The sequence below is a fragment of the Rhodanobacter lycopersici genome (genome assembly GCF_040812335.1).
Lineage (GTDB): Bacteria > Pseudomonadota > Gammaproteobacteria > Xanthomonadales > Rhodanobacteraceae > Rhodanobacter_A > Rhodanobacter_A lycopersici.
Genome location: NZ_JBFOHK010000002.1, coordinates 736,075 through 793,745 on the forward strand (window position 1 = coordinate 736,075; position 57,671 = coordinate 793,745).

44 protein-coding genes, 2 pseudogenes and 1 riboswitch (2 of these 47 only partly in view) are annotated in these 57,671 nt (G+C 68.8%); of the genes and pseudogenes, 29 read left to right on the forward strand and 17 right to left on the reverse strand.

Annotated features, from left to right (window positions below; translation table 11 throughout):
• From ABQJ54_RS10195 to ABQJ54_RS10220, 6 genes are all read left to right on the forward strand, one after another.
• On the forward strand, window positions 1-1,389 hold the 3' portion of the coding sequence (locus ABQJ54_RS10195) for a C40 family peptidase (RefSeq protein WP_367854184.1). The gene continues 21 nt to the left of window position 1, outside the view; the window shows 1,389 of its 1,410 coding nt (coding positions 22-1,410); the start codon falls outside the window, past its left edge; the stop codon is at window positions 1,387-1,389.
• An 864-nt stretch (window positions 1,390-2,253) separates the two neighbouring features.
• Window positions 2,254-3,354 carry a dipeptide epimerase gene (locus tag ABQJ54_RS10200; protein WP_367854185.1) on the forward strand — a complete coding sequence of 367 codons (1,101 nt, stop codon included), beginning with the start codon at window positions 2,254-2,256 and terminating at the stop codon, window positions 3,352-3,354.
• Window position 3,355: 1 nt separating this feature from the next.
• Complete coding sequence (locus tag ABQJ54_RS10205; RefSeq protein WP_367854186.1) at window positions 3,356-4,213, forward strand: MurR/RpiR family transcriptional regulator; 858 nt, start codon at window positions 3,356-3,358, stop codon at window positions 4,211-4,213.
• A gap of 33 nt (window positions 4,214-4,246) precedes the next feature.
• Window positions 4,247-5,017: a L,D-transpeptidase family protein gene (locus ABQJ54_RS10210; protein WP_367854187.1), complete on the forward strand. Its 771-nt coding sequence runs from the start codon at window positions 4,247-4,249 to the stop codon at window positions 5,015-5,017.
• Window positions 5,014-6,294 (forward strand): dicarboxylate/amino acid:cation symporter, encoded by a 1,281-nt coding sequence (locus ABQJ54_RS10215; protein ID WP_367854188.1) that lies wholly within the window; start codon window positions 5,014-5,016, stop codon window positions 6,292-6,294. Before ABQJ54_RS10210 ends, ABQJ54_RS10215 begins: the two co-directional genes overlap by 4 nt.
• A 2-nt stretch (window positions 6,295-6,296) precedes the next feature.
• The gene (locus ABQJ54_RS10220) at window positions 6,297-7,424 is read left to right on the forward strand and encodes an NAD(P)/FAD-dependent oxidoreductase (RefSeq protein WP_367854189.1); all 1,128 of its coding nucleotides are present in this window, start codon (window positions 6,297-6,299) and stop codon (window positions 7,422-7,424) included.
• Window positions 7,425-7,442: 18 nt separating this feature from the next.
• On the opposite strand, the gene ABQJ54_RS10225 is transcribed toward ABQJ54_RS10220, so the two are convergent.
• Genes ABQJ54_RS10225 through ABQJ54_RS10240 form a run of 4 tightly spaced genes read right to left on the reverse strand, consistent with a single transcriptional unit; the run spans window position 7,443 to window position 11,762 of the window.
• On the reverse strand, window positions 7,443-9,608 hold the full coding sequence (locus ABQJ54_RS10225; protein ID WP_367854190.1) for a TonB-dependent siderophore receptor: 2,166 nt from the start codon (window positions 9,606-9,608) through the stop codon (window positions 7,443-7,445).
• Window positions 9,609-9,665: 57 nt separating this feature from the next.
• Window positions 9,666-11,240: a PepSY-associated TM helix domain-containing protein gene (locus ABQJ54_RS10230; protein ID WP_367854191.1), complete on the reverse strand. Its 1,575-nt coding sequence runs from the start codon at window positions 11,238-11,240 to the stop codon at window positions 9,666-9,668.
• 16 nt (window positions 11,241-11,256) lie between these two features.
• On the reverse strand, window positions 11,257-11,502 hold the full coding sequence (locus ABQJ54_RS10235) for a hypothetical protein (RefSeq protein WP_367854192.1): 246 nt from the start codon (window positions 11,500-11,502) through the stop codon (window positions 11,257-11,259).
• Window positions 11,499-11,762, reverse strand: coding sequence for a hypothetical protein (locus ABQJ54_RS10240; RefSeq protein WP_367854193.1), 264 nt, complete (start codon window positions 11,760-11,762; stop codon window positions 11,499-11,501). Before ABQJ54_RS10240 ends, ABQJ54_RS10235 begins: the two co-directional genes overlap by 4 nt.
• Window positions 11,763-12,024: 262 nt before the next feature.
• On the opposite strand from ABQJ54_RS10240, the gene ABQJ54_RS10245 reads away from it, so the two are divergent.
• From ABQJ54_RS10245 to ABQJ54_RS10260, 4 genes are all read left to right on the forward strand, one after another.
• Window positions 12,025-12,624, forward strand: coding sequence for an anthranilate synthase component II (locus tag ABQJ54_RS10245; protein WP_367854194.1), 600 nt, complete (start codon window positions 12,025-12,027; stop codon window positions 12,622-12,624).
• Window positions 12,621-13,676, forward strand: coding sequence for an anthranilate phosphoribosyltransferase (gene trpD, locus ABQJ54_RS10250; RefSeq protein WP_367854195.1), 1,056 nt, complete (start codon window positions 12,621-12,623; stop codon window positions 13,674-13,676). Before ABQJ54_RS10245 ends, trpD begins: the two co-directional genes overlap by 4 nt.
• 68 nt (window positions 13,677-13,744) lie before the next feature.
• On the forward strand, window positions 13,745-14,539 hold the full coding sequence (trpC, locus tag ABQJ54_RS10255; RefSeq protein WP_367854196.1) for an indole-3-glycerol phosphate synthase TrpC: 795 nt from the start codon (window positions 13,745-13,747) through the stop codon (window positions 14,537-14,539).
• 5 nt (window positions 14,540-14,544) lie between these two features.
• Window positions 14,545-15,243 carry an HAD family hydrolase gene (locus ABQJ54_RS10260; RefSeq protein ID WP_367854197.1) on the forward strand — a complete coding sequence of 233 codons (699 nt, stop codon included), beginning with the start codon at window positions 14,545-14,547 and terminating at the stop codon, window positions 15,241-15,243.
• A gap of 69 nt (window positions 15,244-15,312) precedes the next feature.
• Here ABQJ54_RS10260 and ABQJ54_RS10265 read toward each other — a convergent pair whose 3' ends face one another.
• The 7 genes from ABQJ54_RS10265 to ABQJ54_RS10295 all read right to left on the reverse strand — a co-directional run bounded on the left by ABQJ54_RS10265 (window position 15,313) and on the right by ABQJ54_RS10295 (window position 22,005).
• Complete coding sequence (locus ABQJ54_RS10265) at window positions 15,313-16,950, reverse strand: NAD(P)/FAD-dependent oxidoreductase (RefSeq protein WP_367854198.1); 1,638 nt, start codon at window positions 16,948-16,950, stop codon at window positions 15,313-15,315.
• Between the two features lie 136 nt (window positions 16,951-17,086).
• Window positions 17,087-17,593 (reverse strand): DUF1993 domain-containing protein, encoded by a 507-nt coding sequence (locus ABQJ54_RS10270; protein ID WP_367854199.1) that lies wholly within the window; start codon window positions 17,591-17,593, stop codon window positions 17,087-17,089.
• A complete protein-coding gene (locus tag ABQJ54_RS10275) occupies window positions 17,590-18,933 on the reverse strand; it encodes a TCR/Tet family MFS transporter (RefSeq protein ID WP_367854426.1) in 1,344 nt (447 codons plus the stop codon). The genes ABQJ54_RS10270 and ABQJ54_RS10275 overlap by 4 nt, the downstream gene beginning before the upstream one ends.
• 72 nt (window positions 18,934-19,005) lie before the next feature.
• Window positions 19,006-19,335 carry an EF-hand domain-containing protein gene (locus ABQJ54_RS10280; protein ID WP_367854200.1) on the reverse strand — a complete coding sequence of 110 codons (330 nt, stop codon included), beginning with the start codon at window positions 19,333-19,335 and terminating at the stop codon, window positions 19,006-19,008.
• Complete coding sequence (folE, locus tag ABQJ54_RS10285) at window positions 19,332-19,934, reverse strand: GTP cyclohydrolase I FolE (RefSeq protein WP_367854201.1); 603 nt, start codon at window positions 19,932-19,934, stop codon at window positions 19,332-19,334. Before folE ends, ABQJ54_RS10280 begins: the two co-directional genes overlap by 4 nt.
• 62 nt (window positions 19,935-19,996) lie before the next feature.
• The gene (locus tag ABQJ54_RS10290; RefSeq protein WP_367854202.1) at window positions 19,997-20,572 is read right to left on the reverse strand and encodes an FUSC family protein; all 576 of its coding nucleotides are present in this window, start codon (window positions 20,570-20,572) and stop codon (window positions 19,997-19,999) included.
• Window positions 20,569-22,005, reverse strand: a complete 1,437-nt coding sequence (locus ABQJ54_RS10295) for a DNA recombination protein RmuC (protein WP_367854203.1) — start codon at window positions 22,003-22,005, stop codon at window positions 20,569-20,571. The genes ABQJ54_RS10290 and ABQJ54_RS10295 overlap by 4 nt, the downstream gene beginning before the upstream one ends.
• A gap of 123 nt (window positions 22,006-22,128) precedes the next feature.
• Here ABQJ54_RS10295 and ABQJ54_RS10300 point away from each other — a divergent pair, with 123 nt between their 5' ends.
• Window positions 22,129-23,322, forward strand: a complete 1,194-nt coding sequence (locus ABQJ54_RS10300) for an NAD(P)/FAD-dependent oxidoreductase (protein ID WP_367854204.1) — start codon at window positions 22,129-22,131, stop codon at window positions 23,320-23,322.
• Window positions 23,323-23,425: 103 nt separating this feature from the next.
• Here the strand turns inward: ABQJ54_RS10300 and ABQJ54_RS10305 are convergent, their stop codons facing one another.
• The 4 genes from ABQJ54_RS10305 to metF form a co-directional block, all read right to left on the reverse strand.
• On the reverse strand, window positions 23,426-24,601 hold the full coding sequence (locus tag ABQJ54_RS10305; RefSeq protein ID WP_367854205.1) for a class I SAM-dependent rRNA methyltransferase: 1,176 nt from the start codon (window positions 24,599-24,601) through the stop codon (window positions 23,426-23,428).
• Window positions 24,602-24,670: 69 nt separating this feature from the next.
• A complete protein-coding gene (locus ABQJ54_RS10310; RefSeq protein ID WP_367854206.1) occupies window positions 24,671-25,588 on the reverse strand; it encodes a branched-chain amino acid transaminase in 918 nt (305 codons plus the stop codon).
• Window positions 25,589-25,677: 89 nt separating this feature from the next.
• Window positions 25,678-26,274, reverse strand: coding sequence for a DUF4124 domain-containing protein (locus ABQJ54_RS10315; RefSeq protein ID WP_367854207.1), 597 nt, complete (start codon window positions 26,272-26,274; stop codon window positions 25,678-25,680).
• 12 nt (window positions 26,275-26,286) lie between these two features.
• Entirely contained in the window at window positions 26,287-27,111 is an 825-nt protein-coding gene (metF, locus tag ABQJ54_RS10320) for a methylenetetrahydrofolate reductase [NAD(P)H] (RefSeq protein ID WP_367854208.1), read from the reverse strand.
• A gap of 144 nt (window positions 27,112-27,255) precedes the next feature.
• Here metF and ABQJ54_RS10325 point away from each other — a divergent pair, with 144 nt between their 5' ends.
• On the forward strand, window positions 27,256-27,813 hold the full coding sequence (locus ABQJ54_RS10325) for a DUF3228 family protein (RefSeq protein ID WP_367854209.1): 558 nt from the start codon (window positions 27,256-27,258) through the stop codon (window positions 27,811-27,813).
• Between the two features lie 97 nt (window positions 27,814-27,910).
• Here the strand turns inward: ABQJ54_RS10325 and ahcY are convergent, their stop codons facing one another.
• Window positions 27,911-29,347, reverse strand: a complete 1,437-nt coding sequence (gene ahcY / locus ABQJ54_RS10330) for an adenosylhomocysteinase (protein WP_367854210.1) — start codon at window positions 29,345-29,347, stop codon at window positions 27,911-27,913.
• A gap of 23 nt (window positions 29,348-29,370) precedes the next feature.
• Window positions 29,371-29,448: riboswitch (S-adenosyl-L-homocysteine riboswitch) on the reverse strand.
• Window positions 29,449-29,681: 233 nt separating this feature from the next.
• On the opposite strand from ahcY, the pseudogene ABQJ54_RS10335 reads away from it, so the two are divergent.
• From ABQJ54_RS10335 to ABQJ54_RS10415, 17 genes and pseudogenes are all read left to right on the forward strand, one after another.
• Window positions 29,682-31,076 (forward strand): annotated as a pseudogene (locus ABQJ54_RS10335) (phosphoenolpyruvate carboxylase); the annotation flags it as partial.
• A gap of 294 nt (window positions 31,077-31,370) precedes the next feature.
• Window positions 31,371-32,531 (forward strand): annotated as a pseudogene (locus tag ABQJ54_RS10340) (phosphoenolpyruvate carboxylase); the annotation flags it as partial.
• Between the two features lie 273 nt (window positions 32,532-32,804).
• The gene (locus ABQJ54_RS10345) at window positions 32,805-34,058 is read left to right on the forward strand and encodes an efflux RND transporter periplasmic adaptor subunit (protein WP_367854211.1); all 1,254 of its coding nucleotides are present in this window, start codon (window positions 32,805-32,807) and stop codon (window positions 34,056-34,058) included.
• Between the two features lie 114 nt (window positions 34,059-34,172).
• Window positions 34,173-34,937, forward strand: a complete 765-nt coding sequence (locus tag ABQJ54_RS10350; protein WP_367854212.1) for an ABC transporter ATP-binding protein — start codon at window positions 34,173-34,175, stop codon at window positions 34,935-34,937.
• On the forward strand, window positions 34,934-37,351 hold the full coding sequence (locus tag ABQJ54_RS10355) for an ADOP family duplicated permease (protein ID WP_367854213.1): 2,418 nt from the start codon (window positions 34,934-34,936) through the stop codon (window positions 37,349-37,351). Before ABQJ54_RS10350 ends, ABQJ54_RS10355 begins: the two co-directional genes overlap by 4 nt.
• Window positions 37,352-37,356: 5 nt before the next feature.
• On the forward strand, window positions 37,357-39,843 hold the full coding sequence (locus ABQJ54_RS10360; RefSeq protein WP_367854214.1) for an ABC transporter permease: 2,487 nt from the start codon (window positions 37,357-37,359) through the stop codon (window positions 39,841-39,843).
• Window positions 39,844-39,848: 5 nt separating this feature from the next.
• A complete protein-coding gene (locus ABQJ54_RS10365; RefSeq protein ID WP_367854215.1) occupies window positions 39,849-42,281 on the forward strand; it encodes an ABC transporter permease in 2,433 nt (810 codons plus the stop codon).
• A gap of 77 nt (window positions 42,282-42,358) precedes the next feature.
• Window positions 42,359-44,812 carry an ABC transporter permease gene (locus ABQJ54_RS10370; protein WP_367854216.1) on the forward strand — a complete coding sequence of 818 codons (2,454 nt, stop codon included), beginning with the start codon at window positions 42,359-42,361 and terminating at the stop codon, window positions 44,810-44,812.
• 24 nt (window positions 44,813-44,836) lie between these two features.
• A complete protein-coding gene (locus ABQJ54_RS10375; protein ID WP_367854217.1) occupies window positions 44,837-47,260 on the forward strand; it encodes an ABC transporter permease in 2,424 nt (807 codons plus the stop codon).
• 78 nt (window positions 47,261-47,338) lie between these two features.
• Window positions 47,339-49,801 carry an ABC transporter permease gene (locus tag ABQJ54_RS10380; protein WP_367854218.1) on the forward strand — a complete coding sequence of 821 codons (2,463 nt, stop codon included), beginning with the start codon at window positions 47,339-47,341 and terminating at the stop codon, window positions 49,799-49,801.
• Window positions 49,798-52,224 (forward strand): ADOP family duplicated permease, encoded by a 2,427-nt coding sequence (locus tag ABQJ54_RS10385; RefSeq protein WP_367854219.1) that lies wholly within the window; start codon window positions 49,798-49,800, stop codon window positions 52,222-52,224. Before ABQJ54_RS10380 ends, ABQJ54_RS10385 begins: the two co-directional genes overlap by 4 nt.
• 76 nt (window positions 52,225-52,300) lie before the next feature.
• A complete protein-coding gene (locus ABQJ54_RS10390) occupies window positions 52,301-52,573 on the forward strand; it encodes a CopG family ribbon-helix-helix protein (RefSeq protein WP_367854220.1) in 273 nt (90 codons plus the stop codon).
• Window positions 52,561-52,854 carry a type II toxin-antitoxin system RelE/ParE family toxin gene (locus ABQJ54_RS10395; RefSeq protein WP_437343339.1) on the forward strand — a complete coding sequence of 98 codons (294 nt, stop codon included), beginning with the start codon at window positions 52,561-52,563 and terminating at the stop codon, window positions 52,852-52,854. Before ABQJ54_RS10390 ends, ABQJ54_RS10395 begins: the two co-directional genes overlap by 13 nt.
• A 3-nt stretch (window positions 52,855-52,857) precedes the next feature.
• On the forward strand, window positions 52,858-54,249 hold the full coding sequence (locus ABQJ54_RS10400) for a sigma-54-dependent transcriptional regulator (protein WP_367854221.1): 1,392 nt from the start codon (window positions 52,858-52,860) through the stop codon (window positions 54,247-54,249).
• Window positions 54,239-55,609 carry a sensor histidine kinase gene (locus ABQJ54_RS10405; RefSeq protein ID WP_367854222.1) on the forward strand — a complete coding sequence of 457 codons (1,371 nt, stop codon included), beginning with the start codon at window positions 54,239-54,241 and terminating at the stop codon, window positions 55,607-55,609. The genes ABQJ54_RS10400 and ABQJ54_RS10405 overlap by 11 nt, the downstream gene beginning before the upstream one ends.
• A 54-nt stretch (window positions 55,610-55,663) precedes the next feature.
• Window positions 55,664-55,900: a hypothetical protein gene (locus ABQJ54_RS10410; protein ID WP_367854223.1), complete on the forward strand. Its 237-nt coding sequence runs from the start codon at window positions 55,664-55,666 to the stop codon at window positions 55,898-55,900.
• Window positions 55,897-56,385 carry a TA system VapC family ribonuclease toxin gene (locus ABQJ54_RS10415; protein WP_367854224.1) on the forward strand — a complete coding sequence of 163 codons (489 nt, stop codon included), beginning with the start codon at window positions 55,897-55,899 and terminating at the stop codon, window positions 56,383-56,385. Before ABQJ54_RS10410 ends, ABQJ54_RS10415 begins: the two co-directional genes overlap by 4 nt.
• Before the next feature lie 135 nt (window positions 56,386-56,520).
• Here the strand turns inward: ABQJ54_RS10415 and ABQJ54_RS10420 are convergent, their stop codons facing one another.
• Window positions 56,521-57,671 carry the 3' portion of an ATP-binding cassette domain-containing protein gene (locus ABQJ54_RS10420; RefSeq protein ID WP_367854225.1) on the reverse strand. 814 nt of this gene lie beyond the right edge of the window, so only the last 1,151 of its 1,965 coding nucleotides appear in the window; the start codon falls outside the window, past its right edge; the stop codon is at window positions 56,521-56,523.

Here is a 57,671-nt window from a genome sequence, read left to right on the forward strand (position 1 = left end):
ACCTTGGTGCTCGCCCTCGCGCTCGTCCATGCGCCACTGCCGGCGCAGGACGTGTCCGCGGCTGCATTGCCGGTTCCGCCCAGCGGCGTGCTTGGCGTGGGCGATGCGCAGCTGACGCCGGCTTTCTGGATCGGCTTGCAGTCGCAACCCGACCGGCAGATCCTCACCCGCGCGGAGATCGACGCGCAGAACGCGAAGCTGTTCAAACTCGATCCCACCATGCACGACCTCGCAGCGTTGCCTGCCACGTTGCCGCGCGCACAGGTGGCCGCCTGGATCAGGCACTTGTCGAAGCGTCCCGCGCACGCGCTGTACGACGAGCACGGCCAACCGGTGCCGGCGGCCACGCTGGACAAGATGGAGAGCGATCTGGCGCTGGATGCGATCCCCGCGCAGACCGCCGTACGTTATGGCCTGGTGGTGCAGCGCGCCGCGCTGCGCACCTTTCCCACCACGCTGCGCGTGTTCAGCAGCGACGACGACCACGACATCGACCGCTTCCAGGAGAGCGCCGAATTCCCCGGCACGCCGGTGGCGATCGTGCATGCGAGCCGCGACGGCCAGTGGCTGTTCGTGGTCAGCCCGCGCTACGCGGCGTGGGTGCAGAAGCAGTACGTGGCGGAAGGCGCGAAGGACGTGGTGCTGGCCTACGCGGCGAAGACGCCGTACCGCGTGGTCACCGGCGCCAGCGTGCGCACCGTGTTCACGCCGGAGCAGCCGGAAGTGTCGCAACTGCAGCTGGACATGGGCACGCGCGTGTCGCTGCTCACCGCGCTGCCGCCCGACCAGCCGGTGAACGGCCAGACGCCGTATGCCGCGTACACGCTGCAACTGCCCATCCGCAAGGACGATGGCAGCCTGGCGCTGGTGCCCGCGCTGCTGCAGAAGAACACCGACACCGCCGCCGACTACCTGCCGCTGACGCCGCGCAACCTGATCACCCAGGCGTTCAAGTTCCTCGGCGAGCGCTACGGCTGGGGGCATTCGTACGATGGCCGCGACTGCTCGGGCTTCGTCTCCGACGTGTACCGCAGCCTCGGCGTGCAGATGCCGCGTAACACCGGTGACCAGGCCAAGAGTCCCGCGTTGGAACATCGCTTGTTCACTGCTGCCGACAACCATGCGGTGCGCCTGCAGGCGGCGATGCAGCTGCGGCTCGGCGACCTGGTCTACATCCCGGGCCATGTGATGATGGTGCTGGGCCAGTGGCAGGGGCAGCCGTGGGTGATCCACGACGTGCTGGGCATGAGCTACCGCAAGCCGGATGGCTCCGTCGCGCACATCAAGCTCAATGCGGTGTCGGTGACGCCGTTGTTGCCGATGCTTTATGGCAAGGATGGGTCGACCTTCATCGACCACATGACCAGTATCGTGCGCATCCGCCAATGAACCGCACGCGATTCCAGCCGTGGTCGTCATCCCGCCCGGAGGCTCTATTCCCCTCTCCCGCTTGCGGGAGAGGGGTTGGGGGAGAGGATGTTTTTGCTTGTGGACTTGCGCAAGCGTCGAAGCGGTTTCGTCCGCCTGTCGGCGGCCGAGCTACTTCTCTTTTGCTTGTCCAAAAGAGAAGTAGCCAAGAGAAAACGACACCCCGCGGCGACGCCTTCCGTCCATCCATGGACGGAAGGTGCGTGAGCCGTGGCCGGGCTTTTCGAGCGGGCTCCTGCCCGCGCGAAAAGGCGTTGCCATCCATGGCAACGCCCGCTGCGCGGCCTGATTGTCCCCGACCCACCGTCGCCGAGGGGCCCCGGGTAGAGCAGGCGCGCATCGTGCGTGCCAGAAGCAAAAGCCAGAGCCAGAGCCAGAGCCAAAGCGCCGCAAATTTGCGGTGCTTTGGCTCTTTTGAAAAGTGCGCGCTTGGAGCGCGCTGCTTTACCCGGGGCCCCTATGGCGCGGCGGGCGGGTGGAGGAAAGTCCGCAGGATGGCCGGCAAGGATGCGGGCCAGTTTTTCGCCGGGACAGGAGTCCCGTCGAAAACCCCCGGAACCCGCCCGCGCACCCGCAGGGCAGAGCCTGTCCCGGACCTGATCCGGGAATGCCCGGAGGGCGCGCCATCGGGGTGGCCTATCTTTTGGTTACTTTTCTCTGGCCACGCAGAGAAAAGTGACTCGGGCGCCGGCAGGCGCTCGAAACCGCTTTGTTCACGAGATCAGCGGGCACCGTGCGTGCTCAAACCATCACGCACAGGGTGCGCTCCTACGCCGCGGGAGCGCGCGGATACCTAATGCATTCAACAAGGATGAAAGCCATCCCATGAAAATCACCGACATCCAGTTCGGCATGCTGCGCGTCCCGCTGAAGACGCCGTTCAAGACGGCGCTGCGCACCGTCAACCAGGTCGAGGACATCGTGGTGATGGTGCATACCGACACCGGCCACGTCGGTTACGGCGAGGCGCCCGCCACCGCGGTGATCACCGGCGACACCCACGGCTCGATCACCGACGCGATCCGCCACTACATCACGCCACGCCTGCTCGGCCAGGACGTGGCCGAGCTCAACCGGCTGACCCACCTGGTGCAGTCGTCGATGGAGAAGAACACCAGCGCCAAGGCGGCGGTGGAGATCGCGCTGTACGACCTGTGGGGCCAGCTCTACGGCGCGCCGCTGTACAAGCTGCTGGGCGGCGGCGACCCGGTGATCACCACCGACATCACCATCAGTGTGGACTACATCGACAAGATGGTGGCCGACTCCGTCGCTGCGGTGGAGCGCGGTTTCGAGTCGCTGAAGATCAAGGTGGGCAAAGACATCGGCGTCGACATCGAGCGCGTCAAGGCGATCTATGCCGCGGTCGAGGGTCGCGCGCTGCTGCGGCTGGACGCCAACCAGGGCTGGACGGCCAAGCAGGCGGTGTATGCGCTGCAGACGCTGGAAGACGCCGGCATCAAGCTGGAACTGGTCGAGCAGCCGGTGAAGGCGCGTGACCTGGAAGGCATGCGCTACGTCACCGAGCGCGTGCACACGCCGATCATGGCCGACGAAAGCGTGTTCGGGCCGATGGAGGTGATCGACCTGATCCGCCTGCGCGCCGCCGATATCATCAACATCAAGCTGATGAAGACCGGCGGTATCTCCAACGCGATCAAGATCGCGGACATCGCCGCGCTGCACGGCGTGGAGTGCATGATCGGCTGCATGCTGGAAACCTCGATCAGCGTGGCGGCGGCGGTGCACGTGGCAGTGGCCAAGTCCAACGCGATCACCAAGGTGGACCTGGACGGCCCTTCGTTGTGCCAGTTCAACCCGGTGGACGGCGGCGTGATCTTCAACGAGTCCGAGATTTCGGTGACCGATGCGGCGGGCCTCGGCATCCGCGAGATCCGCGGGCTGGAAACCGGCGTCGGGGGCTGACATGTCGCCGCTGGTCAAGATCCGCTCCGAGCGCGACCAGATGTCGGCGGTGGAGCGCCGCATCGCCGATTTCGTGCTGGACAACGCGCAGCTGCTGCGCGACTACTCCTCGCAGCAGCTCGCCAATGCGCTGGGCATCAGCCAGTCCAGCGTGGTGAAGTTCACCCAGAAGCTGGGCTTCAAGGGCTATCCCGACCTCAAGTATTCGGTGGGCGAGGCGATCGCCCGCGCCGACAACGGCGACGAGGTGGAAGCCGCCACGCAGGTCCGTGGCGAGGCGGCCGAGTCGCCGGCCACCGGCCTGTGGCGACGCAAGTCCGAGGCGGAGGAGGCCACGCGCCTCATCAACCCGCCGCAGACGCTCGCCACGGTGACCAAGGCAATGGCCAAGGCCGGCCGCGGCGGCAAAGTGTTTCTCATCGGCCTTGGCGAGGACGATATCCACGCGCGCGATTTCGCGTACAAGCTCGCGCTGCTCGGCCTGCCCGTGGTGCACAACTTCGACCTCGCGCGGATGGCCGCCAACGTCTCCTCCGCCGATCCTGGCGACATACTGCTGGTGTTCTCCGAGCACGGCAATCATCCGGCGCTGTGCAAGGTCGGCCGGCATTTCCGCGAACGCCGCGGCATGGTGGTCAGCGTGACCCGGCACAGCGCCAATCCGTTGCGCGCACTGGCCGACGCGGCCCTGCTGGTATCCGCGCACGACGAGCGCCCGTACATCCAGTCACTGCTCTACCAGTCCGCGCTGCAGCATCTGCTGGACGTGTTGTTCGTGCAGCTTTGCGAGGGCGACGACGCGCGCCATGCGCAGCTCGTCGCCAACCTGGAACGCATCGAGAAGGTGATGGAGCCATGAATGGACGTCCAAACAACGCGAGGATTCCGTGCCATGCGTAAGCGTTTCGTTGCCTTGCTGATCGTTGGCGTTGCCTTCGCGGGCCATGCCATTGCCGCCACCGATCCGGGTGTCGCCTGGTCTGATGCCGGCCAGATGGTGCTGGTCACCGTGCCCGACTGGAATACGATCGAGGGCACGCTGCGTACTTACCAGCGCGACCACGGCGGCGCGTGGCATGAAGTGGGCGTTGCACAGCCGGTGGTGATCGGGAAGAGCGGCTCGGCCTGGGGCATCGGCCTGAGTCCGGTACGGCACGACGGCCCGCAGAAGCGCGAAGGCGACGGCCGCAGCCCGGCCGGCGTGTTCCGCATCGGCACCACCTTCGGTTATGCCGCGCATGCGGATACGGCAATGCCATACCTCGCGCTCACCGCCACCGACTACTGCATGGACGTCAGCGGCTCGCCGCTCTACAACCGCATCGCCGACACAGCCAAGGTGGGCGCGGCAGCGTTGAAGGGAGCCAGTGAGCCGATGCGACGCGACCTGCATTTCCATGGCGACCAGGCCTACCGCATCGGCTTCGTGATCGAACACAACCCGGATGGCGTGGCGCATGGCGGCAGTTGCATCTTCGCGCACCTGTGGTCGTCGCCGACCACGGGCACCACCGGCTGCACCGCGATGACGCCAGGCACCATGCGGGGCCTGCTGGCGTGGCTGAAGCCGCAGGAACATCCCGTGTTCGTGTTGCTGCCGAAGGACGAATACGCGCGCCTGCGCCACGCATGGCAGCTGCCCGACGTGAGGTCCGGCCGATGAGCGCCACCACCCGTGTGCTGCTGGGCCTCGTGGCCGGTGCGCTGGTTGGCCTGGCGCTCGCCGCCTGGACTCCGGGTTGGGCCGTGCGGGCGGCGGACGTTGCCCAGCCGATCGGCCATCTGTGGCTCAACGCCTTGCAGATGACGGTGGTGCCGCTGGTGCTGGCGCTGGTGGTGGTGGGCGTGAACACGGCCAGCGATGCGGCGGCTTCCGGGCGCATTGCGCGGCGCACTCTCGTCGCCGTCATCGTGGTGCTCGCGCTCGGCGCGGCGGTCGCCGCGCTGCTCGCACCGCCACTGCTGGCGCTGTTCCCGCACAACCCGGCTTTGGGCGAGGTGCTCAGCGGCCACGCCGCCAATAGACCGGTGGCCGCCGCGCCGGGCTGGGCCGACTGGTTCGAGGGTATCGTGCCCAGCAACGCGCTGATGGCCGCGGCGCAGAGCGCGATGCTGCCGCTGGTGGTGTTCGCGCTGTTCCTCGGCTTCGCGCTCACGCAGTTGCAACCATCGCGCCGCGCCCTGCTGGTGGAGTTCTTCCAGGCCATGGCCGACGCGATGATCGCGATCGTGCGCTGGGTGCTGTGGCTGGCGCCGCTGGGCGTGTTCGCACTGATCCTCGCCGTCTGCGCCCGCGCGGGCCTGGGCATGGTGCGCGCGCTGGGCGTGTTCGTGCTGCTGGAGATCATCCTGCACCTCACGGTCACCGTGCTGATGCTGCCGGTGGCCATGCTGTGGGGCGGCGAGCGGCTGCGCCGCTTCGTCGTTGCGCTGGCGCCGGCGCAGGCGGTGGCGGCCAGCACGCAGTCCTCGCTGGCCTCGCTGCCGGCGATGCTGGAGAGCGCGGAACGGCGGCTCGGCTATCCGACCCAGGTCACCGCGCTGGCGCTGCCGATGGCGGTGTCGCTGTGCCGGCTCACCAGTCCGGTGCAGTACATCGCTTCAGCCAGCTTCATCGCCTGGGCCAGCGGCATCCATCTGGGGCCGGCGCAGCTCGTGGCAGGTGCGGCGCTGGCGGTGGTGATCAGCCTGGGCTCGGTCGGCTTGCCGGGGCAGGTCACCTTCATGGCGACGAACCTGCCGGTGGCGCAGGCGATGGGCGTGCCGGTGGCACCGCTGGGCCTGATGCTGGCGGTGGACGCGCTGCCCGACGTGTTCGCCACGCTGGGCAACGTCACGGCTGATCTCACCGTGACCAGCGTGGTCGCTCGGCAGTCGCGCAATGACACTTCCAACGCTTCTCCGGCACACGGGGACGGCAACATCGCGAAACAGGATTGAACATGCAGGCAAACGACTTCGACGCCATCATCATCGGCGCCGGCATGGCCGGCGCCTCGGTCGCGTGGTTCATGGCGCCGCACGCACGCGTGCTGGTGCTGGAGCGCGAGTCTTGGCCGGGCATGCATTCCACCGGCCGCTCTGCGGCGCTGTTCAGCGAGACCTATGGCTCGGCGCAGGTGCGTGCGCTGTCGCGCGCCACGCGGCCGTTTCTGGAGCGGCCGCCGGAAGGTTTCGCCGAGCATCCCATCCTGACGCAGCGTCCCACGCTGGTGATCGGCAGCGCCGAGCAGGCGGACGCGGTGCGCGCGATGTACGCGGAGAACCGTGCGCACATCCCCGGCCTGCGCCTGCTCGATGCCGACGAAGTGCAGGCGATGGTGCCGGTGCTGAAACCGGAGGCCGCGCAGATCGGCATGCTCGAACCCGATGCCGCCGACATCGACGTCAACGAGTTGCACCAGGGTTTCCTGCGCGGCCTACGCCAGCGCGGCGGCACGCTGCGCGTCGACGTGGCCATCCAGTCGATCGAACGCGGGCAGGGTCAGTGGCAGGTTGATTGTGGCGAAACGGTGTATCACGCACCGCTGCTGCTCGACGCCGCGGGCGCATGGGCGGACGAAGTGGCGCGCCTCGCCGGCGTGGCACCGCTGGGCCTGCAGCCGAAGCGGCGCACCGCCTTCCTGTTCGAGCCGCCGAAGGGCCTGGACACATCGCACTGGCCCTTCGTGATCGATGCGGGGGAGAGTTTCTACTTCAAGCCCGATGCCGGCCTGCTGCTGGGTTCGCCCGCCAACGCCGACCCGGTGCCCCCGCACGACGTGCAGCCGGAGGATCTCGACATCGCGCTGGGCATCGACCGCATCGAGCAGGCCACCACGATGACGATCAACCGCCCGACCCGCAGCTGGGCCGGCCTGCGCAGCTTCGTCGGCACGGAAGGCGACCTGGTAGGCGGTTTCGCGCCGGACGCGGAAGGCTTCTTCTGGGTAGCCGCGCAAGGCGGCTACGGCATCCAGACCAGCGCCGCGATGGGCGAGGCCTGCGCGAACCTCGCATTGGGTCGCGCACTGCCGGCGCATCTGGTGGAGGCCGGCATCACCGCCGCGGTGCTGACACCGCGGCGGTGATGTCGGACGAGGCGTGCGTTACAGCGTGAGCGTCATGCTGGCGCGCACCGTGCGCGGCGCGCCTTGGTTGAGGATGAAGCCCCAACTGGTGAGCCAGTACTTCTCGTTGGCGAGGTTGTCGATGCCGGCGCGCCAGGTCAGCGCATGTCCGCCGAGGTTGGTGGTGTAGCGCGCGCCGAGGTCGAAGGTGTGGTACGCACCGACGAATTCGGTATTGCCGGCGTCGATGGCCTCGTTGCCCACGTAGCGACCACCGGCATCCAGCACCAGTCCAGCGACTTGCGGCACCGCATATTCCACGTACAGGTTGCCCTGCGCACGCGGCGTGCCGTAGGCGCGCATGCCTTGTATGCCCGCGGCGGCTTGCTGGTTGTAGGCGTCGAGGTACATCACGCCGCCGAGCAGGGTCCAGTTCCGCGCCAGCAGCAGCTTGCCGGACAGGTCGATGCCCTGGTAACGCGTGCGTCCGTCGGACACGTACATGTCGTCGGAGTTGATGTACTGCAGCCCGCGCTCCACGCGGAACAGCGCGAGATCCACGCTCCAGTCGTCGTGCTCGGTCTTGGCACCGATCTCGTACTGCTTGCTGCGGGTGGGGGCGAAAGTCTGGTACTGGTTCTTCGTGCCCAGCGGCGCGCTGCTGGACTGTTCCAGCGACTCGACGTAGCTGGCGTACAGCGTCGTCGATGCGGTCGGCTTGTAGAGGAGTGCGACGGTGGGCGTCAGCGGAGTCTGCCCGTAGCGCGCGGTGGGTATGCTGCTGCCCGCGCTGTAGTCCTTGTCGATGTAGTCGGTGTAACGCAGGCCAAGCAGGACCGACCATTGCGGCGAGAACGTCACCGTGTCGCTGGCGAACATCGCGCGCTGCGTGGTGGTTTCCGCGAGGTAGGTGCTGCGGCTGAGCGGCGTGCCGGGATTGGGGAGCAGCGGCAGGTCGTAGAGGTTGCCTTGCCCGAACAACTGTCCATCGGCGTAAGGCCCGGTCGGGTAGTGGTAATCCAGCGCCTGCCACGACGCGCCGAGCACCACCTGATGGTTGATCGCACCGGTGTCGAACTTGCCCTGCAGCATGCCCTGCCACTGCTGGTAGTTGTAGCGCGAGTAGCCGAGGTAGTTGAGGTCGGTGTAGTCGCCCCGGTTGTCGGTGAGGATGATCGCGCTGTCGCGATTCGAGCGGGTCTGGCCGGCGTAGCTGTAGTCCAGGCTGGCCGTCCAGTCGGGCGAGATGTCCCACTTCAGGCCGGTGTTGGCCACGCGCATCGAGGTGCCGTAGCCGGTGTAGGGCTGGGTGACGCGCTGGCTGCCGTCCAGCGGTGCGGGCGTGTGCACCTCGGTCGGATAGCCGTAGTACTGGCCGAGGATGATGCCGTAGTAGGTGCCGCGCGTGTCGCGGTCCTGCCAGATGCTGTTGAAGTGCCAGTGCAGGTTGGGTGCGATGTCCTTGGTCAGCGCTAGTGATGCCGCGTTGCGGCGGATGCGGCCACCCTGCACATAGGTGTTGCCGTCCTCGTGCACCAGGTTGAGGCGGTAGCCCCAGCCGCCCTGTCCGCCGAACGTGCCGCCGAGGTCGGCGGATTCCTCGAGCGCGCCATCGGACACGTAGCCCAGCGTGAAGCTGGCGTACGGCTGCAGCGTCGGTTGCTTGGAGACATAGTTGAGGATGCCGCCGGGCGCGCCGAAGCCGTACATGAAGCCGCCCGCGCCCTTCAGCAACTGGATTTCGCTGAAGGGTTCCAGCGGCAGGTCGCTGGCCCAGTTCACCACGGACAGGCCGTCCATCTTGTAGCCGTTGAGCAGATCCACCGGCAGGCCGCGCACGGCGAACGTGGATTCCTCGCCGGCATAGCCGCTGCCCAGTGGCGTCACGCCCGGATCGGTGGCGAAGGCCTCGTTGATGTCGATGGCCTGCCGGTTGACGATCAGGTCCGAGGTGGCCGTGCTGATGCTGAAGGGCGTGTCGAGCAGGCTGCGATTGCCCAGCGCGCCGGCACTGGCGTTGTTGCTGCCGTACAGGTCCAGCGCGCTGGTGGTGCCGGTGACGGTCACCGCGCCGAGTTGCCTGGCGTTCTGCGGGTTCGCGGCGTCGCTGGCGTCGTCGGCATGCGCGCCGGTGCACGCCAGTGCGGCGAAGATCAGCAAGGCGAGGGCGCGACGCGCAGGGCGACGGGAATGCGGGGAAGTCATGGAGGAACTCCGTGTTGCAGGTTTGCCCGGCTGGCACAGGCTTGCCGGAAAGGGGATTCAGTCCGTCGGCGATGCGATAGGCGCGGGCAGCGCCCACACGCTGTTCGGATCGCCATCGCGTCCACGCCGCAGCGCGGCGCGCGCGAGGCGCGCGAAGACCAGGCCGAGTGCGATGCCGGTGAGGTCGACGGCCAGCACGGCACGCGTCGCCGGCGTCCACGGCTGCATCCAGTGGCTGGCATTGGCCAGCAGGTCGGCCACCGCCACGGCGATGGTCAGTACGGCGGTTGCGCCCAACAGCTCGGTGGCGGCGCGTGCGGCCGGTCGCGCAAAGGCCCAGGCGCAGGCGATGAAGAACAGTCCGTAACAGGTCGCACGCTGCACCATCGCCGCGTCGATGCCGGAATGCGCGCAGGCCAACGCCGCGCCGAACGCTCCGGAAATGCCGAGGCAGGTACCGATGCACACGCCCACCGTGGCGCGCGCCATCACTCGCGTGCGCAGCGGCTGGTCCGCGTGGCGCCGCTTGCGCCGCGACTCGACCCACAGCAGGTTGCCGGAATAGAACAGGAAGGCGCCGGCCAGGCCCAGCACGAAATACAGCCAGCGCACCGTGTTGCCGCCGAAACTGCCGAAGTGCAGCGCATACAGCGCGGACCAGCTGATGCCGTTGGCGTCCTGCCCATTGCCGACATGCGCGGCGAGCACACCGCCATCGCGCGCCGACAACGCCACCGTGCCATAGGTGCCCAGCGTGTGCTGCGACAGCCCGCGCACCTCGGCCACCGCGTTGCGGTCGCCGTAGTGCACGAAGTGCAGGTAGTCGGGATCGAAGCTGCTGACGCCTTTCACCAGTGCGGCGACGCGCGCACGTGCGATCAACTGATCGGGCGACAACATCACGCTGGTTGTGCCATTGGCCTTCGTCGCCGGAGCCGTCGCCACGGCCTGTGCGAACAGCCCGGACAGCTTGCCGTCGAACGAAACCGTGTTGAGCGCAAGCAGGGTGGCGGCAAACAGGCAGAAGATCGCGCCGGTCAGCGCGAAGATCACATGGAACGGCAGGCTGAGCACGCCGATGGCGTTGTGCGCGTCCTGCCACAGCCGCTTGAGGTTGCGTCCCGCACGCAGGGCGAACAGGTCGCCCAGCAGCTGCGGCAGGTGGATCAGGAAGCCCGACACCAGCGCCAGGCCGTACAGCACGCTGACGATGCCCATCAGGTACAGGCCGACCACCGGCAGGCCCAGCGAATCGTGCAGCGCATACACGAAGTCGGCGAGGCTGCCGCTACCCGCATCGGAGGCGGGTGCACCCATCTGGCTCGCGGTGGCGAAGCGTGCGCCGTCCCTGCCTTGCCAGAATGCATATGGGGCACCGTTGCCGCCACCGGGCAGCACGATGCCGAAATCGTCGCGGGTTTCCGGATGGTGCGCGAGCAGGCTTTCGATCAGTGCATTCACCGATACCCGCGCGTCCGGCGCGGCGCGCCATGGCGGGTTCTGCCATGCGGCGATCTCGTCGTGGAACACGGTCAACGCACCGGCATAGAACGCCACGAACAGCGCAAAACCGGCAAGCAGGCCGGTCCAGGTGTGCACGGTCTGGAAACGGCGGATCGTGGCGGCTTTCATCGTGTATCGCCCGCCTTCAATGCGGCAGCAGCCAGAGCGCAAGGAAGGCGGCCGCATTCGCGCCGCCCAGCGCCAGCCAGGCGCGCGTGCCGCTGCGCGCCGCATATGCGCCGGCCATGAAGGCAGTCCACAGCGGGAAAAACAGGATCAGCAGCGGAATCAGCCAGGCGCCGCCATCGGGAAGTACGCCCAGCAGGAGCGCGGGCAGGGCGGCGGCAAGCGTGAATCCGAGCAGGACGCCGGCAAGGCAGCGCGCGATCATCGCGGCGGCACCTTCGCGCTTCGCCACCACGCGAGATAGGGTAGTGCCACCCACACAAGCATCCAGCAGGTCAGTGCCGCGGCGATGCCGGCACCCATGCCTGCCGCCGCGATCCACGCCACGACGCCGGCGGCAAGCAGGACCGTCGCCAGCATGCGCATGCTTCCATGCAGCGGCTTGGCAAGCAGGCTCTGTCTGGCACTGGCCAGATAGAGCAGGGCGGCGCCGGCCATGCCGAGTACCAGGGCGCAGAAATTCATCGCGGGAGGGGCTCCTGAATTCGAGTGCGACGACAGCCAAAGGTCGACATCGCACTGGAAGTTAATGCGATGCATTCTCATTTACATCGGAATCGATGTCAATCGCCGCGGCTGGAGGCGCCTCTCCGGATGCCGGCATCCGGTGGTGCGTCTGCCGGTCATGGCAGCATTTGGACGTCCACATGCGATGACCGCGACGCATGGATTGCCGCATGCCGGTATGATGCCGTTTCCCTGGTTTCTCCTGCGAAGACGCCGCGCCATGCTGCTGATGATCGACAACTACGACAGCTTCACCTTCAACCTCGTGCAGTACCTGGGCGAGCTGGGGCAGGAGGTGAAGGTGGTGCGCAACGATGCGCTGGACGTGGCGGGTATCCGTGCGCTGAAGCCTTCGCACATCATGATTTCACCGGGGCCGGGTACGCCGGACGATTCGGGCGTGTCGCTGGACGTGCTGCGCGAATTGTCGGGCGAGATTCCGGTGTTCGGCGTGTGCCTCGGTCACCAGGCCATTGGCCAGGCCTTCGGCGGCAGGGTGATCCGTGCCAAGCAGATCATGCACGGCAAGACCTCGCCGGTGCGCCATTGCGGGCAGGGCGTGTTCGCCGGTTTGCCCGATCCGTTCGAAGCCACGCGATACCACTCGCTGGTGGTGGAGCAGTCGTCCCTGCCGGATTGCCTTGAGGTGACGGCGTGGACGGAGAACCCCGACGGCAGCATCGACGAGATCATGGGCCTGCGCCACAAGACCCTCCCGGTCGAGGGCGTGCAGTTCCACCCCGAGTCCATCCTCACCCAGCATGGCCACGACATGCTCGCCAACTTCCTCGGCCTGCCGCGGCGGAAGCTGGCGGCATGAGTGCACGTGAGATCACCATCACGCCGCAGGAAGCCCTGCAGCGCACGATCGAGCACCGCGAGATCTTCCACGACGAGATGATCGCGCTGATGCGCCAGATCATGGCGGGCGAGGTGAGCCCGCTGATGACCGCGGCGATCGTCACCGGCCTGCGCGTGAAGAAGGAGACCGTGGGCGAGATCACCGGTGCGGCGCGGGTGATGCGCGAGCTGGCGGAGAAGGTGCCGGTGACGGGCGACGACGCCCACCTGCTCGACATCGTGGGCACCGGCGGCGACGGCGCCAGTAGCTTCAACATCTCCACCGCCTCGATGTTCGTGGCCGCGGCGGCAGGGGCGCGTATCGCCAAGCACGGCGGGCGCAGCGTGTCGTCGAAGTCCGGCAGCGCCGACGTGCTGGAGGCGCTGGGCGCGCGCATCGACCTCGCGCCTGCGCAGGTGGCCGCATGCCTGGCCGAGACCGGCATCGGCTTCATGTTCGCGCCCAACCATCATCCGGCGATGAAGGTGGTGGCGCCGGTGCGCAAGGAAATGGGCGTGCGCACGCTGTTCAACATCCTCGGCCCGCTGACCAATCCGGCGGGCGCGCCGAACATCCTGATGGGCGTGTTCCATCCCGACCTGGTCGGCATCCAGGTGCGCGTGCTGCAGCAGCTCGGCGCGCGACGCGCGCTGGTGGTGTGGGGGCGCGACGGCATGGACGAGATCTCGCTGGGCGCGGCCACCCTGGTCGGCGAGTTGAAGGACGGCGTGGTGCGCGAGTACGAGATCGAGCCGGAGGATTTCGGCCTGGCGATGGCGTCCAGCCGCAACCTGCGCGTGGCCGACGTGGCCGAGTCGAAGGCGATGCTGGAGCAGGCGCTGGGCGGCGAGCGCGGCGTGCCGCACGACATCGTCTGCCTCAATGCCGGCGCGGCCCTGTATGCGGCCAACGTGGCCGCGTCGATCGGCGCGGGCATCGCGCTGGCGCGCGCCACGATTGCCAGCGGCGCGGCTCGTGCGAAAATGCAGGCCTTCGTGGACGCGTCGCAACGACTGGCCGGCATGGCATGATCGCTTGACGGCGTGACGACATTGGCGTCGCCACGATGCCCACGGCCCCCGCATCCACCCCGAATGCCATGACCGACATCCTTAACCGCATCCTCGCCCGCAAGGCGGAAGAAGTCGCCGAACGCCAGTCGCGGTTGCCGCTGGCCGAACTGGCCGCGCGCATCCCGGACCTGCCCGAGACGCGCGGTTTCGCCGCGGCGATCGAGGCGAAGATCGGCGCCGGCAAGCCCGCGGTGATCGCCGAGGTGAAGAAGGCCAGCCCCAGCAAGGGCGTGATCCGGCCCGACTTCGACCCGGCGGCCATCGCGAAAAGCTACGAGAAGGGCGGTGCGGCCTGCCTTTCGGTGCTCACCGACAGCGACTTCTTCCAGGGCAGCGAAGCCTTCCTGCAGCAGGCGCGCGACGCGTGTTCGCTGCCGGTGTTGCGCAAGGACTTCATCATCGACCCGTACCAGGTGCACGAGGCGCGCGTGATCGGCGCCGACTGCGTGCTGCTGATCGTGGCGGCGCTGGACGACGACGTGCTGCTGCAGCTCTCGCTGCAGGCGGCCGAACTGGACCTCGACGTGCTGTGCGAAGTGCACGACGAGGAAGAGCTGGAGCGCGCGCTGGCGCTGCCGGTGCCGCTGATCGGCGTCAACAACCGCAACCTGCGCAGCTTCGAGACCTCGCTGGAAACTTCGCTGGCGCTGCAGGAGCTGATGGAATACGACCGCATCCTGGTCGCCGAATCCGGCATCCGCACGCCCGAGGACGTGGCGCGGCTGCGCGAGGGCGGCATCCACGCGTTCCTGGTCGGCGAGGCGTTCATGCGCGCCGAGGACCCGGGCAGCGAACTGAAGCGGCTGTTCGGCACGAAGTAATACAGATGAATACAGGGGATATGGCGCTGCCCGCAGCGGCGAGCGATGACGTGCCGGTACCGCGCGTGGTCCTGTTCGACTTCGACGGCGTGCTGCTGCATGGCGATGCGTTCTACCTCTTCGTCCGCAACCGCTACGAACGCTCGTGGCTGCGCAAGCTGCTGGTGCTGCCCTGCCTGCCATGGCTGCTGCTGCAGTTGCCGTTCTCGCGCCGGCGCGCGGCGCGCACCCTGGTGCACGTGGCGCTGTCCGGCATGGGCGAGCAGCGCTATCAGGCGCAGGCGCGTGCCTTTGCCGTCGAGCTGGTGCAGCACTCGCGCCGCTTCAACCGTGATGCGCTGCGCCAGTTGCGCCGCCATCAGCAGGCGGGCGACCGCGTGATCGTGGTGACCGGCTGCGAGCAGGCCCTGGTGGGCGGCATCCTCGAACAGCTGGGGCTGGGCGACGTCGAGCTGCTGGCGTCGCGCCTGCGCCCCACCTGGGCCGGCATGCGCACCGGCTTCCACAACATTGGCGCGAACAAGCTCAAGGCGCTGGCCGGACACGGTGTGCGCGAGTGGCAGTGTGCCTACAGCGATTCGCTGATGGACGTGCCCATGCTCAAGCCCGCCGCCGAACCGGTGCTGGTCAACGGCACGCCGAAGCTGTGCAAGAAGATGGACGCCGCGCTGGGCCGGGTGGTCGGCCGCGTGGAGTGGCAGTAGGAGCGGCTTTAGCCGCGATTCCTCACCCAACCGCGATTCCTCTTCTGCCAGTCGCGGCTGAAGCCGCTCCTACGCACGCTCCCGGGGTGTGATCGACAACGCCACCGCCTCCGCCACGCGGATCCCGTCCACGGCCGCAGAGAGAATGCCGCCCGCATACCCCGCCCCCTCGCCGGCCGGATACAGCCCGCGTGTGTTGAGGCTCTGCAAATCGCCGTCGTCGCGGCGGATGCGCACCGGCGAGGAGGTGCGCGTTTCCACGCCGGTGAGCATCGCGTCGGGCAGCGCGTAGCCGCGGATCTGGCGGTCGAACGCCGGGATCGCGGCGCGGATTGCCGCCACCGCGTAGTCCGGCAGCGCGCTGGACAGGTCGGTGAGCCGCACGCCCGGCTGGTACGAGGGCAGCACGTCGCCGAAGGCGCGCGAAGCCTTGCCGGCGAGGAAGTCGCCCACGCGCTGGCCCGGCGCGCTGTAATCGCCGCCGCCCATCCGGAACGCGTTTGCCTCCCAGTGCCGCTGCAGCGCGATGCCGGCCAGCGGGCCTTCGCCGTAGGTCGCGTAGTCGGCGGGCCGGATGTCGCAGACCAGCGCCGCGTTCGCGTTGCGCTCGTTGCGCGAGTACTGGCTCATGCCGTTGGTGACCACGCGGCCCGGTTCGCTGGTGGCCGCCACCACGGTGCCGCCGGGGCACATGCAGAAGCTGTACACCGAACGTCCGTCCTTGCCGTGGTGCACCAGCTTGTAGTCCGCCGCGCCAAGGATGGGGTGGCCGGCCTGCGGGCCGAAGCGTGCCTGGTCGATCAGCGACTGCGGGTGCTCGACGCGGAAGCCGATCGAAAACGGCTTGGCCTCCACGTAGACGCCGCGCGCGTGCAGCATCTCGAAGGTGTCGCGCGCGCTGTGGCCCAGCGCCAGCACCACATGGTCGCTGCGCAGCTCGCCGCCGCCGGCCAGCCGCACGCCGCGCACGTGGCGCTCGCCGTGTGCACCGGTTTCCACCAGCAGGTCGTCCACGCGCTGGTCGAAGCGGATCTCGCCGCCCAGTTCCTCGATGGTGCCGCGCATGTTTTCCACCATCGTCACCAGCCGGAACGTGCCGATGTGCGGCTTGCTGACGTAGAGGATTTCCTCGGGCGCGCCGGCCTTGACGAACTCGGCCAGCACTTTGCGGCCGTGGTGCCGCGTGTCGCGGATCTGGCTGTGCAGCTTGCCGTCGGAGAACGTGCCCGCGCCGCCTTCACCGAACTGCACGTTGGAATCCGGGTGCAGCTCGCGTTTGCGCCACAGATCCCAGGTGTCCCTGGTGCGCTCGCGCACCGCCTTGCCGCGCTCCAGCACGATGGGGCGGAAGCCCGACTGCGCCAGGATCAGCGCCGCGAAGATGCCGCAGGGGCCGAAGCCGATCACGATGGGCCGGTGCTCCAGCCTCGCCGGCGCCTGTGCCACGAACTTGTAGTCGGTATCCGGCGTGGGTTGCACGTGGCGGTCGTCGGCATGGCGCGCCAACAGGGCGGCCTCGTCGGCCACCTCGACGTCCAGCGTGTAGATCAGCGCGATCGCGCCGCGCTTGCGCGCGTCGTAGCCGCGGCGGAACACGCTGAAGCTGCGCAGCGCCTCGGGCGCGATGCCGAGCTTCGCGCGGATCGCGGCGGGCAGGGCATCGTCCGCATGGTCGAGCGGGAGCTTGATGTCGGTCAGGCGCAGCATCAGGAGGCGGATGTTTCGCTGGGGGCGACGGGATGGATTTTCGCAGATTCGCGGGACTTGCTCCTTCTTCCCTCCGGGGCAGCTTGCATTTCCCCTCTTCCGCTTGCCCGCAAGCGGAAGAGGGGAGTCGACGTGCTCAAAGCGCGCCGACGAAGTCGGTCTTGCCGATCTCCACGCCCATGCCGCGGAACAAGTTGTAGGCCGTGGTGCAGTGGAAGAACAGGTTGGGCAGGATGAACTGCAGCAGGTAGGACTGGCCTTGCAGGTTCAGCTCGCCGTTGCGCATCTTGAGCTGGATCGCGCGGTCCTCGCTGCCGTCGATCTGCCCGGCCTTGAACGACTGCACGTAGGCGATGGCGCGGTCGATGCGGTCGTACACCTCGGCCATCGTGGCTTCGTTGTCCTCGAAGCTCTTCGGTTCCTCGCCGGCGAGGCGGGCGGAACCACGGCAGGCCATGTCGCAGGCGATCTGCACCTGTTTCACCAGCGGCAGCATGTCGGGGATCAGGCGTGTCTGCAGCAGCACGGCGTCGGTGACGCCCTTCGCCTGGGCGTGCGCTTCGCCCTTCTGCAACACGTGGCGCAGGTTGGTGAGTGCACGGACGAAGACGGGGACACTGGCCTGGTACATGGAGATGCTCATCGGGTTTGCTCCGCGGAGTCGGGGGAAGGCATTTCAGGTGCGAGCACGTCGCCGATCGCCGCTTGCGCGGCAGGCGCCGCGGCATCGGCGCCGGATGCCGGGGCCGGCACGACATGGCGCGTGGCGCGGATCGCCATCAGCGTCGCCGCGACCAGCAGCAAGGCTGCCAGCACGAAGGCCGCACCCGGCAAGTGGCGCACCGGCGCGTGGTCGCTGATGAACAGTGCGAACAGGTTGGCGAACATCGCCGGGCCGAAGATGCCGGCGAGGCTGGCGAGGCTGGTCAGCGCACCCTGCAGGCGGCCCTGCTCGTGCGGATCGACCTGGTGGGTCATCATCGACTGCGCCGGCGGGCCGGCCAGGCCGCCCAGGCAGAACACCGGGATCGCCAGCAGGAACAGCCAGGCAGTGGGCGCAAGGCCGAACGCGAGGTAGCCCAGCACGCACAGCGACAGGCCGACCAGGATCATCCGCCGCTCGCCCAGTTTCGGCATCAGCCGGCGTACCAGCACCGCCTGCACCAGGCCGCTGCACACGCCGACCAGACCCAGCGTGTAGCCCACCGCCTGCGGACCCCAGCCGAAGCGGTAGTCGGTGAACAGCACGTAGGTGGAGTTGAGCGAGAACTGCGCGAGGTTGATCAGGAAGAACACCGTGGCCAGCGCGAACACCTGCGGGTAGCGGCGCAACAGCACCACCGCACCGAACGGATTGGCGTGGCGCCAGTCGAAACTCGCGGCGCGGCGCTCCTTCGGCAGCGACTCCGGCAGCACGAACCAGCCGTAGCAGAAGTTGAGCAGCGACAGCCCGGCAGCCACCCAGAATGGCAGTCGCAGGTGCCAGTGGCCGAGGAAGCCGCCCAGCGCCGGGCCCACGATGAAGCCGATGCCGAAGGCCGCGCCCAGCATGCCGAACGCGGCGGCACGCTTCTCCTTCGGCACGATGTCGGCGATGTAGGCGTTCGCGGTGGAGAAGCTCGCCGCGCAGATGCCCGATACCGCGCGGCCCAGGAACAGCAGCCACAGTACCGGCGCCAGCGCCATCACGATGAAATCGACGCCGAGACCGAAGCTGGAGATCAGTATCACCGTGCGCCGGCCGAACCGGTCCGACAAGGCGCCCTGCACCGGCGAGAACACGAACTGCATCGTCATGAACAGCGCGCCGAACGCGCCCACCCAGACGGCGGCCTTGGCGATGCTGCCGCCGATCAGGTCGACGATCAGGTGCGGCAACACCGGGATGATGATGCCGAACGCCAGCATGTCCAGCATCACGGTGACGAAGATGAAGGCGAGGGCGGCGCGGCGGCGCGGGACGTGGTCGGCAGGCTGGTTCATGGCACGGGTGGCGGCGGCAGACGGGGAACGATAGCGCATCGCATTGCGCTGCGGCTGGCTCGCGGCGGAATGTCAGCCCGGCGGCGCCGTGAGTTCCTGCGCGTCCAGGCAGCCGGTGTGGCGGCGGTCCAGCCGGTGGAACTGGTGGCGCAGGTTGGCCCGCCATTCCTTCAGCGTCACCGGCTTGCCGTGGCCGCCGGGCAGTTCGCTCGGCTCCAGCACGCCGTCGTGGTTGGCGTCCATGCGCTCGAAGCCGCGGCTCATGTAGGCCACGTATTCGGACTCGCTCACGCAGCCGTTGCCGTCCGTGTCGAATTGCCGCAGGTAGGCATTGCGCGAATCCTGCGCCGCCGCCGTGAGCGGCAGCAGCAGTGCGGCGGCGACGGCAAGGCGCCGGATCACCGGCGCATGCTGCCGTGCAGGCCGATGAAGTCCAGGAACTCGGCGCGCGTGCGCGCGTCGTCGCGGAACGCACCCAGCATCTGGCTGGTGATCATCGACACGCCGCGCTTGTGCACGCCGCGTGTGGTCATGCACTCGTGGCTGGCGTCGATCACCACCGCCACGCCGGCCGGCTGCAGGTTCTCCTGGATGCAGCGGGCGATCTGCGCGGTGAGCTTCTCCTGCACCTGGAAGCGGCGCGCGTAGCCTTCCACCACGCGCGCCAGCTTGCTGATGCCGACCACGCGGCAGGTCGGCAGGTAGCCGACGTGGGCGCGGCCGATGATCGGCGCCATGTGGTGTTCGCAGTGGCTTTCGAACTCGATGTCGCGCAGCACCACCATCTCGTCGTAACCCTCCACCTCCTTGAAGGTGCGGCGCAGGTAGTCGCCCGGATCCTCGGCGTAGCCGGAGAACCAGTCGCGGTAGGCCTTCACCACGCGCCTGGGCGTGTCGAGCAGGCCCTCGCGCGCGGGATCCTCGCCGGCCCAGCGCAGCAGGGTGCGCACGGCCTCCTCGGCCTGCTCGCGGGTGACATCGTCGGGAGTGGAGTCGCTCATGGGGGAATTCCGGGGAAATCGGGCCGGCCTAGTGTAGCGGCCGCTGTCGCGGCTCGGCAGGCTCAAGGCGGCGCGTCGTCGAACCAGCGCCACTCCAGCAGATCGAACAGGCGCGTCACCAGCAGCGCTGCCGTCGCACCCAGCGTGACCTCGCCCAGTCGGAACAGCGCGAACTGCCAGAACGCGCCGGCGTGCGGCACCAGCAGAATGATCGTGCTGGTGACCCCGCTGATGCGGCCGGCCGCGCCCAGGTTGAGCAGCCAGCAGGCCAGCATGCCGACCATCACCGCCAGCACGTAGGCGAGGTAGTGCTCGTGTCCCAGCGTGGCGGCGCCCAGTCCGACCAGGCCGCCGATCATCGCGCCCACGAACTGGTCGCGCGAGGAATGGCGCACCTCGGCGTAGTTGGCCTGGCTCACCGAGAGCGCCGTGATCGCGGCCCAGTAGCCCTGCTCCAGTCCCAGCGCCCGCGCGGCCCAGTAGCCGAGGCTGGCTGCCAGCACCGCGCGCAGCGCATGGGCGAGACCGGCGAGCAGGCGCTCGCGCCGCGGCAGCGCCTCGCGCAGCCGCAGTATCTCGTCGGCCAGCGCGCTCAACCGGCGACGGTGTTCGCCGAGCGACCGGTGCGGAGTGTTCATGCCTCGTCGTCCGGCTCGATGTCGTCGGCCGCGGCGTCGTCGAGCAGGCCGGCGGCCTCCTGTCCCGGCAGCGATTCCACATCGCGCAGCTTGCGCGTGATCGCGCGGGTGCGCACGCCGGTGGCCTCGATGTGCTTGCCGGCCTCGTCGAGCTTCTTCTTCACCTTGTCCAGCACCTCGCCGAACTTGCCGAACTCGCTCTTCACCGCGCCCAGCAGCTGCCATACCTCGCTGCTGCGCTTCTCGATGGCGAGCGTGCGGAAGCCCATCTGCAGCGCGTTGAGGATCGCGGTGAGCGTGGTCGGCCCGGCCACGGTGACGCGGTGCTCGCGCTGCAGGGCCTCGAACAGGCCGGGCCGGCGCAGCACCTCGGCGTACAGGCCCTCGGTGGGCAGGAACAGGATCGCGAAGTCGGTGGTATGCGGCGGCGCCACGTACTTGGCGCGGATGGTCTTCGCCTCGTCGCGCACGCGGCGTTCCAGCGCGGCGGCGGCGAGGCCGGCGGCCTCGGCATCGGCGCGTTCCTGGGCGTCGAGCAGGCGCTCGTAGTCCTCGCGCGGGAACTTCGCGTCGATCGGCAGCCATACCGGATGCTCGGCGTCGGCGCCGGGCATGCGCAGCGCGAATTCCACGCGCTCGTTGCTGCCCGGCACCGTGGCGTGGTTGGAGCGGTATTGCTCGGGCGTCAGCAGCTGGTCGAGCAGGGCGCCCAGTTGCACCTCGCCGAGGATGCCGCGCGTCTTCACGTTGCCCAGCACGCGCTTCAGGTCGCCCACGCCGGTGGCGAGGCTCTGCATCTCGCCCAGGCCGCGCTGCACCTGTTCCAGCCGTTCGGAAACCAGCTGGAACGACTGGCCCAGCCGTGTCTCCAGCGTGGACTGCAGCTTCTCGTCCACGGTGGCGCGCATCTTCTCCAGCTGCGCGGCGTTGTCCTCGCGCAGCGTCTTGAGCTGGCCTTCCAGCGTGCCACGCACTTCGCCCATGCGTTGTTCGTGCTGGGCGCCCAGGGCGGTGAGGCGCTGTTGCTGCTGTTCGCCGAAGCGGTTCAGCGCCAGCGCGAGTTCCTCGCGACTCTGGCGCGCGTCTTCGGTCAGGCGCTGGGCCAGCGTCTGCAGGCCCTGGCCGGTCTGGTCGGTGAGCGCGGCGAGGCGCTGGCCGAAGCTGTCGATGCGCTCGGCCTGCTGGCGCGACATGCCGTCCAGCTGTTCGTTGACGTGGCCGCGGAATCGTTCGAAGCCCTGCTGCAGCTCCTCGCGGCCGCTGCGCTGTTCCTCGCGCAGCGCGCGCTGCAGGCGCTCGTTGTCGTCCTTCAGCGCATCCAGCCGCGCATGCAGGCCGGCATCGCCGCGGCCGCGCAGCAGCAGCGCCAGCTGCAGGGCCAGCAGCAACAGCACGAGCACGACGAGGGCGATGAGCAGGGTTTCGCTGGGCATGATCGGATTTCGCATGGAACAGTCTGCATCAGTGTACGTCCTGCCGTCGCAGGCCTTGCGACTTCACGCTGCATTCGCCGCGGCGGCGCATGATGGACGGGTGGTTTCGCGCGGGAGCGAGTCATGGAACACGTGCACGATTACCTGATCGTCGGCGCCGGCATGGCGGCGGATGCGGCGGCGAAGGCGATCCGCGCGGTCGACGCGGCGGCGGACGTCGGCATGATCGGTGAGGAGACCTCGCCGCCGTACCAGCGTCCGCCGCTGTCGAAGGCGCTGTGGAAGGGCGGCAAGAGCGTGGCCGACATCGACCTGGGTACCGCGGCCAGCGGCGCGAAGCTGTATCCCGGGCGGCGCATCGTGGCGCTGGATCGTGCGGCGCACGTCGTGTGCGACGCGCAGGGCGACAGCTACCGCTACCGCCGCCTGCTGCTCGCCACCGGCGCCACGCCGCGGCGGCTGCCGTTCGAGGCTGGCGACCGCATCATCCACTACCGCACGTTGCACGATTACGAGGCGCTGCGCCGTTTTGCCCGGCCTGGCGCGACCATCGCGGTGATCGGCGGCGGCTTCATCGGTGCCGAGCTGGCTGCCTCGCTGTGCGGTGCCGGCTGCAAGGTGAGCATGCTGTTTCCGGATGCGCACATCGGCGCGGGCCGCTACCCCGATGGCCTGGCGCGCTACCTGGACGACTACTACCGCCAGCATGGCGTGGATGTGCGTGGCGGCGTGCGCGTAACCGGCGGCAGGCCTGCCGATGGCGGCGTGGAGCTGGGCCTGTCCGACGGCAGCCTGCTGCGGGTGGAGGCCGCGGTGGCCGGCCTCGGCGTGACGCCGAACACCGCACTGGCCGAGCAGGCGGGCCTCAAGGTGGACGACGGCATCGTGGTCGACGCGCAACTGCGCAGCAGCGACCCCGACATCTGGGCGGCCGGCGACGTCGCCAATTTCTACAACCCCGCGCTGGACCGGCGCCTGCGCGTGGAGCACGAGGACGCGGCCATCGGTATGGGCCGGCACGCCGGCCGCGCGATGGCCGGCGTTGCGGACAGCTACGACACGCTGCCGTTCTTCTACTCCGACCTGTTCGACCTGGGCTATGAAGCCGTCGGCCTGCTCGATGCCCGCCTGCAGGTGGTCGAGGACTGGCGCGAGCCATGCCGCGAAGGCGTGGTGTATTACCTGGAGCACGGCCGTGTGCGCGGCGTGCTGTTGTGGAACACCTGGGACCAGGTGGATGCGGCGCGTGCATTGATCGCCGAGGCGGGGCCGTTCGATGCGGCGGCGTTGCAGGGGCGGCTCTCGAGTCAGGCGTAGTCGGATGGCAGAGTGTAGGAGCGGCTTCAGCCGTGATGTCTATTTCTCATGCCCATCGACGAATCGCGGCTGAAGCCGCTCCTACAGTCAACCCGGCACGAGGTCACTCCACCTGGCAGAACACCGCCTTGAGATAGCGGCTTTCCGGCACGTCGGCGCGCACCGGGTGGTCGGCGCCGGCGCCGCGCACTTCGAGGATCTGGATCTCGCGGCCGGCGTTCAGCGCCACGCGGCGCAGCATCTCCAGGAAATCCGCCTCGCTGACCAGTCCGGTGCACGAGCAGGTGAGCAGCAGGCCGCCGGGCGGGATCACGTCCAGCGCGAGGCGGTTCATCGCGAAGTATTTCTTCAGCGCGTCGAACACCTTGCTGCGGTCGCGGGTGAGCTTGGCGGGGTCGAGGATCACCGCGTCATACTTTTCGCCGCGTGTTACCGCGGCGCGTAGCCAGTCGAAGATGTCGGCCTGCTGGAAGTCCACCGTCAGCCTGTTCGCGGCGGCGTTGGCGCGGGCGACTTCCAGAATGCCGGCGTCCATGTCCACGCCCACGGCTTCGCGCGCGCCTGCGGCCATCGCATGCACCGCGAAGCCGCCGGCGTTGCAGCACAGGTCGAGCACGCGGCGGCCGCGCGCCAGCTCGGCGAAGCGCTTGCGGTTGTCGCGCTGGTCGGCGAAGAAGCCGGTCTTGTGGCCTGCGCCCGGCGCGGCGTGGAAGGCGAGGCCATGTTCGTGCACAGCCACCGGCGCGGGCGGCTCGCTGGCGCGGCAGTCGAAGGATTCCTGCTTCTGCACGTGCGTTTCGGCGAAGCCGTAGATGCGCGCGCCGGGGAAGTGCGCCAGCAGCGCGTCGCGGATGGCGTCGCGGAATTTCCACATGCCGGCGGCGAAGTATTCGGTCACCAGGATGTCGGCGTAGCGGTCCACGACCAGGCCGCTGAGGCCATCGCCCTCGCTGTGCACCACGCGCCAGGCATCGGTGGTCTTGTCCAGTTCCAGCAACTCGCGGCGCAGGCGCACGGCGCGGTCGATGCGCGCGGCGATCCAGTTCGCGTCGACGGTTTCGGCGGGGTCGGCGGTGAGCAGGCGCAATGCGATGCGTGCGTGGCCGTTCCAGAAGCCGCGGCCGACGAAACGGCTCTTCGCATCCATCACGTCCACCACGCTGCCCGGCGGGATGCGCCCCTCGGGCTTGTGCACCTGCGCCGACCACACCCAGGGGTGGCCGGGTGCGCGGTCGGATTTCAGGCGGATGGTGGGCAGGGCGGGAGCGGTGTCGGTCATCCGCACATGATAGCGGCTTGCTTTACTCCCCTCTCCCGCGTGCGGGAGAGGGGCTTCAAAGGCAAAGCATCAGACCGGCTCCAGCCAGCCCCACTGGTCGTTGGTCTTGCCGTTGAACAGGCCGAAGAACAGCTCCTGGATGCGGCGGGTGACGCCGCCGGCCTTGCCGGCGCCGATCTGCTTGCCGTCGACGGCGCGGATCGGGGTGACTTCGGCGGCGGTGCCGCACATGAACACTTCGTCGGCGAGGTAGAGGTATTCACGCGGGATGTCGCGCTCGATCACCTCGATGCCGTCCTCGCGCGCCAGCGTGATCAGCGAGTGGCGCGTGATGCCGGTGAGGATGGAGGCGCTGGCCGGCGTGGTGTGCAGCGCGCCGTCGAACACCAGGAAGATGTTCTCGCCCGCGCCTTCGCTGAGCAGGCCGGTGGAGGCCAGCGCGATGCCCTCGCCGAAGCCGAGGCGGCGCGCTTCGCGCGCGATCAGCTGGCCGGAGAGGTAGTTGCCGCCGGCCTTGGCGCCGGCCGGGATGGTGTTGGGCGCGAAGCGCTGCCAGCTCGACACGCAGGCGGTGATGCCCTGCTCCAATGCTTCCGGCCCGAGGTAGGGGCCCATCGGCCATGCGGCCACGGCCATGTCGATCGGCGTTTCGGCGGAGAGGCCGAAACCGCCCAGGCCACGCCATGCCACCGGGCGCAGGTAGGCGGCGGCGAGGCCGTTCTTCTTCACCACCTCGCGGCATGCGGCGGCAAGCTCGTCGCGCGTGTACGGCAACGCCATGTCGTAGATCTTCGCCGAGTGGTACAGGCGGTTGAGATGGTCGGTGAGGCGGAAGATCGCCGCGCCATCCGGCGTGGCATAGCTGCGGATGCCCTCGAACACCGAAGAACCGTAGTGCAGCGCATGCGACATCACGTGGGCGGTGGCCTCGGCCCACGGCTTGATCGCGCCGTTCTGCCAGATCCATTCGGGGTACTGCTGCGCCATGACGATTCTCCGTGGGGGACTGCCCATGATAACCGGGCAGGCGGCAGGGCAGTGTCAAAGGCGCGTCCCGCAAGCTCCCGGCACGGGTTTCAGCCGCCGTAGCGCAGCCACAGGCAGCCGGCCTGGCGGGCGATCGCAAAGCGTGTGCTGCGATCGTCGTCACCGCTGGTGCGCAGTTGCAGTTCGTCCGCCGATGGCGAGGCGGGCGACGCGGACGCAGGCATGCTGGCACTGCCCGCCGCGGCAGAATCGTCGGCCGACCCGTCACCGAAATGGATTTCCAGCAGCGGTTGCCGCACCAGCCGGCCCAGCGAACGGATGTCGTCGACCGCCGACACATGGCCGTAGCCATGCCACAGCATCAGCCCGGCCAGCTGGTTGGGGTCGCGCGCGGCGAAGGCGTCGATCACGCGCTGGCGCAGTTCCGCCGCCGTGGTGGCGCAGCGCTGCAGGGGGACCGGCAGGCGGGGCGTCGCGACACTTGTGGCGGGCGTGGGTGGCGGTGCCTGCACCGGCGTGGCCTGCTGGGAAGCGCAGGGCTGGTCGGTGAACAGCGGATTGCCGTGTGCGTCCACGCAGTGGTGGATCGGGTTCTGTGCCCGCGCCGGCAAGGCGAGGGCAAGCAGCGTAAGCAGCAGGAGCAGGGCGATCGCGCGCATCGCGGCAGCATAGCGATGCGTCGGCACGATGATCGTGAATCAGTCCAGTTGTTCGAGTACCGCGCGCGTGGCCTTGGCACGATTCAACGTATAGAAGTGCAGGCCCGGCGCACCGCCGTCCAGCAGGCGACGGCACATCTGCGCCACCACTTCCGCGCCCAGTTCACGCACGGAGGCGGCATCGTCGCCGTGTGCCTGCATGCGCTTGGCGATCCAGCGCGGGATCTCCGCGCCGCAGGTGTCGGAGAAGCGCTTCAGCTGGGTGTAGTTCGCGATCGGCATGATGCCCGGCACGATCGGCACCCGCACGCCGAGCTTGTAGGCGTCCTCCACGAAACGGAAATACGCGTCCGGGTTGAAGAAATACTGGGTGATCGCGCCGTTCGCGCCGGCGTCCACCTTGGCCTTGAAATGGAGCAGGTCGGCGTGGGCGTCGTCGGCCTGCGGGTGGATTTCCGGATACGCGGCTACTTCGATATGGAAATGGTCGCCACTGTGCTCGCGGATGAAACGCACCAGCTCGGCGGCGTAGCGGAAGTCGCCCGCGCTGGCCATGCCGGAGGGCAGGTCGCCGCGCAGCGCCACGATGCGGCGGTAGCCGGCGGCCTTGTAGCCGTCGAGCAGGGTGCGGATCTCGGCGCGCGTGCCGCCCATGCAGGACAGGTGCGGCGCCACGGTGAGGCCGTGTACCGAGTGCAGGTGCGCCACGGTGTCGCCGGTATAGCTCAGCGTGGAGCCGCCGGCACCGAAGGTCACCGAGGCGTACTCGGGCCGCCAGGCCTTCAGCACGTGTGCCGCCTGGTCCAGCTGGATGCGCTGCTCGTCGGTCTTGGGGGGGAAGAATTCGAGGCTGATGGCGGGCATGGGAGTCCTTCGGTGAGGCTTCGGGAAATTTTATACGTTCATCGCGATGAAAAGATAGATGTCCAAATACTGGGGAGCCCGGGCGACGAAAAGACCGGTTTGCGGCATGCGCTAGGCTGACGCCCTTTCCCTGCCGGCTGCACCATGTCCATCGTCCTTACCCCGTTCGCGCGCGCCCGCCTGTTTCCACGCGAAACGCGCGGCAACACCATCCAGGACTGCACGCCCGAGGACTTCCAGCGTCGCTTGAACAAGGAGCCGCCGCTGCGCGTGCTGGACGGCTACGCGCCGTTCTGCAAGCTGCACGTGCACCGCAACTGGACCAGCACGCGCTGCCTCACCGTACCAATCACCGACGCCAACCGGCACCGGCTGCGCAGTGCCTACGAGGCGCGCACCAAGGCCGAGCTGCCGGTGCTGGTGCGCTGGTTCGAGGGCGTGCAGCCGCCGGTGGCGAACTGGCTGGTGGTGATCCTCTACAGCCGCGAACAGCTGGCGAAGGAAGGCGAGACCATCGATGCCGACTGGGGCATCGTGGGTTGCCTCTACACCATGGAGCCGGAGGAAATCCCGATGGCGCCCATCACCATGATGCGCAATGCGCTGGGCGTGGAAGAAGGCGGTTCCGGCGTACCGCTGGACCGCGAGGCCTACCGGCGCAGCGTGGCGTTCTGGGAATGCAACGCGAACTGGCGCCCCTGATCAATCCTGGCCGTTGTGATGGGTGCCTTGCATCCAGCCAGACGAAACGGGCGCCTCGCGGCGCCCGTTCCTTTTCCACACTACCGAAACCCGCCACTCAGTAGCGGTAGTGGTCCGGCTTGTACGGGCCTTCGACCGGCACGCCGAGGTAGGCGGCCTGTTCGGCGCTGAGCGTGGTGAGCTTCACGCCGATCTTTTCCAGGTGCAGGCGCGCGACTTCCTCGTCGAGCTTCTTCGGCAGGATGTAGACCTTGGCCTCGTAGTGGTCCTTGTTCGCCCACAGGTCGATCTGCGCCAGCGTCTGGTTGGAGAACGAGTTGGACATCACGAAGCTGGGGTGGCCGGTGGCGCAACCCAGGTTCACCAGGCGGCCTTCGGCGAGCAGGAAGATGCTGTTGCCGTTCTTGAACGTGTACTTGTCCACCTGCGGCTTGATGTTGAGGCGGGTGGCGCCCGAGGCGTTCAACGCGTCGACCTGGATCTCGTTGTCGAAGTGGCCGATGTTGCAGACGATCGCCTGGTCCTTCATGCCCTGCATGTGGGCGAGGGTCAGCACGTCCTTGTTGCCGGTGGTGGTGACGTAGATGTCACCGCGGCCCATCGTGCTCTCGACGGTGTTGACCTCGAAGCCTTCCATCGCCGCCTGCAGCGCGTTGATCGGGTCGATCTCGGTGACCACCACGCGGGCGCCGTAGGCACGCAGCGAATGCGCGCAGCCCTTGCCGACGTCGCCGTAGCCGCAGACCACGGCGACCTTGCCGGCCAGCATCACGTCCATCGCGCGCTTCAGGCCGTCGGCCAGCGACTCGCGGCAGCCGTACAGGTTGTCGAACTTGCTCTTGGTCACCGAGTCGTTGACGTTGATCGCCGGGATCAGCAGCGACTTCGCCTCGGCCAGCTGGTACAGGCGGTGCACGCCGGTGGTGGTCTCCTCGGAGACGCCCTTCCAGTCCTTGACCACGGTGTGCCAGTAGCCCGGGCGCTCGGCGTGCACGCGCTTCAGCAGGTTCTTGATCACCTGTTCCTCGTGCGAGGAGGCCTTCTCGTCGACCCACTTCGAACCGTTCTCCAGCTCGTAGCCCTTGTGGATCAGCAGGGTCACGTCGCCGCCGTCGTCGACGACGAGCTGCGGGCCGAGGAAGCCGCCCTTGCCGTCGGGGAAGGACAGCGCGTCCAGCGTGCAGTCCCAGTATTCCTCCAGCGTCTCGCCCTTCCACGCGAACACCGGCGTGCCGGTCTTCGCGATGGCGGCGGCGGCGTGGTCCTGCGTGCTGAAGATGTTGCACGAGGCCCAGCGCACGTCGGCGCCGATGTCCTTCAGCGTCTCGATCAGCACGGCGGTCTGGATCGTCATGTGCAGCGAGCCGGTGACGCGCACGCCCTTGAGCGGCGTGGAAGCGGCGTACTTGCGGCGAATCGACATCAGGCCCGGCATCTCGTGCTCGGCGATGTCGAGTTCCTTGCGGCCGAAATCGGCGAGGCCGATGTCGCGGATCTTGTAGTCGTGGCTGTTTTCTTTGAGTGCGGCGTTCATGGGTTGCTCCGGTTTTGATGGGGACAAACCGGGCGCCGTTTCAGAAAAATGCCGTCGAGCCTGGCCGTGAACATGTCACGGTCGCAGCGCCCCTCGACGGGAAGGAGCGATTATAGCGGCGTGGACACGGGGATGCCTCCGGCGAGGCGGTGCGGCGACCGGCCGAAGGGTTTTGCGGCATTGCAGCAAAAGTGTCACGCATGCGTTAGGCTTGGGGTTCCGCCCCCTGCGAGCCGATGCCGTCGTGATGAACGCTTCCCGCAGTCCCGAGCCCGCCTTGCCCGATGCGCCGCTGCGCGACGACGTGCGCCGGCTTGGCGCCCTGGTCGGCCGCATGCTGGCCGAGCAGGTGGCGCCGGCCTTCCTCGACGAAGTGGAGCGCGTGCGTGTCGCCGCCATCGCGCGCCGGCAGGAGGGCGCGCCGCTGGCCGGGCTGGCCGATCCGCTGAGCGGGCTCGACGTGGCGCACGCAGAAGCGCTGGCGCGTGCCTTCGCCACCTATTTCAACGCGGTGAACATCGCCGAGCGCGTGCATCGCATCCGCCGTCGCCGCGACTACCAGCGCGAGGGCGGCGCGCCGCAGCCGGAATCGCTGCGCGACGTGCTGGAGCGGTTGAAGGCGCAGGGCGTGACGGCGGACGAATTGCTGGAATGGCTGCTGCGGCTGGAGGTGGAGCCGGTGTTCACCGCGCACCCCACCGAGGCGGTGCGCGCCTCGCTGCTGGAGAAGGAGCAGGCGATCGTGCGCGCGCTGGTCGACGGCTTCGACGGCGGCCGCACGCCGCAGGAGCGCGGCGAGGACGAGGAGCGCATCCACATGGCGCTGACCGCCGGCTGGCAGACCGCCGAGGCTTCGCCGGTGCGGCCCAGCGTGCAGGACGAACGCGACCACGTGGATTTCTACCTGGCCGATCCGATCTACCGCATCGTGCCGGCGCTGTACGAGTCGCTGGCCGATGCGCTGCAGGCGGTCTACGGCGTGGCGGTACCGTTGCCGCGCCTGCTTTCCTTCGCCACCTGGGTGGGCGGCGACATGGACGGCAACCCCAACGTGGGCGCCGACACCATCGCCGCCAGCCTCGCCAGCCAGCGCACGCAGGTGCTGGAGCGCTACATCGCCGACGTCGCAGCCCTGGCACGCCTGCTCAGCCAGACCGACGGCCGCGTGCAGGTCGACCCGCGCCTGCGCCAGCGGCTGGACGATTACCGGGCGCGCTTCCCGCAAGCGGCAGCGCTTATACGTCCGCGTTACGCCGACATGCCGTACCGCTGCCTGCTCACCCTGATTGGCGCGCGGCTCGAAGCCACCCACGGCGACGAGCATCCGGAGGCCTATGCCTCCGCCGATGAGCTGCGCGACGACCTCGAACTGGTCGCCGCCAGCCTGGTCGACCATCGCGGCCTGCACGCGGGCGCCTATGCGGTGCAGCGGCTGATCTGGCGCGTGCGCAGCTTCGGTTTCCACCTCGCGCGGCTTGATGCGCGGCAGGACTCGCGCGTGCACGACGACGCGCTGGCCGCGCTGTTCAACGACAGCGAATGGCCGCAGCGCGGCGTGGACGAGCGCGTGGTCGCGCTGCACGCGCACCTGCGCGGCGAGCGTGATTTCGTCGCCAGCGAGGACAGCGTGGCGACTTCGCTGCGGGCGGTGTTCGCCGCCCTGCGCGATGCGCGCCAGCGCTATGGCGCCGCGGCGACCGGCCTCTACATCATCAGCATGGCGCGCTCCGCCGCCGACGTGCTGGCCGTACTGGCGCTGGCAAGGCATGGGGGCCTGGTCGAGCCTGCCGGATCATCTCCCTCTCCCCCCCGGGGAGATGCCGCTTCTGCCCCCTCTCCCCTCCGGGGAGAGGGCTGGGGTGAGGGGACGCGCTTGCCGGATGCTGTCGTCGATACGATCAGCAATAGCAATACCTCCGCGAGTCCCGGCCCCCCACCTCAATCCTCTCCCCGGAGGGGAGAGGAGGTGATCGCAGGAAGCGCGTTGTATGACAAGAGCTGGGAGGCGAACGCAAAGAGCCCTGTCCCATTGGACATCGCCCCGCTGTTCGAAACCATCGATGACCTGAGGAACGCGCCCACCACGCTGCGTGCCCTGTTGGCCGATCCGCTCTACCGCGCCCATCTCGCCGCGCGCGGCGACCGCCAGTGGGTGATGCTGGGCTATTCCGACAGCGGCAAGGACGGCGGCACCCTGGCCTCGCGCTGGGGCCTGCAGCGTGCCCAGGTGGAGTTGCTGGAGGTGGCGCGCGAGCACGGCATCGCGCTGGCGTTCTTCCACGGCCGCGGCGGCTCGGCCAGCCGCGGTGGCGCGCGCATCACGCCCGCGCTGCTGTCCTCGCCGCGCGGTTCGGTGGCCGGCGTGCTGCGCGTCACCGAGCAGGGCGAGGTGATCCATCGCAAGTACGGCATCCGCGCACTGGCCCTGCGCAATCTGGAGCAGACCGTGGGTGCGGTGCTGCGCGCCAGCCTGCGCCCGCGCGACGAGGAGTCGCGCGAGGTGCAGTGGCGCGAGCGCATGCATGCGCTGTCCACGCACAGCCGGCAAGCCTACCGCGCGCTGGTCGAGCGCGAAGGTTTCGTGGACTACTTCCGCAGCGCCACGCCGATCGACGTGATCGAGCGCATGGCGCTGGGCTCGCGCCCCTCGCGCCGGCGCAGCATGCGCGGCGTGGAGGACCTGCGTGCGATCCCCTGGGTGTTCGCCTGGACGCAGTGCCGCTCCATCATCACCGGCTGGTACGGCCTCGGCAGCGCGCTGGAATGGGGCGCGGCCGAGTACGGCGAGCAGGCCATGGCCGAGATGGCGCGCGACTGGCCGTTCTTCGCCAACGCGCTGGACGACGTGGAGATGTTGCTGGCCAAGTGCGACCTCGCCATCGCCGAAGCGTTCTCGAAACTTTCCGGCCCCCTGCACGAAGGCTTCTTCGGCCTGATCCGCGCCGAGTTCGAGCGCAGCCGCGACTGGCTGCTGCGGCTCAAGGGCGCGAGCGACCTGCTCGAAGGCGACCCGCGCCTCGCCGCCTCGATCCGCCTGCGCAACCCCTACATCGATCCGATGAGCCTGCTGCAGGTGGACCTGCTCGGTCGCTGGCGCGCCGGCGATCGGCAGGACGACGCACTGCTGCAGGCGCTGGTGGCCTGCGTGAACGGCGTGGCGCAGGGGCTGCAGAACACCGGCTGACACATCACGCAGGGCGTGCCATGGCGGGTATGCGTAGGAGCGGCTTCAGCCGCGATGCTTCTCGGCTTTTGAACATTCCGTCCAGAGCATCGCGGCTGAAGCCGCTCCTACCGTGCACGGGGCCGCTGGGGGCGGTGTCCGCAGGCGGATGATGCTGTCCGCATCCGGACAGATGGTCGTGCGTGTACCCGGCCACGGGCGCGCCGGATTGGCGATGCCATGCGGTTTGGGGTGCTGGACACAGGTTGGCACGCGGCTTGCCAAGCATGCCGCATGGATATTGCGAACCCGATGTATGGCATCCGCAAGCGCCGCCGCTTGCGACTGATGGTGGGCGGCGCGGCGCTGGCCGTGGCAGCGCTGGCCGTGCTGGTGTGGCGGCTGGGGCCGGCCCTGCCCGCGGCGGACCGCGGCAGCCTGTGGATCGATGCCGTGCAACAGGGCGACATGCTGCGTGAGGTGCGCGCCACCGGCACCCTGGTGCCACGCGAGATCCGCTGGCTGGCCGCCGCTACGCCGGCCCAGGTGGAACAGATCCTGGTCTGGCCGGGCACGCCGGTGCAGCCGGACACCGTGCTGATGCGGCTCTCCGACCCCACCGTGGAAGATGCCTTGCGCAACGCGCAGGCGCAGGTGGCGGCGGCGCAGGCCGATGTGGCCGCCAAGCGCGCCGAGCTCGAATCGCAATTGCTCGACCAGCGTTCCGCGCTCGCGCAGGCGCAGTCCGATTACGCCTCGGCCAAGGTCAAGGCTGACGCCGACACTGCCGCGATCGCGGTGCATGTGATCCCACGCGTGCAGTACGAGCAGGGCCAGATCGCGCTGAAGCAGTTGCAGGCGCGCGTGCAGATCGAGCAACAGCGCGTGGCCGCGTTCGCCGCCAACATGAAGGCGCAGATCGACGCGACGCGGGCCGCGCTGGCGCAGCAGCGCAGCAATCTCGAATTGCGCCAGCGCCAGGCCGATGCCTTGCAGGTGAAGGCCGGGATCGCCGGCGTGCTGCAGGAAGTGGCCGTGCAGGAGGGCGCCCAGGTTGCCGCCGGCGCCAACCTCGCGCGGGTGGCCAAGCCCGACGTGCTGATCGCGCGCCTGCAGGTGCCCGAGGTGCAGGCCAAGGACGTGGCGCTGGGCATGCCGGTGAACGTGGACACCCACAACGGCGTGGTCGACGGCAAGGTGGAGCGCATCGACCCGGCCGTGCGCAACGGCAGCGTGCAGGTGGACGTGACGCTGGCCGGCAAGCTGCCGCCGGGCGCGCGGCCCGACCTTTCCGTCGACGGCCGCATCCTCATCGCCCAGCTGCACAACGTGCTGTCGGTGGGCCGCCCCGCGCTGGCCAAGGCCGACGACGACCTCAGCCTGTTCCGCCTCGATCCCGGCAGCGACACCGCCACCCGCGTGCCGGTGCGCATCGGCGCGGCCTCGGTGGATCGCGTCGAGATCCTGCGCGGCCTGAAGGCCGGCGACCAGGTGATCCTTTCCGACACCAGCCAATGGGACAAATACGATCGCATCAAGCTGCGCTGAACCCGTAGGAGCGGCTTCAGCCGCGACGGGCGCGCCGAATCGCGGCTGAAGCCGCTCCTACAGAAGCAAAATCGTCGCGCACAGGGTGCGCTCTACAAACCCTCCGGAGCTTTTATGACCAACCTCGCCAGCGTCATCACCCTCAAGGACCTCCGCAAGGTGTTCCAGACCGACGAAGTGGAGACCCACGCGCTCAGCGACGTGCACCTCGACATCGAGCGCGGCGAATACGTTTCCATCTCCGGACCGTCCGGCTGCGGCAAGACCACGCTGCTGTCGATCCTTGGCCTGCTCGATACCGCGAGCTCCGGCAGCTACGTGCTGAACGGTCACGACGTCGCCGTGCTCAATGCCGCCCAGCGCGCGCGCATCCGCAACGCGGAGATCGGCTTCATCTTCCAGGCCTTCAACCTGATCGGCGACCTCACCGTGCAGGAGAACGTGGAGCTGCCGCTCACCTACCGCGGCGGCATCGACACCGGCGAGCGCCGCGCACGCGTGCAGGAGGCGCTGGAGCGCGTGGGCATGGCGCACCGCATGCGCCATTACCCCGCGCAGCTCTCCGGCGGCCAGCAGCAGCGCGTGGCGGTGGCGCGTGCGCTGGTCGGGCGGCCCGCGATCCTGCTGGCGGACGAACCCACCGGCAACCTCGACTCGCGCAACGGCGAGGCGGTGATGGCCCTGCTCGACGAACTGCACAAGGGCGGCGCCACCATCTGCATGGTCACCCACGACGCGCGCTACGCCGAACTCGCCCAGCGCAAGGTGCGCCTGTTCGACGGCAGCGTGGTGGACGAGGAAACCTACGACCGCCTGCGCCGCGAGGACGAATCGCGCCTCGACGCACTGATCGGCCAGCGCATCGAGGTGGGTGCGTGAACGTCTGGCTCGCCGAGATCTGGCAGGCATGGCGCGCCAGCCTGCGCAGGCCGGGGTTTCTATTGCTGGCGGCTGCGGTGCTGGCTTTGGGCATCGGCGCCACCGTGGCGGTATTCGCGCTGATCGACCAGGTGCTGCTGAAGCCGCTGCCCTATGCGCAGCCCGCGCAGCTGGCGAGCCTGGGGCGCGATACCCTGGACAGGCAGGTTTCGCCGCTGCAGTACCAGCATCTGCAATCGCTTTCCGGGGTCAGCTCCATGGGGCTGTTCAAGGCCGGCCTGACACCGGCCAACGTCACCGGCGACGGCGAGCCGGAGCAGATCCAGGCGCTGGAGGTGGATCGGGGTTTGCTGCCGACGCTGGGTGTGCGCCTGGTGATGGGCAGGAATTTCGATGCGGCTGAAGACAGCCCGCACGGAGCAAAGGCGGTGATTCTTTCGTATGGGCTGTGGCAGCGCCGTTACGCCGGCGACGCGCATGTGATCGGCCGCAGCCTGCCGCTGGAAGGCAACGCGTACGACATCGTCGGCGTGCTGCCGCCCGACTTCGATTTGCTGGGCGGTCCGGATCTGTTGCTGCCCGCGGCGTTGCCCGCCCAGTCGCGCGACATTGGCACCAATTACCTTGCAGTGGCGCGGATGTCGCCGGGCACCAGCCTCGGTGCGCTCGGTGCCCAAGTCGCGACGCGCCTGCACGCGATGTATGCCGCAATCGGCGGGAGCCAGGGCGAGGCGGGCCTGCGCACGCGCTACGACGCCGTCGGCCTGCGCGCGGGCCTGCAAGAGGCGTCGAGCCGGGTGCTGTCCATGTTCATGGTCAGTGCCCTGTTCGTGCTGCTGATCGCCTTCGTCAATCTCGTCAACCTGATGGTGTTGCGGGCGCTGGCGCGCGCCCACGATGTTGCCGTGCGTGCGGCCCTGGGAGCGCCGGCGATGCGGCTGGCGTGGCCCGCCCTCGCGGAAGGGACGCTGGTCGGCCTGACCGGTGCCGTGGCCGGCATGGGTTTGGCCAGCCTGGGGCTGGATGCCCTGCGCGGATTCATGCCAGTGGAGTGGCAGGCGGATGCGGTGCGGGCATCTGGCTGGTTGTCGTGGGGCGTGGCCCTGGCGATCGGCATGGCGGGTGCGCTGCTGTCCGCGTTACTGGGACTGTGGCGCGGCCGTGCGGCGACCACCATCGACGAATTGCGCGAAGGTGGTCGCAACGGCATCGGTCGGCACGGCGGTCTCCTGGGCAAGGTGCTGGTGGTGGTGCAAGTGACCCTGGCCACGACACTGCTGTGCGGAGCGGGGTTGTTCCTGCATGCCTTGCGTGATGCGGCGCAAACCCCGCTGGGCTTTTCCATGCAGGGCGTGTTGACGTTCGAGCTCGCGCCGATCAAGGCCGACTATCCCGATGTGCCCTCGGTGCAGCAATTGAGCCAGCGCCTGCTGGATCGACTGCGCGCCATACCCGGCGTGGTGGATGTCGCCGCCGGCACCAACTTGCCGGTCGGCGACCAGCTCAATATGCCGATGCGGGCGCCCGGTGGCGAAGCCGATTCCGTGGAATATCGCGGGGTCAGTCCCGGCTACTTTGCCGCCTTCGGCATTCCGCTGCGCAGCGGACGCGGCTTCGAACAAACCGACGGCGCGGGCAGCGCAGCCGTGGCCGTGGTCAACCAGGCGTATGCGCGCGCCTATCTCGGCGGCAATGCCCTGGGCAAGACGCTGGAGATGGCGTTCGGCACCGCCGGCAATCCCGTCATGCGCGTTGTCGGCGTGGTGGCCGACACGCGCCAGTCCGGTCCGCTGCAGGCCGCCCTGCCGATGGTCTATGTGCCGCTGGCGCAGGTGCCCGACACCGTCATGGGCATGATCCGCGACTTCATGCCCTTGCGCTTCGCGCTGCGCACGCACGGCAGGCCGGACGACTATCGCGGCGCGGTGCGCGCGGCGGTGGCCGAGGTCGCGCCGCGGCAGCCGATCGCCAATCTGCGCGACCTCGCTGACATCGCCCGCGGAATGACCGAACCCGTGCGTCTGGATCTGCTGCTGGTCGGCCTGTTCGCGCTCATGGCCTTGCTGCTTGCCGCAGCCGGCATGTACGCCGTGATGGCGGTGGCCGTGGCGGCGCGGCGGCGCGAGTTCGGCGTGCGCCTGGCGCTGGGGGCGGCGCCATTGCAATTGGCGCGCCTGGTGATGCGCACGGGCCTGTTCCAGGTGTTGGCGGGTCTGTGCCTCGGCGTAGGCACAGGCTGGCTGTTGACGGGGTGGCTGCGAAGCGTGGTGGACTCGATGGCCGGGATCCGCTTCGAGCCGCTGGTCGTGGCCTGGGTGTGCATGGTGCTTGCTGTCGCCGGTCTCGCGGCCTGCCTGCTGCCGGCCATGCGCGCGTCGAGGGTGGCGCCGATGCACGCCTTGCGCGGGGAGTAAGGGCGATGACGATCCTGTTCACCGAAATCTGGCAGGCATGGCGCGCCAGCCTGCGCCGCCCCGGCTTCCTGCTGCTGGCCAGCGGCGTGCTGGCGCTTGGCATCGGCGCCACGGTGGCAGTGTCCGTGCTGGTTGACCAGGTGCTCCTCAGGCCCCTGCCCTATGTCGCACCGGAACGGTTGGTCGCTCTGGGGCCGGTGGACCAGGGAGAGCCGCTGGGCGGCGTATCGCCCCAGCAGTATCAGCACATGGCGTCGATCAAGGGTGTGGCGTCGATGGGCCTCATCAAGGGTGGGTTGACGGCGTTCAACGTGTCCGGCGACGGCACGCCGGAGCAGGTGAACGCATTCCTTGCCGACCGCGGGCTGCTGCCCACGCTCGGCGTGAGGATGCAACTGGGGCGGGATTTCTCGGCGCAGGAAGATCTTCCGAACGGCCCGAAGGCAGTGATCCTCACCGATGGCTACTGGCTTCGGCGTTATGGCGGTGCGGCCACGGCGATTGGCCGCAGTTTGAATATCGAAGGTGTGCCGCACACCATCGTCGGCGTGCTGCCCGCCAGTTTCGATCAGTTCGGCGCAGGGGAGATCATGTTGCCGCTGGCGCTGGCTCCCGACACCTATGACGACGGAACCAACTTCCTTGCCATTGCGCGGCTGGCACCCGCAGGCAGTGCCGCAGCGCTGGGTGCGCAGGCGGATGCCGCGATCCATGCCATGTATGCGAGCTTCCCGAACGCCGACGCGGAATACTGGAAGCATGTGCGCTTCGGCAGCGCGTCGTTGCAGGTGGTGCTGCACGAGGACCAACGTCCGGTCATGCTGTTGTTCCTGGCCAGCGCCCTGTGCGTGCTGGCGATCGGGCTGGTCAATCTCGGCAACCTGATGCTTCTGCGCACCCTGTCGCGCAGCCATGACGCCACCGTGCGCCAGGCCCTGGGGGCGCAGGCATGGCGCATCGTCCTGCCCGCCTGTGCCGAGGGCCTGCTGGTGGGTGCAAGCGGCGCCATGGCGGGCATGGGGCTGGCCGCGATGGGTTTGTCCCTGTTCGGTCATTACGCCCCGGCCGACTGGACGTATGGCGAAGCCCTGCACATGCCGGCAGGAGTGGTTTTGCTCGCGTTGGCCATCGCCGTGCCGGGGGCGCTGGCGGCGGCGGCATTCGGCGCATGGCGGGGACTGGCCGTGGCATCCGTGCAGGAGGTCTTGCATGAGGGCGGCCGCAGCCAGGGACGCCACAGCGGTCGCCTTGGGCGGATTCTGGTGGTGGCGCAAATGAGCCTGGCGACCTGCCTGATGTGCGGTGCCGGCCTGTTCCTGCATGCGCTCTACGATGCGGCGCGCACGCCGCTGGGATTCGCCAGCGACCACATCCTGACCTTCGACCTCGCGCCGGTGAAAGCCGACAACCCGGATGCCGCATCCACGCAGGCACTGCTGCAGCGACTGATGGCGCGCCTGCACGCATTGCCGGGGGTCGACCAGGTGGCGGTCACCAATGGCCTGCCGGCGGGCAATTTCGACCAGCAGTTCAGCATGGGCGGCGTCCATGTCCCCGGTCACGACTACTTCGATTCCAGTCCGCAGATACGGGGCGTCACCGCCGATTATTTCTCCACATTCCGCATCCCCGTGCGCGCGGGCCGATCCTTTGGCGTGACCGATACGACCGGCAGCGAGCCGGTGGTCATCGTGAACCGGACACTCGCCGACCGGGAGTACGGCGGTCATGCCTTGGGCAAGGAGATCGTGCTCAACGATTACAGCGGATATGCGGTAGGCAAAGTGATGGCCGACGATCCGACCTTCCGCCCGGTAACCGCGCGCATCGTCGGCGTGGTTGGCGATACGAGGCAGTTCGGCCCGCTGGACAGCGAGCGGCGTTCGTTCCTGTATCTCCCGCTGGCGCAGGTGCCGACGCACATCATGCGGGTATTCCGCTCGTTCGAGCCGCTGCGCTTCGCGTTGCGCGTGCAGGGCAATCCGGACGGCTACCGCGCCGCGGTTCGCGCCGCGGTTTCGGAGGTCGCTCCGGAGCAGCCGATTGCCAACATGACGACGATGGACGAGATCGTGCATGCGACCACCGGCGATACCCGGCGCACCCTGTCCCTGGTCGGGACATTCGCGCTGCTGGCGCTGGGTCTGGCGGCGGCTGGCATGTATGCCGTGATGACGGTGGCGGTCACCACCCGGCAGCGCGAATTCGGTGTGCGCATGGCGCTCGGTGCGCCGCCGCTGGGCATGGTGCGCCTGGTGCTGCGTGCCGGCGGGCGCCAGCTAGCGATCGGTCTGCTGCTGGGGCTCGGCACGGCGGTTGTCGTGTCGCGGGTGCTGGGCGATGTGCTGCAACAGATCGGCGGCGGCACATTCGACCCGTTCGTGCTGGTTGGCGTCTGCGTGGTGCTTGCCGTGGCCGGTCTGCTGGCCTGCCTGCTGCCAGCCATGCGCGCGTCGAGGGTGGCGCCGATGCACGCCTTGCGCGGGGAGTAAGGACGATGACGATCCTGTTCACCGAAATCTGGCAGGCATGGCGCGCCAGCCTGCGCCGGCCCGGCTTCCTGCTGCTGGCAGCAAGCGTGCTGGCGCTGGGCGTGGGGGCCAGCGCCGTTGCATTCAACCTGGTCGACCAGGTGCTGCTCAAGCCCTTGCCGCTGCCGCAGGCATCGCGGCTGGTGGCCGTGGGCAGGCTGCAGCCCGGGTGGCCGCCACGGGTCTCCATGCGGCAGTACGCGGCGTTGCAGGACCTGGACGGTGTGCGCTCGATCGGCCTGCTCGCGTTCATCACGCCCACGGTCAACATCGTGAGCGAGGGCGTGCCGCAACGGGTGGTGGCGGGCTACATCGACCACGACCTGCTGCCCACGCTCGGCATGCGGCCACAGCTCGGGCGCAATTTCGTCGCGGGCGAGGACAGCCCGCACGGGCCGCCGGTCGTCATGCTCACCCACGATTTCTGGGAGCGCCAGTACGCGGGCAATCCGGCCGCGATCGGCCAGGTCCTGAAAGTCGAAGGCACGCCGCGCACCATCATCGGCGTGCTGCCCGAAACCTTCGTTGCGGTGGGCACCGGGGGCGACATCGTGCTGCCGGCCATGCTGACGCCCGATGGCACTGGCGACGAGCCCCTCTATCTTGCGATCGCCCGCCTCGCCGATGGCACGAGCACGGCGGCAGTGGGCGCGCAGGTCGAGGCGCGACTGCATGCGGACGTCGCAGGCTCCGCTGCGAGCCATGACGAACACGCACACTTCGGTGCCAGCGACTACCACGACGCCCTGCATGTGCAGGGTGCCCGCGTGCTGGAGCTGTTCCAGGCCAGTGCGTTGCTGGTGCTGCTGATCGCCCTGGTCAACGAGGCCAACCTGTTGCTGCTACGCGCGCTGGCACGGCAGCGCGACATTGCGGTGCGCAGCGCGATGGGCGCGCGCCATTGGCGCCTGGCTGCGCCGCTGCTCGCCGAAAGCCTGCTGGTGGGCTTGCTGGGGGCCGCCCTGGGCGTGCTGCTGGCGCTGGCGGGCGTGGCGGTACTGCGCAGTCTTATCCCGGCTGAAGTCACCGGCGGCGAATTGCACCTGGGCGTGCACACCCTGCTGCTGGCGGTGCTGGTGTCGCTGCTGGCGACGCTGGCGTCGGCAATGCTGGGCCTGTGGCGTGCTCGCGCCATCGTTTCGTTCGACGAACTGCGCGAGGGCGGCCGCAGTGGCGGCACCCGTTACCAGGGGCGGGTCAACCGTGTAATGGTGACCACGCAGGTGATGCTGACGGTGGTGCTGCTGTGTGCCTGCGGGATCTTCCTGCGCAAGTCCTGGGACGATGCGCGCGCGCAGTGGGGCTTCGACTACAGCAACGTGGCGACGGTTGCGCTGGCTCCGGTGCAGGCCGACTATCCCGATGTGCGGGCGGTGACGGCCCTGTCGCAGCACCTGGTCGAGCGCATGCGCCAGCTGCCCGGCGTGCTCGACGTCGCGGCCAGCACCAGCCTGCCGCTGGACGACTTCCTCGGCTCCTTCGGCATTCCCGCGCATGCGCCGGGCGGCGGGGCGACGTTCGTTCTCTATCGCGCCGTGGGCCCGGACTATTTCCGGCTGTTCGGCATCCGTCTGCAGCGCGGCCGCCTGTTCACGCCGGACGACAGGCAAGGCAGCGAAGCGGTGGCGATCATCGGGCAGGCCATGGCCGAGCGGCTGTATGGCGGGCAGGCATTGGGCCGGCAGGTGCAGATGGACGATGCGGCCCATCCGGGCAAGTCGTGGACCGCACGCATCGTGGGCGTGGTCGACGACACCTACCCGCAGCAGGACTCGCGTCCGAAGCCAGCGGAGCTTTACGTGCCGCTGGCGCAGATACCGGATGTGGTCATGGCCAATTTCCGCAGCCTCGAATCGATGCATTTCGCCTTGCGCGTGCGCGGCGATGCCGCCGGCTATGCCAAGGCTTTGCGCGAGATAGTTGCCGCGGTAGCACCACAGCAGCCGATCGCGCAGGTGCGCAGCATGCGCTCGATCTTCGACGAGGCATCGGATGGTGCGCAGACCGGCATCTGGATCTGCGGCGTGTTTGCGGCGATGGCATTGCTGCTCGCCGGCGCCGGCCTTTATGCGGTGATGGCGGTCGCGGTGGCGGCGCGCGAGCACGAGCTGGGCGTGCGCTCAGCACTGGGCGCGTCGCCCGCGCGACTGGCTTTGCTGGTGCTGCGCGGCGGGATGGCCCAGATCGTGGCTGGCCTGGCGCTTGGGCTGGCGCTGGCGGCCGTGTTCCCGCGCGTGTTCCAGGCCTCGTTCGCGCAGCTCGGGTCGGACGCGAGGTTCGGCCCCTGGGTCGCGGGCGGTGTCTGCATGCTGTTGCTGGCCTTCGGCCTGCTCGCCTGCCTCGTGCCCGCCATGCGCGCGGGCCGGACCCAGCCCATGCGTGTCCTGCAGGGGGATTAGCCCATGGACCCCGCAACGGCAGGCCGGGCGTTGCCTTGGCCAAACATCACGGACCACTTGCACGTGGAGACGGCTGCATGAACACCTGGCTTACCGAGATCTGGCAGTCATGGCGCGCCAGCCTGCGCAGGCCGGGGTTCCTGCTGCTGGCCGCCGGGGTGCTGGCGCTGGGCGTGGGCTCGGCCAGCGCCGTGTTCACCATGATCGATGGCGTGCTGCTGCGGCCCATGCCGTATCCCGAGCCGCAGCGACTGGTCGCGCTTGGCAAGGTCGAGCAAGGCAATGTGGTGGGTGCGTCGCCGCAGCAATACCAGCAACTGGCTGGTTTGCCGGGTGCGGATTCGCTCGGCATCTTCAAGAGCGATCCTCTCGCCACGAACATCGCTGGCGATGGCGAGCCGGTGCAGGTGCAAGCGCAGGAATTCGACCACACCCTGCTGTCCACGCTGCGCGTGCAGCCTGTGCTTGGCCGCAACTTCACCGCGCAGGAAGACCAGCCGAACGGCCCGCCGGCGGTGCTGCTCTATCACGGCTTCTGGCTGCGCCGCTTCGGCGGCAATCCTGCGGTGGTCGGAAAGACGATGCAGGTGGAAGGCGTTGCGCACACCATCGTCGGCGTGTTGCCGGCGGGTTTCGACCTCGGCCAGGCATCGATCGCCTTGCCGGTGGCACTCCGCGCGAACACGCCGAACGACTCTACCGACTACACCGTGGTAGCGCGTCTGGCCCCCGGTTTTGCCCGCGCGGCGCTGGCTGCGCAAGTGCAGACACGGCTGCATGCCTTCTACGTGACGCAAGGCCACAAGGCATACGCCAGCGATTACTGGTTGCGGGCGCATTTCGGCGCGCAGGATTTCGGCGCGGAAGAACACCAGGGTTCGCGTGCGGCCTCGCTGATGTGGCTGGCCAGCGCAGCGCTGCTGTTGCTGATCGCGCTGGTCAACCTCGCCAACCTGATGATGCTGCGCGCGATGGGGCGCAGCCACGATGCCGCCGTGCGCGGTGCGCTCGGTGCCTCGCCGTGGCGCGTGGCATTGCCTTCGATGGCGGAGGGCGTACTGGTCGGCCTGATCGGCGTGTTGCTCGGTCAGGCCCTGGCGGCCCTGGGCCTGTCGGCATTGCGCACGTGGATGCCGGCCGACTGGATGGCGGTGGAGTGGACGCGTCCCGGCGGTCTCAGCCTCGGCTGGCCCGCATGGGCGCTGGCCATTGCGGTTGGCCTGTTCGGTGCACTGGTCGCCACCCTGCTGGGGCTGTGGCGCGGTTATGCCGCGCTGTCGGCAGACAGTCTGCGAGAGGGCGGCCGCAGCGGCTTCAGCCGGCGCAGCGGCCTGCTGGGTCGCGTGTTGGTGATTGCCCAGGTGGCGCTGGCCTCGCTGCTGCTTTGCGCGGCCGGCGTGTTCCTGCGCACCCTGCTCGACAACGCGAAGGTGGACCTCGGCTTCGATGCGCGCGGCGTGCTCACCTTCGAACTCGCGCCGGTCAAGGCGACCTATCCCGACGCCGCTTCCGTGCAGCTCTTGTCGCAGCGGCTGGTCGAACGCCTGCGCCAGATCCCCGGTGTGCGTCAGGCCGCGGCGGGCACCAATCTGCCGGCAGGCGATTTCAGTGGCCAGTGGCGGATGAACATGCATGTGCCGGGTGGCGAGGATTTCAGCTCGCAGCTGCATGCGGCCGACCCGGGCTTCTTCGGGGTATTCGGCATACGCCTGCTGCAGGGTCGCCTGTTCGCCGATACCGATGTGCGGGGCGGCGAGGCGGTGGCCATCGTCAACCGGAAATTCGCCGACCAGCACTACCACGGCCGCGCACTGGGCCAGATCATCCAGCGCGGTTCGGGTGCGGACATGCTGTCGGCGCGCATCGTGGGCGTGGTGGCCAGCACCTGGCAGTTCGGCCCGGAAGATCCGGATGCGGCGACGCCCATCCTCTACCTGCCGCTGGCGCAGATGCCGGAGGGCATATTGCGCGCATTCCGCACCTACGAGCCGCTGCGCTTCGCCATCAAGGTGCAGGGCAGCCCCGACGGCTACCGCGATGCGGTGAAGCAGGCGGTGGCCGAAGTGGCGCCCGAGCAGCCGATCAGCCACGTGCGCAGCATGGCGTGGGTGGTACACGACATCACCACCGACACGGAATTCAACCTCATGTTGGTCGGCCTGCTGAGTGGCCTGGCGTTGTTGCTGGCCGGCGTGGGCATGTACGCAGTGATGGCGGTGGCGGTGGCCGCACGCGAACGCGAGTTCGGCGTGCGCGCCGCACTGGGCGCATCGCCGCGCCGTTTGCTGCTGCTGGTGTTGCGTGGTGGCCTGTTGCAGATCGTGCTGGGCCTTGCGGCAGGCGTGGTGCTGGGTGCGGCCGGATCGGGCGTGCTGCGCGCGGTGGTGGTGCAGTTGGGGCGCAGCGTGTTCGATCCCTGGGCTGTCCTCGTCGCCTGCGCCGTGCTTGCCTGCGCCGGTGTGCTGGCTTGTCTGGCTCCAGCGATGCGCGCCGGTCGAACGGCGCCGATGCGTGCCCTGCGTGGGGAATGAAGCTATGGAAGGGGAGGCTCGCGCATGAACGTTTGGCTTACGGAAATCTTGCGTGCCTGGCGCGCCAGCCTGCGCCGCCCCGGCTTCCTGCTGCTGGCCAGCGGCGTGCTGGCGCTGGGCATCGGCGCCAGCGTGGGGGTGGCCACGTTGATCGGCCAGGTGCTGATGCAGCCGTTGCCGATTCCCGATGCGGCGCGCGTGATGGTGGTGGGGCCGCTGTTCGAGGGGCAGCGCATCGTGTCGCCGCTGCAGTATCAGCACCTGACGCCGCTCAAGGGCATCGAGTCGACGGGGCTGATGCTGTTTTCCAAGCCGAATGTCAACCTTACCGGCGGCGATCGCCCGGAGGTGGTGTCGGCCGCCTATATCGATCAAGGCATGCTGCCGACCCTGGGCCTGCATCCGTTGCTCGGGCGCAACTTCACGGCGCAGGAGGACGCGCCGCACGGGCCGCATGCGGTCATGCTCGGCTACGGGTTCTGGCAACGCCGCTACGGCGGCAATCCCGGGGTGTTGGGGCAGACGCTGAGTGTCGAGGGTATCGGCTATACCATCGTCGGCGTGTTGCCGAAGTCCTTTGACAGCCTGACCTTCAGCGGTGACGTGGCGCTGCCATTGGCGCTTCCGCCGCACAGCACGGCTGACGGTCTCAACGATATTGCGGTGGTGCGGCTCGGCGCAGGAGCAAGCCGGCAGGCCGTGGCGGCCGCGATGGATACGCACCTGCATGCCATGTATGCCGTGATGGGTGCCAGGTATGTCGATAACTGGCGGGGCGTGCGGTTCGGCGCACAACCGATCACGGCGTGGCAGCACGCGGATGCGCACTCCGCGTTGATGCTGTTCATGGCCTGCGCCCTGTTCGTGTTGCTGACGGCCCTGGTCAACCTGGTCAACCTGATGCTGTTGCGTTCGCTGTCGCGCGCGCACGACGGCGCGGTGCGCGGCGCGTTGGGCGCATCGCGGTTGCGGCTGGTGTTGCCGTCGCTGGCGGAGGGCCTGTTGGTCGGCATCACCGGTGCGCTGGCCGGTACGGCGCTGGCGTGGATGGGCCTTCACGCGCTGCAGGCCACGGTATCGGCGGACTGGTTGCCAAGTGGCGGTATCCGCATGCCGTGGTGGACAGGCTTGTCGGCGGCGGCCGTCGCCGTCGTGGTCGCCGTGTCCGCGGCCGCATTCGGTGTCTGGCGCAGCCGGGCGACGGTTGCCGGCGAAGCCCTGCGCGAAGGCGGACGCAACGGGCTTGATCGGCATGGCGGCCGGCTTGGCCGCTTGCTGGTCGTTGCGCAGTTGCTCCTGGCGACGGTGTTGCTGTGCGGCAGCGGCTTGCTGCTGCATGGGTTGTACAAGGCCGCGGGGACGCCGCTCGGGTTTTCAAGCGCGGACATGCTCGTCTTCGATCTGGCGCCGGTACGGACCGATTACCCCGATGCGCAGTCGGTGAATGCGTTCTCCGAGAGACTGGTGCGCCGCCTGGAGGCGATCCCCGGCGTGACCGCCGCCACAGTCACCACCAACCTGCCGACAGGACCCGGCCAGGCGTTCAACACGAATGTGCACGGTCCGGGCGGCCAGCCCGTGGACATGGACTACTTCGGCATTGGCCCGGGGTATTTCGGCCTGTTCGACATGGCTGTCCTGCGCGGGCGTGCCTTCACGCGCGACGACGTGCGTGGCGGCGAGCAGGTCGCGGTGGTCAATCGCACCTTGGCCGAGCAGTTGTACGGCGGTCATGCGCTGGGCGAGATGATCCAGGAGGACGACGGTCGGTCGGCGCGCATCGTGGGGATCGTCGCCGATACGCGCCAGTCGGGTCCGCTGCAACCGGCCCCCGGCATCGTCTACGTACCGTTGGCGCAGATCCCGGACAGTGACCTGGACTTCATCCGTTATTTCATGCCCATGCGCTTCGTCCTGCGCGGCCACGGCGATCCCGGCCAGTGGCGCACCGCGGTGCGTGCGGCGGTGGCACAGGTTGCGCCCAACCAGCCGATCTCCGGTTTCCGCACGATGGACCGGATCGTGCGCTCGACCACGGCCGCCACGCACCGGACCTTGCTGCTGGTCGGTGCGTTCGCTGCCTTGGCGCTGTTGCTGGCGATGGCCGGGATGTACGCGGTGATGGCCGTGGCGGTCGCCGCGCGCGAGCGCGAGTTCGGCGTGCGGATGGCCCTTGGCGCGGCGCCGGCGCGCCTGATGTGGCAGGTGCTGCGCAGCGGGATAGTGCAGATCGCGATCGGCTTGACGGTCGGCATCGCGATCGTGCTCGGCGTTTCGCGCTGGCTGGCGCAACTGCTCGTGCCGCTGTCGGGGTTCGACAGCACGTTCGATCCGGTGGCGCTGGGCGGCGTGTGTGTGGTGCTGGCCGTCGCGGGCCTGCTCGCCTGTCTGCTGCCGGCCCTGCGCGCATCGCGCGTGGCGCCGATGCGCGCCTTGCGGGGAGAGTAGGGCGATGGCTGGAACCACGAAGGGACGAGTGCGCTGCCGGGTCGATGCAGCGCGAAACCCGCACAAGAGGATGCACGCATGACGATCTGGTTCGAGGAGATATGGCGGACCTGGCGGGCGGGCCTGCGCAAGCCGGGCTTCGTGCTGCTGGCGACCGCCGTGCTGGCGCTGGGGGTGGGCGCCAGCACGACGGTGCTGACCCTGATCGACCGGGTATTGCTCGAGCCATTGCCGTATCCGCAGCCCTCGCGGCTCGTGCAGCTGGGCATGGAGAAGTTCGGCGTCGCCTACTGGATATCGCCGCAGGAGTACCAGCATGCGCAATCGTTGCAGGGCGTGCAGTCCATGGGCCTGCTCACGCGCTTTCCGGCCTCGCTGAATATTGCCGGCGGCGGCGAGCCCGAGCTGGTCCCGGCCTTGTATGCGGACCGCGGACTGCTGCCGACCCTGGGTGTCCGGCTGTCGCTCGGGCGCAACTTCACGGTGCAGGAGGACCAGCCGAATGGCCCGAAGGCGGTCATCCTGAGCCACGGATTCTGGATGCGCCGTTATGGCGGCGATCCGGGCGCGGTGGGGCGCACGATGTCGATCGAAGGCGTGTCTTACGCCATCGTCGGCGTGTTGCCGGAACATGTCGGGCTGCACCAGGGCGACCTGCTGCTGCCCGCGGCGTTGCCGGCCAACAGCACGGACGACGGCCCCAACTACCGGGCCGTCGCCCGCCTTGCGCCGGGCGTCCATGCCGCCTCGGTGGGCAGCGAACTGCAGGTGCGGATGCACGCGATGCTGGTGGACAGCGGCGCACTGAGCGGCCCCGATAGCGCCTACTGGTCGCGCCAGCGTTTTCGGGCCGATGCATTGGGAACGGCGCTGCAGGTCCAGACGCGTCCGGTGCTGACGATGTTCCTGGCCAGCGCGCTGCTGGTGCTGCTGCTGGCCATGGTCAATCTCGCCAACCTGATGTTGCTGCGCATGCTGGCGCGCAGTCACGATGCCGCCGTGCGCGATGCGCTGGGGGCATCGTGGCAGCGCCGCGCCGTGCCGATCGCAGCGGAGGGGCTGCTGGTCGGCCTCGGAGGTTCGGTGCTGGGAGCCGTGCTTGCCGTCGCCGCCCTGGTTGCAGGGCGCGGCCTGATCCCGCCGGATTGGCTGGATGGCCGGCCCCTGTCGATCGACGCCTCGATCGTGCTGACGGCGCTTGGCCTGGGCCTGGCCGGCACCGTGCTGGCCGTGTCGCTGGGTTTATGGCGTGGGTTGGCCAGGACGGCTTCCATGGAGGAGTTGCGGGAAGGCGGGCGCAGCGGCATGGCGCAGCGCGGCAGCTTGCTGGGCCGCATGCTGGTGGCAGCGCAGGTGGCGATCGCGGCATGCCTGCTGTGCATGGCGGGGCTGTTCCTGCATGCGCTCTACGACGCGGCGCATGCGCCCCTGGGTTTCGATAGCCAGGGCGTGCTGACCTTCGACCTGGCGCCGGTGCGGACGAATTACCCCGATGCGGCTTCGGTGCAGGAGCTGGACCGGAGGCTGCTGGAACGATTCCGCGCGCAGCCTGGCGTGGCGCAGGCCACGGTCGGCACCGGCCTGCCGGCAGGCGACTATTCGCAGAACTTCTACCTGGGCAACATCCGTGCGCCCGGGGAGGAGCCATTGGCCAACTCGCCGCAGTTCCGCGGCGTGGGCCCGGGGTATTTCGCGACGTTCGGCATCGGCATGCGCGAGGGGCGGGGTTTCCTCGTCACGGACGGCAAGGGGGCGGAGCGCGTGGCGGTGATCAACCAGGTGCTGGCCGAGCGCATGTATGGCGGCCATGCCCTGGGCAAGAACATCGAGTTCAGCTCGCCCGCGCCCGGTGACGGCGGCCGCCCGTTCGTCGCCCGCATCGTGGGGGTGATCGGCACGATCAGCCCGTTCGGCCCCTTGGGCAGCAAGGACGGCATCCTGTACGTGCCGTTGTCCCAGGTGCCGGACGGCCTGCTCGATGTCTACCGCAGCGGCAACCCCTTGCGCTTCGCGCTGCGCGTCAACGGCGATCCGGACAGCTATCGCGGAACGCTCGCCGCCGCAGTCGCGCAGGTCGCGCCCAACCAGCCTGTTGCCAACGTGCGGAGCATGCAGCGCATCGTCCGCGACACCACCGACGATACCCGGATGAACCTGTTGCTGGTCGGCGTTTTCGCGACGCTTGCGCTGGTGCTGGCCGGAGTGGGCATGTATGCGGTGATGGCAGTGTCGGTAGCCAGTCGCGAGCGGGAATTCGGCGTACGCCTGGCCCTGGGGGCGTCGCCATCGCGCCTTGCGGGCATCGTGTTGCGCGGCGGATTGCTGCAGATCGCCGTCGGCCTGGCCGCCGGGTTTGCTCTCGCGCTGCTGTTGTCGGGGATGCTCGGCGCGGTGCTGATGCAGATACAGCGCACGGTGTTCGATCTGCCGGTTGTACTGGCGGTGTGCGCGGTGCTCGCCGCGGCCGGTTTGCTGGCCTGCCTGTTGCCGGCCATGCGCGCGGCGCGCGTGCCGCCGATGCGCGCCTTGAGGGGGGAATGACGATGGTGATCGTGCGCGAATTCCGCGAAGCGTGGCGGCGACTGATGCGGCGGCCAGGTTATGCCTTGTTGTCGGTGGGCATGCTGGGCGTGGGCCTGGGCGTGGTGCTGTTCCTGTTCGGCCTGGTCAACACGATGATCCTGCGGCCGCTGCCGTTTCCGCGGGCGGACCGGCTGGTGGCGATCGGCGAGCAGTCGTTCGACGGCAACGGCATCGGCGATATCGACAGCGAGCAGTACCTGCAGTTGCAGGGGCATCTGCGCAGCGTGGATGCGCTCGGTGCCTACGCCACCACCGGCTTCAACCTGGACAGCGGCGGCGGCGCGAATTATTCGCGCGGCGCCCTGCTCACCGCCTCGATGATGGAACTGCTGGGCGTGAAGCCGATCCTCGGCCGCGGCTTCATTGCCTCCGACGAGGTGCCGGGCGGGGCGCCCGTGGTGCTGCTGGGCGAGTCGCTGTGGCGGCACGATTTCCATGCCGATCCGCGCATCGTGGGGAGCGCGGTGCAGGTGGACGGCGAGCCGGCCACGGTGATCGGCGTGTTGCCCGCGGATTTCGGTTTTCCGCAGGCCAGCCGGTTGTGGATGCCGCTGCGGCTGAAACAGCAGCAGTATCTCGACATCCACGGCGTGGCCCGATTGCTGCCGGCCGTCGACCTGGCGCAGGCGCGCGCGGAACTCGCCGCGCGGGCGGATGCGATGCAGCTCGCCATGCCGATGGAGCAGCGCGGGCCGTCGCTGACGGTCAAGCCGCTGGCTGTGAGTTTCATTCCCGAGAACATCCGCGGCTGGGTGTGGATGATGTTCGGCGCCACCGCGCTGGTGCTGCTGCTGGCCTGCGTCAACGTGGCGAACCTGCAACTGGTGCAGACCCTGAACCGGCGCCGTGAACTGGCCCTGCGCAGCGCGCTGGGCGGTGGCCGCGCACGCCTGATGCTGGGCGTGCTGGCGGAAAGCCTGCTGCTCAGCGTGGCGGCGCTGGCGCTGGCCGTGCCGATCATGCAGTTAGGCAACCGCTGGTTGATCGGCGTGTTCGTCGCCCGCGACGATCCGCCGGACATGTTCCTGCGTTTCGGCATCGACGGCCGGGTGCTGCTGTTCGGCTTCAGTGTGGCCGTGCTGTGCACCGCGCTGGCCGGGCTGGTGCCCGCCTGGCGTGCTGCACGCGCCGACCTGCAGGACGCGCTGCGCGACGGCAGCAAGGGTTCCGGCAGCGGTTTCGCCCAGGTGGCGAAGGTGCTGGTGGTGGCCGAGGTGGTGCTGACCGTGGTGTTGCTGGTGGGTGCGGGCACGTTCGTGCGGGCGCTGGGCGGCCTGCTGGCGGAGCGTTCGGTGGGCGCCGCGCATGCCGCGCAGGTGCTCACCGCGGACGTGGAGTTGCCGTCGGCGCGCTATGCGGACGATGTGCAGCGCATCCGTTTGCTGGATACCGTGGTCGAGCGTCTGCGCAGCGACCCCGCCGTGATCGATGCATCCGCTTCGGACACTATCCCGAGCGCCGCATTGGGTAGCCACGAGGACGTGTCGCTGCCGGGCCAGCCGCAGCCGTCCGACGGCTGGCCGCGGGTGCAGATGGGCATCGTCGATCCGCATTTCCTCGCCACCTATGGCGTACGCCTGCGCGCGGGGCGCTTCTTCGATGCACGCGATCGTGCGGACAGCACGCCGGTGGCCGTGGTCGACGCCAAGCTGGCCGAGGCGATGTGGCCGCACGGCGATGCGCTGGGCCGCAAGCTGGTGTTGTGGCCGGGCCGCATGCAGGCCCGCGCGCTGACCGTCGTCGGCGTGGTCGAGCCGTTGCAACTGGACAGCGAACTGGTAAGGCCGCTGCCCGGCCTGCTGCTGCCGCTGGAGCAGTCGGCGAACCAGGGGCCGCTGCGCCGCGGCATGGGGCTGGCGGTGCGCACGCATGCCGACGCGGAAACCTATGTGCGGCAACTGACCGCCGTGGTGCGCGAGGTGGACCCGCAAGTGGCCGTCCACGCGATGTACAGCCAGGCCAGGGCGATGGCGATATCGCGCGTCAGGCTGCTGGTGTTGACCGAGGTGTTCGCGGCACTGGGAGTGGTCGCCCTGCTGCTGGCCGGCGCGGGTCTGTACGGCGTGCTGGCGTTCTCGGTGGCGCAACGCACGCGCGAGCTCGGCATCCGCCGCGCGATCGGCGCCGGGCATGGCGCCATCGTGCGCACGGTGGCGCGGCAGCTGGCGTGGCAGCTCGGGCTTGGGCTGGGCGTCGGCTTCGTGCTGGCGGTGCCGGGGTCGAAGGCGCTGGCCGACCCGGGCCTGCACACGCGCGCGCACGATCCGATGGTGTTCGCGACGGTGCTGCTGCTGGTGGTCGGCGTTTCCGCGTTCGCCGCGCTGGTGCCGCTGCTGCGCGCGCTGCGCGTCGATCCGGCGGTCGCGTTGCGCTATGAATGAGTTGGCGTCACGGTCAGGCGGCGGCCACAAGGATGGGGTATTCTCAGGTAATACCTTTGCATACTCGGAGATGGCCATGGCCAGTTCGGTGAAAATCGACGACGACTTGAAGGAGCGCATCCAGCACCTCGCGAGCCTGCGCCAGCGCTCGGCACACTGGATCATGCGCGAGGCCATCCAGCAGTACGTCGAACGCGAGGAGGCACGCGAGAGTTTCCGGAAAGAGGCGCTGGCTTCGTGGCAGGCGTACCGGGAGACGGGGCGTCATGTGACGGGGCAGGAGGCGCGTGCATGGCTGGCCACGTGGGGCACCGATGATGAAAAGGCGGCGCCCGAGTGCCACGGGTAATCGTCACGGAGGCCGCGCTGGCGGGGCTGGAGCGTTGTCGCGGCTTCCTTGCGGGCAAGGCACCGGAAGCTTCCCGCCGCGCCGCGCAGGCTATCGCACAACAACTGCTGTTGCTGGAATCGGCGCCGGTCATCGGTCGGCCCTTGCCCGATGCGCCGGAGCTGCGTGAGCTGGTGATTGCGTTCGGGGATTCCGGCTACGTGGCCCTGTATCGCCATGTGCCGGACGAGGATGCCACCTACGTGCTGGCATTCCGGCACCAGAAAGAAGCCGGGTATTGACGCATGGGCATCGATTCGAAATCCGCGGTGCTGATCGCCGACGACCAGGCCGACGTGCGCGAGGCGCTGCGTCTGCTGCTGAAGGCCGAGGGCATCGCCAGCGTCGGCGTGGCCGATCCGGCCGCAGCAGTCGAGGCCGTGCGCAAGCGCGAGTTCGCCTGCGCGCTGATCGACTGCAACTACTCGCGCGACACCACCTCGGGCGAGGAGGGGCTGGACCTGCTGGAACGTCTGCGCCAGCTTGCGCCCGAGCTGCCGGTGGTGGTGATGACGGCGTGGGGCAATGTGCCGTTGACGGTGGAGGCGATGCGCCGCGGCGCCGCCGATTTCGTCGAGAAGCCGTGGGACAACGCGCGCCTGGTCAGCGTGCTGCGCGCGCAGGTCGCGCTGGCCGAAGGCGCGCGCAGGCAGCGCCGGCTGGAGGCGGAGAACGCGCTGTTGCGCGGCGAGGCTGGCGAGGATTTCATCGCCGAGTCGCCGGCGATGCGCCGCGTGCTGGCGCTGGTGGAGCGTGTCGCCGCCAGCGACGCCAACGTGCTGGTGCTGGGCGAGAACGGCACCGGCAAGGGCGTGGTCGCGCAACTGCTGCACCAGCGCTCGCCGCGCGCGGCGCATTCGCTGGTCAAGGTGAACATGGGCGGCATCGCCGAGAGCGTGTTCGAGTCGGAGATGTTCGGCCACGTGCGCGGCGCCTACACCGACGCCAAGAGCGAGCGCATCGGCCGCTTCGAGCTGGCCGACGGCGGCACGCTGTTCCTCGACGAGGTGGGCAACGTGCCTGCCGCGCAGCAGCCGAAACTGTTGCGCGTGCTGGAGGACGGCGAGTTCGAGCGGCTGGGTTCCTCGCGCACGCAGAAGACGGACGTGCGGCTGGTCTCGGCCACCAATGCGGATCTCGCCGCCGAGGTGGCCGCGGGCCGCTTCCGCAAGGATCTGCTCTATCGCCTCAACACGCTGGAAGTGCGCCTGCCGCCGCTGCGCGATCGCGTGGAGGACATCCTGCCGCTGGCGCGCAGCTTCCTCGCGCGCAACGCGCATCGCTATGGCCGCGACGGCTTGCGGCTGGCGCCTTCGGCCGAGCGTGCGCTGACGGCGTGGCGCTGGCCCGGCAACGTGCGCGAACTGCAGCACCTGATGGAACGCGCCGCGCTGCTTGCCGAGCACGACGAAGTAGGCGCGGCCGCGCTGGCTTTCGGCGAGGCTGCGGCGCAGCCGGCGACGGCCCTCGACGGCATGACGCTGGAGCAGGCCGAGGCGCATCTGGTGCAGCGCGCGCTGGAACGCTTCGACGGCAACCTGCAGCGCGCCGCCGACGCGCTGGGCATTACCCGGCAGTCGCTGTACCGGCGGCTGGACAAGCACGACCTGCGCGACGCGGCCGTCGATGCCGACTGAGCACTCCGCGCAGCGCGCCGGCCGCATGCCGCGTTTCGAACGGCGCGTGTTGCTCGGCGGCCTGCTGGTGGCGGTTCCGGCCCTGCTCGTCGCGCTGGCGCTTGCCTGGATGCCATGGGACGAGTCGTTGCGCTGGACGTGCATCGCCATCGCCATTGCCGCCACCTTGCTGCTCGCCCGCTGGCAGTACCGGCGCGTGGTGTTCCCGCTGTACACGCTGTCGGGCCTGCTGGAAGCATTGCGCCAGGGCGACTACAGCCTGCGCGGCGTGCAGGGTGGCGTGCTGGGCGATGCGATCTACGACATCAACGCGTTGGCCGAACGGCTGCAGCACGAGCGGCTGGAGTTCGAGGAATCCTCGTACCTGCTGGGCAAGACGCTGGCGGCGCTGGACAGCGCAGTGTTCGTGTTCGACGAGGGCCATCGGCTGCGCTTGCTCAACCCGGCTGCGCAGCGCCTGCTGGATGCCGAGCGCCATCGCCTGTTCGGCCTGAGCGCCGCGGAACTCGGCCTGGCTCCGTTGCTGGAAGGGCCGGCCGCACGCCTGCTCACGCACGTGTTCCCGGGGCGCAGCGGGCGCTTCGATATCCGCCACGCCGCGCTGCGCAGCGGCGGCCGCGGCGGCCAGTTGCTGGTGGTCAACGACGTGGGCCGCGTGTTGCGCGAAGAGGAACGCGCGGCGTGGCAGCGCCTGCTGCGCGTGCTGGGCCACGAGGTCAACAACTCGCTGGCGCCGATCCAGTCGATGGCCGGCACGCTGGCCACGCTGGCCGCGCGCGACCCGCTGCCCGAGGACTGGCGCGAGGATTTCCGCGGCGGGCTGGAACTGATCGGCCACCGCGCCGAGGCGCTGGGGCGCTTCCTCTCCAGCTACAGCAGGCTGGCACGCCTGCCACCGCCGCAACCGCGTGCGGTGGAACTGTCTGCGCTGGCGGCCAAGGTGACGAAGCTGGAACAGCGGCTGACGATTGCGGTCGAGGCCGGCGAGCCGCTGAGCGTGCAGGTCGATCCCGACCAGCTCGAACAGGCGTTGATCAACCTGCTGCGCAACGCGGTGGAAGCCTCGCTGCCGGATGGCAACGTGTGCCTGCGCTGGCGCCGTGACGGTGAGCGTGCCGTGATCGAAGTGGTGGACGACGGCCCCGGCCCGCCGCCTAGCGAGAACCTGTTCGTGCCGTTTTTCACCACCAAGCCTGGCGGTTCCGGTATTGGCCTCGCGCTGGTCCGGCAGATCGCCGAGGCGCACGAGGGCGGGGTGACGCTCACCGCGCGCGAGGATGCGCGCGGCGCCGTGGCGCGCCTGTGGTTGCCCTTGACCCAGGAGATTGGCTGGCAGGGCGGCTTGACGAGTGATGCGTGATGCGTGATGCTTGATGTCGGCCGCAGTGCGGTGTGGCCGCCAGGAGCGTCGATCGTGCGTACCACCCTGCAACTGGATGAAGACGTGCTGGCCGCTGCGCGCGCCTTGGCGGAGCAGCAGGGCCGCACGCTGGGCGAGGTGGTGTCGGAGCTGGCCCGCAAAGGACTGGCGCCCGCCGCCGCGCCGCAATTCCGCAACGGGATTCGCCTGATGCCGGTGCGCCTGGATGCGAAGCCGATGACGCTCGAACAGATCAACGCGCTGCGCGACGACGCACCGTGGTCGCCGTGAGCCGCAAGGCCGGCTCGGGCGTGCGCGAACCGCGCGCGCCATGGCCCGGACAGGCGGCGACATGGCTGCTGGATGTCAACGTCCTGCTCGCCTTGCTCGACCCGACGCACGCACATCACGCGGCGGCGCATGCGTGGTTCGCCACGGCGCGGAAGTCGTGGGCCAGCTGCAACCTCACCCAGAACGGCGCGTTGCGCATCATGTCGCATCCGCGTTATGGCAACGCGGTCGCCTCCGTTGCGCTCGCCGCGGAACTGCTGGCGGAACTGTGCGGCCAGCCGGGGCATGTCTGGTGGCCGGCCAACCTCAGCCTGCTGGATTCGCCGCTCGTCGATCGCGCCCGCCTGCTGTCGTCCAGCCAGGTCACCGACACGTATCTGCTGGCGCTCGCCGTGAAGCACGGTGGTCGACTGGCCACGTTCGACAAGCGTCTGGTGACCAGCGCGGTACGTGGCGGCGAGGCGGCGCGCTTCGTCATCGAGTGAATGGTGCGGCGGCCCACCGCCTTCCCGGGCTTCCAGTCCCACTCCCTGATCCCGGCTTCCATGACGGCCACGCCTTGCGTCGAGCGGCATGGCGAGGCGCAGCCATTGATGCCGTACCGGCCTCGGCGCAGTCGATCAGCCGTCCAGCTCCGCCCAGCGCGCGTAGGCGTTTTCCAGTTCCAGTTGCAACTTCGCCAGTGCTTCGTTCGCCTTGACGATGGCGGCGCCGTCCTGCTGGAAGAATGCCGGATCGTTCATCGCCTCGCCGCGTGCGCCGATGTCGGCTTCGAGTTGTTCGATGCGCGTGGGCAACTGTTCCAGTTCGCGCTGTTCCTTGTAGCTCAGCTTGCGCTTCTGTTTTTGCTCGTCATCCCGGCGCAGGCCGGGATCCAGTGGCTTTGCCTCTTGGGCTGGCAGGGAGCTTGAAGGCGCTGGGTCCCAGCTTTCCTCGCTCCTCAAGGCCGTGGCCATCCCTGGCCACTCCCCGCGTGCGCTGGGACGACGAGCGGGTACGGGCCGTTGCCGCAGCCAATCGTTGTAGCCGCCCACGTATTCGTCCACCTTGCCGTCGCCTTCCAACACCAGCGTGCTGGATACCACGTTGTCGAGGAAGGCGCGGTCGTGCGAGACGAGCAGCAGGGTGCCCTGGTAGTCGGTGAGCAGCTCTTCCAGCAGCTCCAGTGTTTCCACGTCGAGGTCGTTGGTGGGTTCGTCCATCACCAGCAGGTTCGACGGCTGCGCGAACAGCTTGGCCAGCAGCAGGCGGTTGCGTTCGCCGCCGGAGAGCCGGGTGATCGGCGCGCGGGCGCGCTCGGGCGAGAAAAGGAAGTCCTGCAGGTAGCCGATGATGTGCTTGCGCTGCCCGTTGAGCTCGATGTACTCGCGGCCTTCGGCCACGTTGTCCAGCGCGTTCTGCGTGTCGTCGAGCTGCAGCCGGTGCTGGTCGAAGTAGGCGATCTGGATGCCGGTGCCCGGCGTGGCGTTGCCGCGCTCCGGTTTCAGCTCGCCCAGCATGATCTTGAGCAGGGTGCTCTTGCCTGCGCCGTTGGGGCCGATGATGCCGATGCGGTCGCCGCGCATCACCGTGGTGGTGAGGTCGTCGATCAGCACGCGGCCGTCGTAGGCCTGGTGCACGTGTTCGAGATCGATCACCTTCTTGCCCGAGGCCTGTGCATTGGCCGCGGTCATTTTCACGTTGCCGCCCAGCTCGCGGCGTTGCGCACGCTCCACGCGCAGCGCCTTCAGCGCGCGCACGCGACCCTCGTTGCGGGTGCGCCGCGCCTTGA

Coding starts and splice junctions, on each gene's coding strand:
- ABQJ54_RS10200 (WP_367854185.1), top strand. CDS start 2,254: ATGAAAATCACCGACATCCAGTTCGGCATGCTGCGCGTCCCGCTGAAG.
- ABQJ54_RS10205 (WP_367854186.1), top strand. CDS start 3,356: ATGTCGCCGCTGGTCAAGATCCGCTCCGAGCGCGACCAGATGTCGGCG.
- ABQJ54_RS10210 (WP_367854187.1), top strand. CDS start 4,247: ATGCGTAAGCGTTTCGTTGCCTTGCTGATCGTTGGCGTTGCCTTCGCG.
- ABQJ54_RS10215 (WP_367854188.1), top strand. CDS start 5,014: ATGAGCGCCACCACCCGTGTGCTGCTGGGCCTCGTGGCCGGTGCGCTG.
- ABQJ54_RS10220 (WP_367854189.1), top strand. CDS start 6,297: ATGCAGGCAAACGACTTCGACGCCATCATCATCGGCGCCGGCATGGCC.
- ABQJ54_RS10225 (WP_367854190.1), bottom strand. CDS start 9,608: ATGACTTCCCCGCATTCCCGTCGCCCTGCGCGTCGCGCCCTCGCCTTG.
- ABQJ54_RS10230 (WP_367854191.1), bottom strand. CDS start 11,240: ATGAAAGCCGCCACGATCCGCCGTTTCCAGACCGTGCACACCTGGACC.
- ABQJ54_RS10235 (WP_367854192.1), bottom strand. CDS start 11,502: ATGATCGCGCGCTGCCTTGCCGGCGTCCTGCTCGGATTCACGCTTGCC.
- ABQJ54_RS10240 (WP_367854193.1), bottom strand. CDS start 11,762: ATGAATTTCTGCGCCCTGGTACTCGGCATGGCCGGCGCCGCCCTGCTC.
- ABQJ54_RS10245 (WP_367854194.1), top strand. CDS start 12,025: ATGCTGCTGATGATCGACAACTACGACAGCTTCACCTTCAACCTCGTG.
- trpD (WP_367854195.1), top strand. CDS start 12,621: ATGAGTGCACGTGAGATCACCATCACGCCGCAGGAAGCCCTGCAGCGC.
- trpC (WP_367854196.1), top strand. CDS start 13,745: ATGACCGACATCCTTAACCGCATCCTCGCCCGCAAGGCGGAAGAAGTC.
- ABQJ54_RS10260 (WP_367854197.1), top strand. CDS start 14,545: ATGAATACAGGGGATATGGCGCTGCCCGCAGCGGCGAGCGATGACGTG.
- ABQJ54_RS10265 (WP_367854198.1), bottom strand. CDS start 16,950: ATGCTGCGCCTGACCGACATCAAGCTCCCGCTCGACCATGCGGACGAT.
- ABQJ54_RS10270 (WP_367854199.1), bottom strand. CDS start 17,593: ATGAGCATCTCCATGTACCAGGCCAGTGTCCCCGTCTTCGTCCGTGCA.
- ABQJ54_RS10275 (WP_367854426.1), bottom strand. CDS start 18,933: ATGAACCAGCCTGCCGACCACGTCCCGCGCCGCCGCGCCGCCCTCGCC.
- folE (WP_367854201.1), bottom strand. CDS start 19,934: ATGAGCGACTCCACTCCCGACGATGTCACCCGCGAGCAGGCCGAGGAG.
- ABQJ54_RS10290 (WP_367854202.1), bottom strand. CDS start 20,572: ATGAACACTCCGCACCGGTCGCTCGGCGAACACCGTCGCCGGTTGAGC.
- ABQJ54_RS10295 (WP_367854203.1), bottom strand. CDS start 22,005: ATGCCCAGCGAAACCCTGCTCATCGCCCTCGTCGTGCTCGTGCTGTTG.
- ABQJ54_RS10300 (WP_367854204.1), top strand. CDS start 22,129: ATGGAACACGTGCACGATTACCTGATCGTCGGCGCCGGCATGGCGGCG.
- ABQJ54_RS10305 (WP_367854205.1), bottom strand. CDS start 24,601: ATGACCGACACCGCTCCCGCCCTGCCCACCATCCGCCTGAAATCCGAC.
- ABQJ54_RS10310 (WP_367854206.1), bottom strand. CDS start 25,588: ATGGCGCAGCAGTACCCCGAATGGATCTGGCAGAACGGCGCGATCAAG.
- metF (WP_367854208.1), bottom strand. CDS start 27,111: ATGCCCGCCATCAGCCTCGAATTCTTCCCCCCCAAGACCGACGAGCAG.
- ABQJ54_RS10325 (WP_367854209.1), top strand. CDS start 27,256: ATGTCCATCGTCCTTACCCCGTTCGCGCGCGCCCGCCTGTTTCCACGC.
- ahcY (WP_367854210.1), bottom strand. CDS start 29,347: ATGAACGCCGCACTCAAAGAAAACAGCCACGACTACAAGATCCGCGAC.
- ABQJ54_RS10345 (WP_367854211.1), top strand. CDS start 32,805: ATGGATATTGCGAACCCGATGTATGGCATCCGCAAGCGCCGCCGCTTG.
- ABQJ54_RS10350 (WP_367854212.1), top strand. CDS start 34,173: ATGACCAACCTCGCCAGCGTCATCACCCTCAAGGACCTCCGCAAGGTG.
- ABQJ54_RS10360 (WP_367854214.1), top strand. CDS start 37,357: ATGACGATCCTGTTCACCGAAATCTGGCAGGCATGGCGCGCCAGCCTG.
- ABQJ54_RS10365 (WP_367854215.1), top strand. CDS start 39,849: ATGACGATCCTGTTCACCGAAATCTGGCAGGCATGGCGCGCCAGCCTG.
- ABQJ54_RS10370 (WP_367854216.1), top strand. CDS start 42,359: ATGAACACCTGGCTTACCGAGATCTGGCAGTCATGGCGCGCCAGCCTG.
- ABQJ54_RS10375 (WP_367854217.1), top strand. CDS start 44,837: ATGAACGTTTGGCTTACGGAAATCTTGCGTGCCTGGCGCGCCAGCCTG.
- ABQJ54_RS10380 (WP_367854218.1), top strand. CDS start 47,339: ATGACGATCTGGTTCGAGGAGATATGGCGGACCTGGCGGGCGGGCCTG.
- ABQJ54_RS10385 (WP_367854219.1), top strand. CDS start 49,798: ATGACGATGGTGATCGTGCGCGAATTCCGCGAAGCGTGGCGGCGACTG.
- ABQJ54_RS10390 (WP_367854220.1), top strand. CDS start 52,301: ATGGCCAGTTCGGTGAAAATCGACGACGACTTGAAGGAGCGCATCCAG.
- ABQJ54_RS10400 (WP_367854221.1), top strand. CDS start 52,858: ATGGGCATCGATTCGAAATCCGCGGTGCTGATCGCCGACGACCAGGCC.
- ABQJ54_RS10405 (WP_367854222.1), top strand. CDS start 54,239: ATGCCGACTGAGCACTCCGCGCAGCGCGCCGGCCGCATGCCGCGTTTC.